53 protein-coding genes and 1 tRNA gene (2 of these 54 running past the window's edge) are annotated in these 56090 nt (G+C 73.0%); 17 read left to right on the top strand and 37 right to left on the bottom strand.

Annotated features, from left to right (window positions below; all coding sequences use genetic code 11):
* Positions 1–1983: the 5' portion of a DNA polymerase I gene (polA, locus tag CHC11_RS14490; protein ID WP_089312243.1), read on the bottom strand. 708 nt of this gene lie to the left of the window's left edge; 1983 of the gene's 2691 nt are visible here — the first part of the coding sequence; it begins with the start codon at positions 1981–1983; its stop codon lies beyond the left edge, outside the window.
* Between the two features lie 138 nt (positions 1984–2121).
* On the opposite strand from polA, the gene CHC11_RS14495 reads away from it, so the two are divergent.
* Positions 2122–2478: a PaaI family thioesterase gene (locus CHC11_RS14495; protein WP_245919287.1), complete on the top strand. Its 357-nt coding sequence runs from the start codon at positions 2122–2124 to the stop codon at positions 2476–2478.
* A gap of 256 nt (positions 2479–2734) precedes the next feature.
* Positions 2735–3331 carry a DUF4352 domain-containing protein gene (locus CHC11_RS14500; RefSeq protein WP_089312244.1) on the top strand — a complete coding sequence of 199 codons (597 nt, stop codon included), beginning with the start codon at positions 2735–2737 and terminating at the stop codon, positions 3329–3331.
* Positions 3332–3404: 73 nt separating this feature from the next.
* Here CHC11_RS14500 and CHC11_RS14505 read toward each other — a convergent pair whose 3' ends face one another.
* From CHC11_RS14505 to CHC11_RS14525, 5 genes are all read right to left on the bottom strand, one after another.
* Positions 3405–4196 (bottom strand): ABC transporter ATP-binding protein, encoded by a 792-nt coding sequence (locus tag CHC11_RS14505; RefSeq protein WP_089312245.1) that lies wholly within the window; start codon positions 4194–4196, stop codon positions 3405–3407.
* A complete protein-coding gene (locus CHC11_RS14510) occupies positions 4186–4926 on the bottom strand; it encodes an ABC transporter ATP-binding protein (protein ID WP_089312581.1) in 741 nt (246 codons plus the stop codon). Before CHC11_RS14510 ends, CHC11_RS14505 begins: the two co-directional genes overlap by 11 nt.
* A 47-nt stretch (positions 4927–4973) precedes the next feature.
* Positions 4974–6149 (bottom strand): branched-chain amino acid ABC transporter permease, encoded by a 1176-nt coding sequence (locus tag CHC11_RS14515; RefSeq protein ID WP_089312246.1) that lies wholly within the window; start codon positions 6147–6149, stop codon positions 4974–4976.
* Positions 6146–7111 (bottom strand): branched-chain amino acid ABC transporter permease, encoded by a 966-nt coding sequence (locus CHC11_RS14520; protein ID WP_089312247.1) that lies wholly within the window; start codon positions 7109–7111, stop codon positions 6146–6148. The genes CHC11_RS14515 and CHC11_RS14520 overlap by 4 nt, the downstream gene beginning before the upstream one ends.
* A 105-nt stretch (positions 7112–7216) precedes the next feature.
* Entirely contained in the window at positions 7217–8263 is a 1047-nt protein-coding gene (locus CHC11_RS14525; protein ID WP_245919215.1) for a branched-chain amino acid ABC transporter substrate-binding protein, read from the bottom strand.
* Between CHC11_RS14525 and CHC11_RS42650 the strand changes: the two genes are divergently transcribed.
* Entirely contained in the window at positions 8262–8438 is a 177-nt protein-coding gene (locus CHC11_RS42650; protein ID WP_229809917.1) for a hypothetical protein, read from the top strand. The two genes, CHC11_RS14525 and CHC11_RS42650, sit on opposite strands and share 2 nt — an antisense overlap.
* A 239-nt stretch (positions 8439–8677) precedes the next feature.
* Here CHC11_RS42650 and CHC11_RS14530 read toward each other — a convergent pair whose 3' ends face one another.
* Positions 8678–9280 (bottom strand): ANTAR domain-containing response regulator, encoded by a 603-nt coding sequence (locus tag CHC11_RS14530; RefSeq protein ID WP_281258320.1) that lies wholly within the window; start codon positions 9278–9280, stop codon positions 8678–8680.
* Between the two features lie 94 nt (positions 9281–9374).
* Here CHC11_RS14530 and CHC11_RS14535 point away from each other — a divergent pair.
* Both CHC11_RS14535 and CHC11_RS14540 read left to right on the top strand, forming a co-directional pair.
* Positions 9375–9458, top strand: a tRNA-Leu gene (locus CHC11_RS14535).
* A 222-nt stretch (positions 9459–9680) separates the two neighbouring features.
* On the top strand, positions 9681–10433 hold the full coding sequence (locus tag CHC11_RS14540) for a helix-turn-helix domain-containing protein (RefSeq protein ID WP_089312249.1): 753 nt from the start codon (positions 9681–9683) through the stop codon (positions 10431–10433).
* A gap of 167 nt (positions 10434–10600) precedes the next feature.
* Here CHC11_RS14540 and pyk read toward each other — a convergent pair whose 3' ends face one another.
* Together pyk and CHC11_RS14550 are read right to left on the bottom strand one after the other, a co-directional pair.
* Entirely contained in the window at positions 10601–12031 is a 1431-nt protein-coding gene (pyk, locus tag CHC11_RS14545) for a pyruvate kinase (protein ID WP_089312583.1), read from the bottom strand.
* 109 nt (positions 12032–12140) lie between these two features.
* Positions 12141–12698 (bottom strand): type 1 glutamine amidotransferase domain-containing protein, encoded by a 558-nt coding sequence (locus CHC11_RS14550; protein ID WP_089312250.1) that lies wholly within the window; start codon positions 12696–12698, stop codon positions 12141–12143.
* 64 nt (positions 12699–12762) lie between these two features.
* On the opposite strand from CHC11_RS14550, the gene CHC11_RS14555 reads away from it, so the two are divergent.
* Positions 12763–13446, top strand: a complete 684-nt coding sequence (locus tag CHC11_RS14555; protein WP_218826096.1) for a helix-turn-helix transcriptional regulator — start codon at positions 12763–12765, stop codon at positions 13444–13446.
* A 16-nt stretch (positions 13447–13462) separates the two neighbouring features.
* On the opposite strand, the gene CHC11_RS14560 is transcribed toward CHC11_RS14555, so the two are convergent.
* Positions 13463–14323 (bottom strand): hypothetical protein, encoded by an 861-nt coding sequence (locus CHC11_RS14560; protein ID WP_089312251.1) that lies wholly within the window; start codon positions 14321–14323, stop codon positions 13463–13465.
* Positions 14324–14632: 309 nt separating this feature from the next.
* On the opposite strand from CHC11_RS14560, the gene CHC11_RS14565 reads away from it, so the two are divergent.
* On the top strand, positions 14633–16060 hold the full coding sequence (locus CHC11_RS14565) for a pyridoxal phosphate-dependent decarboxylase family protein (protein ID WP_089312252.1): 1428 nt from the start codon (positions 14633–14635) through the stop codon (positions 16058–16060).
* Between the two features lie 188 nt (positions 16061–16248).
* Here CHC11_RS14565 and CHC11_RS14570 read toward each other — a convergent pair whose 3' ends face one another.
* The 17 genes from CHC11_RS14570 to CHC11_RS14650 form a co-directional block, all read right to left on the bottom strand.
* On the bottom strand, positions 16249–17712 hold the full coding sequence (locus CHC11_RS14570) for a glutamate synthase subunit beta (protein ID WP_089312253.1): 1464 nt from the start codon (positions 17710–17712) through the stop codon (positions 16249–16251).
* Between the two features lie 18 nt (positions 17713–17730).
* The gene (gene gltB / locus CHC11_RS14575; protein ID WP_089312254.1) at positions 17731–22302 is read right to left on the bottom strand and encodes a glutamate synthase large subunit; all 4572 of its coding nucleotides are present in this window, start codon (positions 22300–22302) and stop codon (positions 17731–17733) included.
* Positions 22303–22627: 325 nt separating this feature from the next.
* The gene (locus CHC11_RS14580) at positions 22628–23845 is read right to left on the bottom strand and encodes a hypothetical protein (RefSeq protein ID WP_143227068.1); all 1218 of its coding nucleotides are present in this window, start codon (positions 23843–23845) and stop codon (positions 22628–22630) included.
* A gap of 37 nt (positions 23846–23882) precedes the next feature.
* Positions 23883–24674, bottom strand: coding sequence for a hypothetical protein (locus tag CHC11_RS14585; RefSeq protein WP_089312256.1), 792 nt, complete (start codon positions 24672–24674; stop codon positions 23883–23885).
* Between the two features lie 70 nt (positions 24675–24744).
* The gene (locus tag CHC11_RS14590) at positions 24745–25470 is read right to left on the bottom strand and encodes a VIT1/CCC1 transporter family protein (RefSeq protein WP_245919218.1); all 726 of its coding nucleotides are present in this window, start codon (positions 25468–25470) and stop codon (positions 24745–24747) included.
* Between the two features lie 12 nt (positions 25471–25482).
* Positions 25483–26808: a prolipoprotein diacylglyceryl transferase gene (gene lgt / locus CHC11_RS14595; protein WP_089312257.1), complete on the bottom strand. Its 1326-nt coding sequence runs from the start codon at positions 26806–26808 to the stop codon at positions 25483–25485.
* A 43-nt stretch (positions 26809–26851) separates the two neighbouring features.
* Positions 26852–27700: a DsbA family protein gene (locus tag CHC11_RS14600; RefSeq protein ID WP_089312258.1), complete on the bottom strand. Its 849-nt coding sequence runs from the start codon at positions 27698–27700 to the stop codon at positions 26852–26854.
* A 152-nt stretch (positions 27701–27852) separates the two neighbouring features.
* Positions 27853–28629 carry a DsbA family protein gene (locus CHC11_RS14605; protein WP_089312259.1) on the bottom strand — a complete coding sequence of 259 codons (777 nt, stop codon included), beginning with the start codon at positions 28627–28629 and terminating at the stop codon, positions 27853–27855.
* A gap of 56 nt (positions 28630–28685) precedes the next feature.
* Positions 28686–29177, bottom strand: a complete 492-nt coding sequence (locus tag CHC11_RS14610) for a vitamin K epoxide reductase family protein (RefSeq protein WP_089312260.1) — start codon at positions 29175–29177, stop codon at positions 28686–28688.
* A gap of 172 nt (positions 29178–29349) precedes the next feature.
* The gene (gene trpA / locus CHC11_RS14615; RefSeq protein ID WP_089312261.1) at positions 29350–30162 is read right to left on the bottom strand and encodes a tryptophan synthase subunit alpha; all 813 of its coding nucleotides are present in this window, start codon (positions 30160–30162) and stop codon (positions 29350–29352) included.
* A complete protein-coding gene (gene trpB, locus CHC11_RS14620) occupies positions 30159–31391 on the bottom strand; it encodes a tryptophan synthase subunit beta (RefSeq protein ID WP_089312262.1) in 1233 nt (410 codons plus the stop codon). The genes trpA and trpB overlap by 4 nt, the downstream gene beginning before the upstream one ends.
* Positions 31392–31519: 128 nt before the next feature.
* Entirely contained in the window at positions 31520–32326 is an 807-nt protein-coding gene (trpC, locus tag CHC11_RS14625) for an indole-3-glycerol phosphate synthase TrpC (RefSeq protein ID WP_089312263.1), read from the bottom strand.
* 113 nt (positions 32327–32439) lie between these two features.
* Positions 32440–32868, bottom strand: a complete 429-nt coding sequence (locus CHC11_RS14630) for a DUF2752 domain-containing protein (RefSeq protein ID WP_089312586.1) — start codon at positions 32866–32868, stop codon at positions 32440–32442.
* A gap of 10 nt (positions 32869–32878) precedes the next feature.
* Complete coding sequence (locus CHC11_RS14635; RefSeq protein WP_089312264.1) at positions 32879–33544, bottom strand: response regulator transcription factor; 666 nt, start codon at positions 33542–33544, stop codon at positions 32879–32881.
* Entirely contained in the window at positions 33541–34092 is a 552-nt protein-coding gene (locus tag CHC11_RS14640) for a Trp biosynthesis-associated membrane protein (RefSeq protein ID WP_245919220.1), read from the bottom strand. The genes CHC11_RS14635 and CHC11_RS14640 overlap by 4 nt, the downstream gene beginning before the upstream one ends.
* An 829-nt stretch (positions 34093–34921) precedes the next feature.
* Complete coding sequence (locus CHC11_RS14645) at positions 34922–35128, bottom strand: cold-shock protein (RefSeq protein ID WP_030144886.1); 207 nt, start codon at positions 35126–35128, stop codon at positions 34922–34924.
* Between the two features lie 247 nt (positions 35129–35375).
* Positions 35376–36074: a TIGR03085 family metal-binding protein gene (locus tag CHC11_RS14650; RefSeq protein ID WP_089312265.1), complete on the bottom strand. Its 699-nt coding sequence runs from the start codon at positions 36072–36074 to the stop codon at positions 35376–35378.
* A 185-nt stretch (positions 36075–36259) separates the two neighbouring features.
* Between CHC11_RS14650 and CHC11_RS14655 the strand changes: the two genes are divergently transcribed.
* From CHC11_RS14655 to CHC11_RS14670, 4 genes are all read left to right on the top strand, one after another.
* The gene (locus CHC11_RS14655) at positions 36260–38065 is read left to right on the top strand and encodes an ABC transporter ATP-binding protein (RefSeq protein WP_089312266.1); all 1806 of its coding nucleotides are present in this window, start codon (positions 36260–36262) and stop codon (positions 38063–38065) included.
* Positions 38062–39882, top strand: a complete 1821-nt coding sequence (locus CHC11_RS14660) for an ABC transporter ATP-binding protein (RefSeq protein ID WP_089312267.1) — start codon at positions 38062–38064, stop codon at positions 39880–39882. The genes CHC11_RS14655 and CHC11_RS14660 overlap by 4 nt, the downstream gene beginning before the upstream one ends.
* 81 nt (positions 39883–39963) lie before the next feature.
* A complete protein-coding gene (locus CHC11_RS14665; RefSeq protein WP_218826097.1) occupies positions 39964–41220 on the top strand; it encodes a hypothetical protein in 1257 nt (418 codons plus the stop codon).
* A gap of 113 nt (positions 41221–41333) precedes the next feature.
* Positions 41334–41744, top strand: a complete 411-nt coding sequence (locus CHC11_RS14670; RefSeq protein ID WP_245919222.1) for a hypothetical protein — start codon at positions 41334–41336, stop codon at positions 41742–41744.
* A 7-nt stretch (positions 41745–41751) separates the two neighbouring features.
* Here CHC11_RS14670 and CHC11_RS14675 read toward each other — a convergent pair whose 3' ends face one another.
* A complete protein-coding gene (locus tag CHC11_RS14675; protein WP_179278854.1) occupies positions 41752–42429 on the bottom strand; it encodes a phosphorylase family protein in 678 nt (225 codons plus the stop codon).
* Between the two features lie 126 nt (positions 42430–42555).
* Here CHC11_RS14675 and CHC11_RS14680 point away from each other — a divergent pair, with 126 nt between their 5' ends.
* Both CHC11_RS14680 and CHC11_RS14685 read left to right on the top strand, forming a co-directional pair.
* The gene (locus CHC11_RS14680; protein WP_089312270.1) at positions 42556–42897 is read left to right on the top strand and encodes a hypothetical protein; all 342 of its coding nucleotides are present in this window, start codon (positions 42556–42558) and stop codon (positions 42895–42897) included.
* Between the two features lie 18 nt (positions 42898–42915).
* A complete protein-coding gene (locus CHC11_RS14685) occupies positions 42916–44091 on the top strand; it encodes a winged helix DNA-binding domain-containing protein (RefSeq protein ID WP_089312271.1) in 1176 nt (391 codons plus the stop codon).
* A gap of 42 nt (positions 44092–44133) precedes the next feature.
* Here the strand turns inward: CHC11_RS14685 and CHC11_RS14690 are convergent, their stop codons facing one another.
* Positions 44134–44730 (bottom strand): hypothetical protein, encoded by a 597-nt coding sequence (locus tag CHC11_RS14690; protein WP_089312272.1) that lies wholly within the window; start codon positions 44728–44730, stop codon positions 44134–44136.
* Positions 44731–44912: 182 nt separating this feature from the next.
* Here CHC11_RS14690 and CHC11_RS14695 point away from each other — a divergent pair, with 182 nt between their 5' ends.
* The 4 genes from CHC11_RS14695 (at position 44913) to CHC11_RS14710 (ending at position 50151) form a co-directional block, all read left to right on the top strand.
* Entirely contained in the window at positions 44913–46046 is a 1134-nt protein-coding gene (locus tag CHC11_RS14695; RefSeq protein WP_089312273.1) for an acyl-CoA dehydrogenase family protein, read from the top strand.
* Positions 46046–46999, top strand: a complete 954-nt coding sequence (locus CHC11_RS14700) for an acyl-CoA dehydrogenase family protein (protein ID WP_089312274.1) — start codon at positions 46046–46048, stop codon at positions 46997–46999. The genes CHC11_RS14695 and CHC11_RS14700 overlap by 1 nt, the downstream gene beginning before the upstream one ends.
* 64 nt (positions 47000–47063) lie before the next feature.
* Positions 47064–48809 (top strand): CocE/NonD family hydrolase, encoded by a 1746-nt coding sequence (locus CHC11_RS14705; RefSeq protein WP_218826098.1) that lies wholly within the window; start codon positions 47064–47066, stop codon positions 48807–48809.
* Positions 48810–49179: 370 nt separating this feature from the next.
* The gene (locus CHC11_RS14710; RefSeq protein WP_089312275.1) at positions 49180–50151 is read left to right on the top strand and encodes an LLM class flavin-dependent oxidoreductase; all 972 of its coding nucleotides are present in this window, start codon (positions 49180–49182) and stop codon (positions 50149–50151) included.
* A 36-nt stretch (positions 50152–50187) separates the two neighbouring features.
* Here CHC11_RS14710 and CHC11_RS14715 read toward each other — a convergent pair whose 3' ends face one another.
* The 8 genes in view from CHC11_RS14715 to hisD are tightly spaced (at most 34 nt apart) and all read right to left on the bottom strand, a layout consistent with a single transcriptional unit that may run on beyond the window.
* Positions 50188–51045 (bottom strand): ATP-grasp domain-containing protein, encoded by an 858-nt coding sequence (locus CHC11_RS14715; protein WP_089312276.1) that lies wholly within the window; start codon positions 51043–51045, stop codon positions 50188–50190.
* A 16-nt stretch (positions 51046–51061) separates the two neighbouring features.
* Entirely contained in the window at positions 51062–51823 is a 762-nt protein-coding gene (hisF, locus tag CHC11_RS14720) for an imidazole glycerol phosphate synthase subunit HisF (RefSeq protein ID WP_089312277.1), read from the bottom strand.
* Complete coding sequence (gene priA, locus CHC11_RS14725; protein ID WP_089312278.1) at positions 51820–52539, bottom strand: bifunctional 1-(5-phosphoribosyl)-5-((5-phosphoribosylamino)methylideneamino)imidazole-4-carboxamide isomerase/phosphoribosylanthranilate isomerase PriA; 720 nt, start codon at positions 52537–52539, stop codon at positions 51820–51822. The genes hisF and priA overlap by 4 nt, the downstream gene beginning before the upstream one ends.
* A 34-nt stretch (positions 52540–52573) precedes the next feature.
* On the bottom strand, positions 52574–53209 hold the full coding sequence (hisH, locus tag CHC11_RS14730) for an imidazole glycerol phosphate synthase subunit HisH (protein ID WP_218826099.1): 636 nt from the start codon (positions 53207–53209) through the stop codon (positions 52574–52576).
* Between the two features lie 31 nt (positions 53210–53240).
* Positions 53241–53411 (bottom strand): hypothetical protein, encoded by a 171-nt coding sequence (locus CHC11_RS41315; RefSeq protein ID WP_179278855.1) that lies wholly within the window; start codon positions 53409–53411, stop codon positions 53241–53243.
* A gap of 2 nt (positions 53412–53413) precedes the next feature.
* The gene (gene hisB, locus CHC11_RS14735) at positions 53414–54007 is read right to left on the bottom strand and encodes an imidazoleglycerol-phosphate dehydratase HisB (RefSeq protein ID WP_089312279.1); all 594 of its coding nucleotides are present in this window, start codon (positions 54005–54007) and stop codon (positions 53414–53416) included.
* Complete coding sequence (locus CHC11_RS14740) at positions 54004–55125, bottom strand: histidinol-phosphate transaminase (RefSeq protein WP_089312280.1); 1122 nt, start codon at positions 55123–55125, stop codon at positions 54004–54006. Before CHC11_RS14740 ends, hisB begins: the two co-directional genes overlap by 4 nt.
* Positions 55122–56090, bottom strand: partial view of a histidinol dehydrogenase gene (hisD, locus tag CHC11_RS14745; RefSeq protein WP_089312281.1) — the 3' portion only. 339 nt of this gene lie beyond the right edge of the window; only the last 969 of its 1308 coding nucleotides appear in the window; the start codon falls outside the window, past its right edge — the gene reads right to left on this strand; its stop codon occupies positions 55122–55124. The genes CHC11_RS14740 and hisD overlap by 4 nt, the downstream gene beginning before the upstream one ends.

Genomic DNA, 56090 nt, shown 5'->3' on the forward strand with positions numbered 1-56090 from the left:
GACGACGAACGCCTCGCGGATCTGGCGGCCTTCGGCGGTGCGGATCGGGATGTTCTGCAGGTTGGGGTCGGTGGAGGAGAGCCGGCCGGTCGCGGCGATCATCTGGTTGAACGTGGTGTGGATGCGGCCGGCGTCGTCGGCCATGGGGATGAGGGAGTCGACGATGCTCTTGAGCTTGGCGACCTCCCGCCACCGCAGGATGTGCTCGAGGACGGGGTGGCCGTCCTTCTCCAGGAGGGTCGTGAGGGCCTCGGAGTCGGTGGTGTAGCCGGTCTTGGTGCGCTTGGTCTTGGGCAGGTTCAGCTCGTCGAACAGGACCTGCTGGACCTGCTTGGGCGAGCCGAGGTTGAAGTCGCGGCCGACGGCGGCGTGGGCCAGCTGCTCCTGTTCCTTGACCTGGCCGCCCAGGGACGCCGACAGGCCCGCCAGGTGGTCGGCGTCGACGGCGATGCCCGCGCGCTCCATGGCGGCCAGGACGCCGACCAGCGGCAGCTCGACCTCGCGCAGGAGGCGGGTGGCGCCGCGCTTGTCGAGGTCCTTGTCGAGGACGTCGGCGAGCTCGGTGACGGCGCGCGCGCGGACGGCGAGGGCTTCGGCGGCCTCTTCCTCGCCGGAGCCGTCCAGGGTCAGCTGGCCGGAGTCCTCGGTCTCGCTGCGCAGCTCGCGGTGCAGGTAGCGCAGGACGAGGTCGGCGAGGTCGAATGTGCGCTGGCCGGGGAGCGCGAGGTAGGCGGCGAGCGCGGTGTCGCTGGTGACGCCCTCCAGCCGCATGCCGCGCGCGGCGAGCGCCAGCATCGGGCCCTTGGCCTCGTGGATCGCCTTGGGGCGGGCGGGGTCGGCGAGGTAGGCGGCGAGGGCGCGCTCGTCGTCCTCGATCAGCTCGACCGGGTCGAGGTGGACGGCGGGGCCCTTGGCGGACGCCAGCGCCAGCGCGGTGATCTCACCGGTGCCGCGGCCCCAGGTGCCGGTGACGGCGACGCCGATCCGCTCGGCGGTGTTGGCGTCGAGCCAGGCGCCGAGCGCGCCGGGTTCGAGCGCCTCCACCTCGACGTCGAAGCCCTCCTCGGCCTCGGGCTCGGCCGCCGAGATCGTGGAGTACAGCCGCTCGCGCAGGACGCGGAACTGCAGCGAGTCGAACAGGGTGTGGATCTCCTCGCGGTCCCACTGGCCCATCGTCAGCTGCGGCGGCGCCAGCTCCAGGCCGACGTCGCAGTCGAGCTTGTTGATCTGCTGGTTGCGCAGCACGCCGGACAGGTGCTCGCGCAGGTTGTCGCCGGCCTTGCCCTTGATCTCGTCGACCCGGTTCACGAGGGTGTCGAGGTCGCCGTACTTGGTGAGCCACTTGGCGGCGGTCTTCGGGCCGACGCCGGGCACGCCGGGCAGGTTGTCGCTGCTCTCCCCCACGAGGGCGGCGAGCTCGCGGTACCGCTCGGGCGGGACGCCGTACTTGGCCTCGACGGCGGCCGGGTCCATCCGGGACAGCTCCGACACGCCGCGGACCGGGTAGAGGATCGTCACCGAGTCGTCGACCAGCTGGAACGCGTCGCGGTCGCCGGTGACGATGAGGGTCTGCATCCCGGCGCGGGTGGCCTGGACGGACAGCGTGGCGATGATGTCGTCCGCCTCGAATCCGGCGACCGACAGCCGCGGGATGCGCAGCGCGTCCAGCACCTCGAAGATCAGGCTGACCTGGCTGCGGAACTCGTCGGGCGTCTTCTGCCGGCCCGCCTTGTACTCCACGTACTGCTCGTGCCGGAACGTCGGCTCGGAACGGTCGAACGCCACCGCGATGTGGGACGGCCGCTCGTCGCGCAGGACGTTGATGAGCATCGAGGTGAAGCCGTACACGGCGTTGGTCGGCTGCCCGTCGGTCGTGGAGAAGTTCTCCACGGGCAACGCGAAGAACGCCCGGTAGGCCAGGGAGTGGCCGTCGAGCAGGAGGAGCCGGTCGCGCTTGTCAGGGGTCGTTGGTGAGGTCGCCACACCAGGACTCTAGTCTGCGCGTAAGACAGTTTTGTGGAGGCGTAAGTGACTGACACCGACGGCGCGAGCCCGGAGGACCTGGGTGCGAAGATCCTCGCGGGGGAGGGTTTCGGCGCGCACGGCGACCTGGCGAAGAACATGGGCGTCGAATACCTGGAGGCTTCGGCCGAGCGCGTCGTGGGGCGCATGCCGGTCAAGGGCAACACCCAGCCGTACGGGCTGCTGCACGGCGGCGCCTCCTGCGTCCTCGCCGAGTCCCTCGGCTCGGTCGGCTCGGCCCTGCACGCGGGCCCGGACCGCATCGCCGTCGGGATCGAGATCAGCGCCACCCACCACCGGTCCGCGACCGAGGGGTACGTCACGGGCGTGGCCACCCGCGCGCACGGGGGCCGCACCCTCGCCACCTACGACATCGTCATCACCGACGACCAGGACAGGCGGGTCTGCACCGCGCGGCTCACGTGCATGCTGCGCGAAGCCCCGCCCGGCCGCTGACACGGCGTGATCCGAACTTTCTTTGCGATGCGCGGCCCCGGGTCTGTAGCGTGGATCGGACCGGCCCGGGGTCACCGAGTAGACAACGTACGCGCCCGGGGAAGGTTCGTACGGCCCCAAAGGTGACCCCGGGTCAACGCATGTCCGGGGACGGTCGCCCGTCGACACCGGCATAGGTTCATCACCGGTTGCGGTTGCGTTGCGAAACGATCCCGCCCGTTCACCCGCCCCCGGCACCGGACGTACCTTCCGAGGCATGCGCCACGCTGACACGCGCACCCGCCGCCCGCGCACCCGGCGGCGAGCGGGCACCGCCCTCGCGAGCGCCGCCCTCGCGAGCACTGCGCTCGCCGCGGCACTCCCGCTCGCGGGATGCTCCGGCTCCGGGGACACCGCCCCGCTCCCCGACTACAAGATCCCCGCCGAGAGGGCCCGGGAGGGCGAGGCCGTCCCCGCGGGCAAGACCGGCAAGAGCGCCGACATGCGGTTCACCGTCGTCGGCTTCCGCGAGGCCATGACCGACGTCATGGGCACCCACGCCTCCATGAACGCCAAGGGCGCCTTCACCCGCGTGCGCGTCCTCGCCGTCAACACCGGGCGCGACATCCAGGTCTTCGACACCTGGCGGCAGCGGCTCGTCACGACCGACGGCGCGGCCCACTCCCCCGACGTCAACGCCACCATGATCAAACGGCAACCGGAGCGGTTCTCGGTCGGGGCGTCCATGCGCGTGGAGTTCGACCTCTGGTTCGACGTCCCCCGCGGCGCCAGGACCAGGGCCGTCCGCCTGTACGGCTCGCCGCCGGTCGGCGCCACGACCGACCCCGCCCCGGCCGAGATCAAGCTCCCCTGACGCCCGGAACGCGCAAGGCCCGCCCGACCCGGACGAACCGGGCCGAGCGGGCCTGACACGCTCGGACGCGCCGCTACTTCGCGGTCTCCTCGCCGGAGCCGCCCGCGGACCCCTCGGGCGCCGGAGCGGCGTCCTCAGGCGCCGAAGCGGCGCCGTCGCCCAGCTCTCCGCCCAGATAGGCGGCCCGGACCTCCGGGTCGTCCAGCAGCTCCGCCGCCGGGGCCGACTTGACCACCCGGCCCGTCTCCAGCACGTACGCCCGGTGCGCGATCTGCAGCGCCTGCTGCGCGTTCTGCTCCACCAGCAGCACCGTCGTACCGCGCCGGTTGATCTCCTGGATGATCGAGAAGATCTGCTGGACGAGCATGGGCGCCAGCCCCATCGACGGCTCGTCCAGCAGCAGCACCTTCGGCTTGGCCATCAGCGCCCGCCCGATCGCGAGCATCTGCTGCTCGCCGCCGGACATCGTGCCGCCCATCTGCTTGCGGCGCTCGGCCAGCCGCGGGAACAGCTCGAACGCCTCGGCCAGCTCCTTGGCGGGATCGTCCTTGCGGGCGTAGGCGCCCATCAGCAGGTTCTCCTCCACCGTCATGCCGGGGAAGATCCCCCGGCCCTCCGGCGCCTGCCCGATGCCGACCAGCACCCGCTTGTGCCCGGGCATCCTGCTGATGTCCTTGCCGTCGAACCGGATCGCTCCCGACGACAGCCCGCGCAGCCCCGACACGGTCTTCAGGGTCGTCGTCTTCCCGGCGCCGTTCGCGCCGATCAGCGTGACGATCTCCCCCTGGCCGACCTCCGCGGTGATGCCCTTCAGCGCCGCGATCTTCCCGTAGTGGACATGGATGTCACTGATCTCAAGAAGCATCGGCAGGAGCCCCCAGATACGCCTCGATGACCCGCGGGTCGTTCTGCACCTCGGCCGGCAGGCCGTCCGCGATCTTCTGGCCGAAGTCCAGCACCGCGACCCGGTCGCTGATGCCCATGACCAGGCTCATGTCGTGCTCGATCAGCAGCACCGTCACGCCGGTGTCCCGGATGTCGCGGATCAGCTGCTGCAGCGCCACCTTCTCCGCCGGGTTCATGCCCGCCGCGGGCTCGTCCAGCAGCAGCAGCCTCGGCTCGGTGGCCAGCGCCCGGGCGATCTCCAACCGCCGCTGGTCGCCGTACGGCAGGTTCTTCGCCGCCTCCCCGCCGCGGTGCGGGATCCCCACCAGCTCCAGCAGCTCCCGCGCCCGCTCGCGCCCGCGGCGCTCCTCGCGGTGATGCCACGGCAGCCCGAGCGCCGCCCCGACGAACCCCGTCCGGTGGTGCGCGTCCGCGCCCACCATGACGTTCTCCACCGCCGTCATGTTGTGGAACAGCCGCACGTTCTGGAACGTGCGCGCCACACCCAGCTTCGTCACGACGTAGCGCTTCTTGCCGTCGATGCGCTTCCCGCGGAACACCACCTGCCCCTCGGTCGGCCGGTAGACGCCGGTGGTCACGTTGAACACCGTCGTCTTCCCCGCCCCGTTCGGGCCGATCAGCGCGAAGATCTCGCCCTCGCGGATCGTGATGTCCACCTTGTTGAGCGCGACCACGCCACCGAACCGCATGACGACGTCCCGCAGCTCCAGGACGGGCGACGCGCCCTCCGCCTCGCTCACTTGCCCTCCTCCACGGCGGCCGCGCCGGACTGGCCCGGACCGGCCACCTCGGCGCCCATGCCGCCCATGCCGCCGGTGCCCTCGGCCAGCTCCGCCTTCCGCTGCCGCGACGGCCACAGGCCCTCCGGACGAAAGATCATCATCATGACGAGCGCGGCACCGAAGATCAGCATCCGGTAGTCGTGCAGGAACCGGAACCGCTCGGGCAGCCACGCCAGCACCGCCGCGCCCAGCATCACGCCCGGAAGGTTGCCCGAGCCGCCCAGCACCACCCCGGCCAGGATCAGCGCCGAGACCAGGAACTCGAAGTTCTGCGGGTTGATCGAGGTGATCTGACCGGCGAACACCACGCCGCCGCTGCCCCCGATCGCCGCGCCGATCGCGAACGCCGCCAGCTTGAACTTGAACGTCGGCACGCCCATCAGCTCCGCCGCGTCCTCGTCCTCCCGGATCGACGCCCACGCGCGGCCCACCCGCGACCGCTCCAGCCGCTTCACGAAGATGATCGCGACGATGATGAACAGCACCAGCAGGTAGTAGTACGGCCGCGCGTCCAGCAGCCCGTACTTCAGCGGCTGCACGCCCAGGATCTCGAACTCCGACAGCGACGGCGGGTGCGGGATCCCCTGCACGCCGCGCGGGCCGTTCACGTACGAGCTGTTGTTCGCCGTCCGCTTGACGATCTCACCGAAGCCGAGCGTCACGATCGCCAGGTAGTCGCCGCGCAGCCGCAGCGTCGGCGCGCCGAGGATGACCCCCGCGAGCGCCGAGAACCCGATCGCCAGCCCGAGCGACTCCCAGAAGTTCCACGAGTAGCGCGTCGCGAAGATGGCCATCGTGTAGCCGCCGACCGCGTAGAACGCCACGTACCCGAGGTCGAGGAGCCCGGCCATGCCGACCACCACGTTCAACCCGATCGCCAGCAGCACGTAGATCGCGATCTGGCTGCTCAGCATCGACGGCCAGTCGCTGCCGCTCGGCGCCATGAACGAGCCGACCGCCTCGCTCGGCAGCAGCAGCGCGCCGACGACCAGCAGCAGGTAGACCGCCCACCGCACCGCGCCGGGAGCCGACGCCCACCAGTCGCGCAGCGGGTCCAGGGAGAGCCTGTCGCGCGCCGAGCGGAGGCCGCCCGCGCCGCCGTTGCCGTTTCCGTTCTTCGTCAGGTTCATGCGCGCGCCTGCTGGAGGGACTCACCGAGGATGCCGGTGGGACGGAACATCAGGACCAAGATCAGCACGGAGAACGCGACCACGTCGCGCCACTGGGAACCGAAGAAGCTCGAACCGTACATCTCCAGCAACCCGAGGGTGAACCCGCCGACCAGGGCGCCCCGGATGTTGCCGATGCCGCCGAGCACCGCCGCCGTGAACGCCTTGATGCCGAGCAGGAAGCCGACGAAGTAGTTCGTGCTCTCGAAGCGCACGAAGTACAGCGCCGCGGCCACGCCGGCCATCACCCCGCCGACCATGAACGTGACCTGCACGACCCGGTCGATGTTCACGCCCATCAGCACGGCCGTCTCCGGGTCCTGCGCCGTCGAGCGGATGCCCCGGCCGAGCTTCGTGCGGTTCACGAACTGGTCCAGCGCGACCATCATGAGCACCGCGCCCAGGAAAACGATCAACTGGTCGTTGCGGATGAGGATCGGCCCGACGTCCACGACGTCCGACAGCTTCTTGAAGTGCTCGTTGACGTCGAGCTTGCCGCCCTCCTTCGACGTGCCGAACACCCGGTGGATGAGCACCGTCCCCATCAGCTGCTGGATGAAGATCGACGCGCCGATCGCCGAGATCAGCGCCGCCAGTCTCGACGCCCCCCGTTTGCGCAGCGGCCGGTAGGCCGCCACCTCCAGCAGCATCGCGCCGCCGCCCGCGACCGCGCCGCCGACGACGGCCATGAGCGCCACCACGCCGATCAGCGCGACGCCGCCCACCGCGGACACGTCCAGGAACCGCACCGTCCACAGCGCCGCGAACGTGCCGACCATGAAGATGTCGGCATGCGCGAAGTTGATCAGCCGGAGCACGCCGTAGACCATCGTGTAGCCCAGCGCCAGCAGCGCGTAGATCGCGCCCAGCGCCAGCCCGTCGACGGTCGACGGCCAGAATTGATTGATGAAGTCGTCGAGCACCTTCGGTCGCCTTCGTCAAAAGGAGCGGGAGCGCTGTAGCGCTCCCGCTCCCGCGCCATCAGGGGCCCCCGGGACGGGGGCGGTCGGTCCGGGGCGTGGTGACGCCTACGAGACCTTCGCTTCGTTGCTGTTGCCGAGCAGCGGCAGCTTGTTGTCCTTCACCTCGTAGATGAAGATGTCCTTGGCCGCCAGCTCACCGTTCTCGGCGAACTTGATCTGCTTCCCGACGCCCTGGATGTCCTCGGTCTTCAGGAAGCCGTTGATGTCCTCCGGCTCGGTCTTGCCGGCCTTGACCGCCTCGATGAACGCCGTCGCCGCGTCGAAGCCCTCGGTCGAGTAGATGGCGACCTCGGAGTTGAACTTGGCCTTGTAGTCGTCGGCGAACTTCTTGGCCTTCGGGTTCGTCTTGCCCTCGGCGTCGATCAGGCAGCCGCAGCTCAGCAGCGCGCCCTGCGCGTTCTCCTGGCCGGCGCCCTCGATCAGACCGGTCGCCAGCGAGCCGTCGCCGGACATCATCTTGCCCTTGTAGCCGGCCTCGCGCAGCTGCTTGAACAGCCGCCCCGCCACGGCGTAGTAGCCACCGAAGTAGACCGCGTCCGGCTTGAACTGGTTGATCTTGTTGACGGTCGAGGAGTAGTCCGTCGCCTTGTCGTCGACCGCGTCGCTCTGGGTCTGCACGCCCTTGGCGCCGGCGGCCTTGCCGATGGCGTCGGCGAGCCCCTTGCCGTAGTCCTGGTTGTCCGACACCGTGAAGAGCTTCTTCGCCTTCACCGAGGTCACCAGGAAGTTCGCGGCGCCGTCGCTCTGCACGGCGTCGTCGGCCACCACCCGGTGCCAGAACTTCCAGCCCTTCTCGCCGAGCGTGATGTTGGTCGCCGACGGCGACACGCTCGGGACCTTGGCCTCTTCGAGGATCGGCGCGACGCTCTGCGACTCACCGGAGAACGCCGGGCCGATGAGGCCGGCGATCTTGTCGTTCTTGATCGCACCCTGCGCCAGCGTCGTCGCCTGCTCCGGCTTGCCCTGGCTGTCGTAGGTCTTGAACTTGATCTTGACCTTCGGGTTCGTGGCGTTGTACTGCTCGATGGCCAGCTGCGCGCCCTGCTTGGGCGGGATCACCAGGCCCGAGTTCTCACCGGTCAGGTCACCCATGAACCCGATCGTGACCTCGTTGCCACTGCCGGAGTCGCTATCGCCGTCACCACACGCCACGGCGCTGAGCGCGAGCGCCGCGCTCACCGCAACCGCGCCGGTGATCCTCATCATGTTGCGCCGCAAGGTGCCCAACCTTTCCATCCGGATCCGGGAGGGGATCGGGTACGAGTGAAGCCCCGACGCCGACGCCTCGAAAGGAGGAAACCGGTCAGTCGGGGACCAGGTATGTCGTACACCGTCGACCCACCCCAGAACAGGACCCCCGGATCGAAGGGTTACTCGTTCGTTACTCCCCTGTGCCCATCCGATACCGGGCGTTGCCTGGGACGATTACGAAACGTGACGTCAACGGCCCGGTCCGGCACCTGGGCTTTGGACCTTGACAACCGGGGTTCGAACCACGCCGAGGAGTCAGCCCGCGGCGGACTCGTCCCCGCCTCCGGAGGCACCCGCCACGACGGCCTCGGCGACGGCCCGCATCGTGAGCCGCCGGTCCATCGAGGTCTTCTGGATCCACCGGAACGCCTCGGGCTCGGACCACCCGTGGGCCTGCTGCAGCAGCCCCTTGGCCCGGTCGACCACCTTGCGCGTCTCCAGCCGGTCCTGCAGCCCCGCGACCTCGGCCTCCAGCGCGCGCAGCTCGGTGTACCGGCTCACCGCCATCTCGATCGCCGGCATGAGGTCGGTCTTGGAGAACGGCTTGACGAGGTAGGCCATCGCGCCCGCGTCGGTCGCCCGCTGGACGAGCTCGCGCTGCGAGAACGCGGTGAGGATCACCACCGGCGCGATCCGCTCCGCGGAGATCCGCTCGGCCGCCGAGATGCCGTCCAGCACGGGCATCTTCACGTCAAGAATCACGAGGTCGGGCTTCAGCTCCCCGGCCAGCCGGACGGCCGTCTCACCGTCCCCGGCCTCCCCGACCACCTCGTAGCCGTCCTCCTGAAGCATCTCCTTCAGGTCCAGCCTGATCAGGGCCTCGTCTTCCGCGATCACAACCCGCCGAGCGCTCTCCACGCCCACGACCCTACCGAAACCCGCTACCCTGGTCCCCGTCGCCCCGCCTCTTGCAGGGCGATACGGACACCAGGGGACATGTCCGGATAAATATGCCGGGATGGCGAAATAGGCAGACGCGAATCCCTCAAAAGGATTTGTCCGAAAGGGCGTGCGGGTTCGAGTCCCGCTCCCGGCACTTCAGCCAGGCGCTTACCTTCACCTTCTCCACTCCCCGCCGCCGGTTCGCCATAGCGAGACGGCGGCTCTCTTGCAGGCGCGCAGCATCGTGCGCATGAATGACATCGCCGCGCGCTACTTCCGTTTCAGGACAGCTTCAGGATCAGCAATAGCGCCGCCCAGGCATGTCACGGAGAGTGATCAGGCAAGGACTGTCAGTGGCGTCCGCAAGACTACGAGCATGTACGATCCGCGACAGCGCCCGCTGGCGTTACGCCTGTTGGCGGCGGGGTTCACGATTGCTGAAGTCCACCGACAGACCGGCATCCCCACGTCCACATTGGGCAACTGGAAGAAGCACCCCGAAAAGGCCGCGAGCCGCACTCCCCCGTTATGTCCACGTTGTCACGATCGGGCAGTCGATCCCGCAGCCTATTCCTACCTTCTCGGTCTGTACCTCGGCGACGGACATCTCGCCCGGCAGCGCAATGGCGTCTACCGCCTGGAGATCGCCTGTTCCGACGCCTGGCCGGGCCTGATCGATTCCGCCGCCGAGGCGGTGGGCGCGGTCCTTTCGTCCCGGGTCGGACGCCGCCGGAAACCCGGCTGCACAATGGTGGGGTCGTACTCCACTCACTGGCCCTGCCTGTTCCCCCAACACGGGCCGGGGATGAAGCACACGCGAAAGATCGAGTTGGCGGGGTGGCAGCGGGAGATCGTCGACGAGCGCACCGAGGAGTTCGTCCGCGGGCTGATCCACTCGGACGGGTGCCGGGTCGCGAACCGCGTGCGCAAGCGCCTCGGAAACGGGGACCGCTGGTACGAGTACCCCCGTTACAACTTCGCGAATGTGTCGCTGGACATCCAGGGGTTGTTCACCGGTGCGCTGGATCGGCTCGGGATCGCGTGGACGCAGATGAACGGGAAGAACATCTCGGTCGCGAAGAAGGAGGCGGTGGCGCGGCTGGACGAGTTCGTCGGGCCGAAGTACTGAGGGGCGGCGGGCTTCCGGAGCGTCGTGGAAATGAGACCGGGCGGTGATTGGTGCGCTACGCGCAAGACCTGCGGGTTCTGCGACCGGCTCGGTGCCGGGATAGTGCGGAGGAGGAGGCCGGGCACCGCGCGGGGTGCGGGTCGCGCGGTGCCCGGCAGGGTGGTTGGTCAGTGGGGGATGGCGATGGCGTCGCCGAGGCTGTGCACGCGCAGGGCGTTCGTCGAGCCGGCGGTGCCGGGGGGCGAGCCGGCGACGACGACGACCTTGTCGCCCTTCTGGAACCGGCCGAGTTCGAGGAGGGCCTGCTCGACCTGGCGGACCATGGTGTCGGTGTGGTCGACCTGGGGGACGATGAAGGTCTCGACGCCCCAGACGTGGGCGAGCCTGCCGCGGACGGCGGGCACGGAGGTGAAGGCGAGCAGCGGGATCGGCGAGCGGTAGCGGGACAGGCGCCGGGCGGTCTCGCCGGACATGGTGAAGGCGGCGAGGGCCTCGGCCCCGACGATCGCGCCGACCTCGGCGGCGGCGCGGGCGATGGCGCCGCCGACGGTCTCGGGCATCCGCTCCAGGGTGTGGGTGGCCTGGAGGGAGGCCTGCTCGGCGGTCTGCACGATCCGGCTCATCGTGAGGACGGACTCGATGGGGTACTGGCCGACGCTGGTCTCGCCGGAGAGCATGACGGCGTCGGCGCCCTCGAAGACGGCGTTGGCGACGTCGGAGGTCTCGGCGCGGGTGGGGCGGGGCGCGGAGATCATGGATTCGAGCATCTGGGTGGCGACGATGACCGGGCGGGCCTTCTCGCGGCACAGCTCGATGGCGCGCTTCTGGACGATCGGCACCTGTTCGAGGGGCATCTCGACGCCGAGGTCGCCGCGGGCCACCATGATGCCGTCGAAGGCGGCGACGATCTCGGGGAGCCGCTCGACGGCCTGCGGCTTCTCGATCTTGCCGATGAGGGGGACGCGGACGCCCTCCTCCTCCATGATCTGGTAGCAGATGTCGGCGTCGGCGGGGGTGCGGACGAAGGACAGGGCGACGAGGTCGACGCCGAGGCGCAGGGCCCAGCGCAGGTCGTGCTCGTCCTTCTCGGTGAGGGCGGGGACGCTGACCGGGACGCCGGGCAGGTTGAGCCCCTTGTTGTCGGACACCATGCCGCCGACGGTGACCGCGGTGTGGACGCGGGGGCCCTCGACGGAGGTGACCTTGAGGGCGACGCGGCCGTCGTCGATGAGGACGGTGTCGCCGGGGCCGACGTCGCCCGGCAGCCCCTTGTAGGTGGTGGACACCTCGCGGCGGGTGCCGGGGACGTCGTCGGTGGTGATGGTGAACTCGTCGCCGAGGGTGAGCCGTACGGGGCCGTCGGGGAAGCGCCCGATGCGGATCTTGGGGCCCTGCAGGTCCGCCAGGATGCCGACGCCGCGTCCGGTGGCGTCGGCGGCGGCGCGGATCCGGTGGTAGACCTCCTCGTGGACGGCATGTTCGCCGTGGCTCATGTTGAGCCGGGCGACGTCGACGCCGGCTTCGACGAGGGCGTGGATCTGCTCGCTGCTGGAGCAGGCCGGCCCGATGGTGCTGACGATCTTCGCTCGACGGGTCACGTGCACAACCGTACTTAGTTACTTGCCGGTACGGATATTCGTGCAGGATATGGTCGCCCGGGGTTCACCCAGTGGTCTAGGTCAGAGGTCTAGACCACATGTGGCCGCGTCACCGCTTGAACGCCTCCACGGCGGCCTGGCAGAACGCCTTGAGGTCGTCGGGCTTGCGGCTGCTGACCAGCACGTTGGGGCCGTCCTCGCAGACCTCGACCTCCTCGTCCACCCACGTCGCCCCCGCGTTGCGCAGGTCGGTCCGCAGGCTCGGCCAGGACGTCACGGTGCGCCCCCGGACGACGTCGGCCTCGATGAGGGTCCACGGGCCGTGACAGATGACGGCGACGGGCTTGCCCGCGTCGAAGAACGACCGGACGAAGGCGACGGCGCCGGGGTCGGTGCGCAGGAAGTCGGGGTTGGCGACGCCCCCGGGCAGGACGAGGCCGTCGAACTCGGTGTGGTCGGAGGCGTCGACGGTGGTGTCGACGGCGAAGGTGTCGCCCTTGTCCAGGTGGTCGAACGCCTGGAGCCGCCCGGACTGCGTGGAGACCAGGCGCGGTGTGGCGCCGGCCTGCTCCACGGCCTTCCACGGCTCGGTCAGCTCGACCTGCTCGGTGCCCTCGGGTGCGCACAGGAAGGCGATGGTCCTGCCTTGAAGATCGTTGTTCGGCATCGGTCTCCTCCGTTGGTCGTCGTTCTGGAGCCCTGCCCGTGAACGCGGGTGGTATGCAGGAAGGGTGAACCCCACTGGCTACCGCGAGTACCGGACGCCGGGCCTGGCCTGCTCGTGGACGGCGGCGCTGCCGCCGGACGCCGAGCCGTTCGTCCAGCGCGTGCTCCCGGACGGCTGCGTGGACCTCGTCTGGACGGGCGGCGGGATCCTGGTGGCGGGGCCGGACACGGGCCCGATGCCGGCGGTCATGCGGCCCGGCGAGGAGGTCGCGGCGGTGCGGTTCGCGCCGGGCACGGCGCCGCCGGTGCTGGGCGTCCCGGCGGACGCTCTGCGGGACGGGCGGGTGCCGTTGCGGGAGCTATGGGGCGGGGAGGCCGACCGGCTGGCGGCGGCCGTGGCGGTGGCGGACGACCGCCGCGCGGCGCTGGTGGCGGCCGTGCGGGGGCGGATGGGCCCGGCGGATCCGCTCGTCGCGCCGGTGGTCGGGGGCCTGGCGGGGGGTTCGGTCCGCGATGTTGCGGACGCGCTCGGTATCGGCGAGCGGCAGTTGCGGCGGCGGTCGCTGGCGGCGTTCGGGTACGGGCCGAAGACGCTGCAGCGGGTGCTGCGGTTCCAGCGGGCGCTGGGTCTGGCGCGGGCGGGCGGGCCGCTGGCGGAGGTCGCGTTGGCGGCGGGTTACGCCGACCAGGCCCATTTCGCGCACGAGGTGCGGGACCTGGCGGGCGAGCCCGTCCGGAACCTGCTGTGACCGTCTCCGGAGCCGATCAGGGCTTGAGGCGCCCGTAGGCGTGCAGGGTCTTGAGGCGTTCGACGGTGACGTGACCGCGCCATTCGGGGCCGGTGACGGGCGTCCAGATGGGGAAGGCGACGTCCCAGCCGCCGTCGTCGCCCTGCTCGTCGATGAGGGCGTCGAGGCGGGCGTCGATGTCGCCGGCGTCGAAGAGCCGGCGCCCGTATCCGCCGGGGGCGGGTGCGAAGTCGAGCGGTCCCTGGTGGTCGCTGGTGGCGTGGGCGGCGAGGACGTCGCGGACGCGGGTGAAGGCGGCCTCGGCGCGGTCGCGGTCGGGGACGTGGTCGAGGAAGGTCAGGGCGGCGAGGACGTCGTAGCCGCCGGGTTCGGCGCCGGGGGCCTCCAGGTAGCGCCAGCAGAAGTCGGTGGCGGGTCCGAGCCAGGGGTGGTCCGCGCCGGCCCTGTGGAGCATGCCGGCGAGGGTCGCGGTGGGGTTGACGGCGCCGGGCGGGTCGTCGGGCGCCTGCCACCAGGGGGCGTGCGGGGCGGTGCGGACGGTCGGCAGGACGAACGGCACTCCCCCGCCGTCGGCGGTGATGGAGGTGAGGTAGCCGGCGATGCGCGTGACGGCGGGGTCGGCGTCGGCGCCCGCCTCGTGCAGGATCTGCAAGGCGTGCTGGGCGGGGACGGGCTGGCTGTCCTCGCCGCGCAGGTCCGGTTCGAGGGCGTGCCCGTATCCGCCGTCGGGGTTCTCGTAGGCCCTGAGGGCGGCGAGGACGGGCGCGGCGGGGCCGCCGCGGAAGTGGAGGGCGAAGCGGTGCCGGTCGATGAGGCGGCCGTTGAGGCGCATGAACTCCGCGGCGCGCGCGAGGCCGGTTCGGTGCAGGACCTTCATGCCGGTGACGCTAGGGCGGGCGGTGGTCGGGCGTCTTGTAGGAAACGGACGCGGGTCGCGGGAGTGGACGCGGTGGGCCCGGCCACCCCAGCGGTGGGTGGCCGGGCCCCTGGGGTCCCGCGTCGCGGGGTGCGGGAGCGGGCGGCCCCCCGGTGGTGGCCGTGTGCGCGGCGGGAGCCGCCGGCGTGCCGGCCGCCGCAGGGCGAACCCAGGCGGGACCGTAGCCGACCAGCACGAAGACCACAAGTTGCCCTATCTCGCCCGATTCCCGACATACCGGTTGCGCCGTGTCTGTGATCTCCTTGCGTCATGAGCGATCCGCTTGACGAACGTGACGTCGCCGGTGCCCCGCTCGCTGTGGTGGCGCGGGCGGCGGAGCCGTACCTGGCGAGCCTGCCGGACCGTCCCGTCCACGACCGGGCGCAGGACCCGCTCCTGGACGAGCTGGACGGGCCGCTTCCGGACACGGGGGACGGCGCGGTGGCCGCGGTCGAGCGGCTGGTGCGGATCGGCACCGGGGCGGCGACGCACTCGTCCGGGCCGCGGTTCTTCCACTTCGTGGTGGGCGGGTCGACGCCCGCGGCCATGGCGGGCGACTGGGCGGCGTCGCTGCTCGACCAGGCGGCCGGGCTGTGGCTGACCTCGCCGCTGGCGGCGCGGGCGGAGACGGTGGTCCTGCGCTGGCTGAAGGAGCTGTTCGGGCTGCCCGCGGGGTTCGGCGGCGTGCTGACGCCGAGCGCCACGCTCGCGCACGTGGCGGGCCTGGCGGCCGCGCGGCACTGGTGGGCGGCGGGGCACGGCGTGGACGTCGCGTCGCAGGGCCTGGCGGGGCTGCCGGCGATGCCGGTGTTCACCAGCGGCCTCGTGCACGTCAGCACCCGCAAGGCGCTGCAGATCCTCGGCTGCGGGCGGGACACCCTGCGGACGTTCGCCCGCGACGACGCCGGACGGGTCGATCTTGAGGCGATGGACGCCGCGCTCGCCGGGGCGGGCGGGCCCGCGGTGATCGTGGCGAACCTCGGCGAGGTGAACACGGGCGACAGCGACCCGATCGCCGAGCTGGCGGATCTGGCGGAGCGGCACGGGGCCTGGCTGCACGTGGACGGCGCGTTCGGGCTCTTCGCGGCCCTCAGCCCCCGGACGGCCCGTCTCGCGCGGGGCGTCGAGCGGGCGGACTCGGTGACGGCGGACGGCCACAAGTGGCTGAACGTGCCGTACGAGAGCGGGTTCGCCTTCGTGCGCGATCCCGCGTCGCTGAGCCGCGCGTTCGGGGCGTGGGGCGCGGCGTACCTGCCGGACGCCGACGAGGAGCGGGTCAACTACAACATGCTCGGCCCGGAGTCGTCCCGCCGCGCGCGGGCGCTGCCGATCTGGGCGACCCTGCGGGCGTACGGGCGGGACGGGTACCGGGAGATGGTGGAGCGCCACCTCGACGTGGCCGCCCATCTGGGCGGGCTCGTCGAGGCGGCGCCCGACCTGGAGCTGCTCGCTCCGGTGCGGCTCTGCATCGCGTGCTTCCGGTACCGCCCGGCCGGTGTCGCGGAGGAGGACCTGAACGAGCTGAACGCGCGTTTGGGCGAGGCGCTGCTCGCCGACGGCCGCGTCTACGCGGGGACCAGCACCTACCGGGGCATGACGGTGTTCCGTCCGGCGCCGCTCAACTGGCGGACGACGAAGCCCGACGTGGAGCGCCTGGTGGACGTGCTCCGTGAGCTCGGCGCCCGCCTCACCCGCTGATCCGCCTCGCGGTCATGGCGTCGCGGGCGGGCCTCGTCCTGCGCGGGACGCCGGTGTCCGGGGTGGGCGGCGCGCCCACCCGAACGCTTCTCATGGTCCGATGCCGGCGCACCGCACCGGCAACGCTTCGCGCGCGGCGGCAAGGCCCCGGAGGAGATCCTCCAGGGCCTCACCCCTCGCTGTACGGGTCAGGCGATCGGGCGCGCCGTCGGCGGGATCGGGTACGGCAGGTCCGTCCGGCCGCCGAGGTGGGCGTCGACCCCGTGCGCGGCGGCGCGGCCCTCGGCGATGGCCCAGACGATCAGGGACTGGCCGCGGCCCATGTCGCCCGCGGCGAACACGCCGTCCACGGACGTCCGGTAGTCGCGGTCGCGGACCACGTTGCCGCGCTGGTCCAGCTCGACGCCGAGCTGTTCCAGCAGCCCCTCGCGCTGCGGGCCGAGGAAGCCCATGGCGAGCGTGACCAGCTCGGCGGGGATCTCCCGCTCGGTGCCCTCGACGGGCGCGAACCCGGCCTGCGGGCCGCCGACCTCCACCAGCCTCAGCGCGCGGACGTTGCCGTCCGCGTCGCCCACGAACTCGGTGGTGGACACGGCGTACACGCGGTCGCCGCCCATGTCGGCGAGCTCCTCGTGGGCGCTCTCCACCTTGAACAGCATCGGGTACGTCGGCCACGGCTGGCCGTCGGGGCGCGCCTCCGGCGGCCGCGGCATGATCTCCAGCTGGGTGACCGACGCGGCGCCCTGCCGGATCGCGGTGCCGATGCAGTCGGCGCCGGTGTCGCCGCCGCCGATGACGACGACGTGCTTGCCCTCCGCGGAGATGGGCGACTCGTCGTAGTCGCCCTCCTGCACCTTGTTCGAGGGCGGCAGGTACTCCATCGCCTGGTAGACGCCCTTGAGCTCGCGTCCCGGGACGGGCAGGTCGCGCCACGCGGTGGCGCCGCCCGCCAGGACGACGGCGTCGCTGGAGGCGCGCAGGTCGTCGGCGGTGACGTCGACGCCCACGTTCACCGAGGTCCGGAAGGCGGTGCCCTCGGCGCGCATCTGGGCGAGGCGCCGGTCGAGGTGCCGCTTCTCCATCTTGAACTCGGGGATGCCGTAGCGCAGCAGGCCGCCGATCCGGTCGGCGCGCTCGTACACCGTGACGTCGTGGCCGGCGCGGGTGAGCTGCTGGGCGGCGGCGAGGCCCGCGGGCCCCGAGCCGACCACGGCGACCTTCTTGCCGGTCTGGACGGCCGGCGGCTGCGGGCGCACCCAGCCCTCCGCGAACGCCCGGTCGATGATCTCGACCTCGACCCGCTTGATGGCCACCGGGTCCTGGTTGATGCCGAGGACGCAGGCGCTCTCGCACGGGGCCGGGCACAGCCTCCCGGTGAACTCCGGGAAGTTGTTGGTGGCGTGCAGCCGCTCCACGGCCTCCTGCCAGTCCTTGCGGTACACGAGGTCGTTCCACTCGGGGATGAGGTTGCCGAGCGGGCAGCCCTGGTGGCAGAACGGGATGCCGCAGTCCATGCAGCGGCTCGCCTGCTTCTCCAGCCTGTCCTTGCCGAAGTCCTCGTAGACCTCCGACCAGCTCCTGATCCGCACGTCGACCGGGCGGCGCTTCGGGAGCTCCCGCCGGACGGTGAGGAAACCCTTCGGGTCAGCCATGTTGGAAGTCCCCCTCTCTCAGCTCTGCGCCGCGGCCATGACGGCCTCGTCGACGTCGCGCCCCTCGGCCTCGGCCTTGGCCATCGCGTCCAGGACCCGCCGGTAGTCGCGCGGCATGATCTTGGTGAAGCGGGCGGCGGCGCCGTCCCAGTCCTCCAGCAGCCGCCGGGCCACCGCCGAGCCGGTCTCGGCCAGGTGCCGCTCGGTCAGCGCCCGGACGGCGTCCACGTCCGCGGCGTCCAGCGGCTCCAGGTCGACCATCTCGCCGTTGACCCGCTCGGGCACCAGGTCCAGGACGTAGGCGATGCCGCCGGACATGCCGGCCGCGAGGTTGCGCCCCGTCCGGCCGAGGATCACCGCGCGGCCCCCGGTCATGTACTCGCAGGCGTGGTCGCCGACGCCCTCGACGACGGCGGTGGCGCCGGAGTTGCGGACGCAGAACCGCTCGCCGACGACGCCGCGGGCGAACAGCTCGCCGGACGTGGCGCCGTACAGGATCACGTTGCCACCGATGATCTGCTCCTCGGCGGCGAACCCGGCGTCCTCCGGGGGACGCAGCATGACGCGCCCGCCGGACAGACCCTTGCCGACGTAGTCGTTGGCGTCGCCGACCAGCCGCAGCGTGACGCCGCGCGGCACGAACGCGCCGAAGGAGTTGCCCGCCGAACCGGTGAAGGTGACGTCGATGGTGTCGTCGGGCAGCCCGCCGCCGCCCCACTTCTTGGTCACCTCGTGGCCGAGCATGGTCCCGACCGTCCGGTTGACGTTGCGGATCGGCAGCTCCAGCCGCACCGGGTCGCCGAACGAGACCGCGCCCTCGGCGAGCTGGATCAGCGTGTTGTCCAGGGCCTTCTCCAGCCCGTGGTCCTGCTCGGTCGTCCGGTGCAGGGCCGCGCCCTCCGCCCGCGCCGGGACGTGCAGGATCGGGGCCAGGTCCAGTCCGGCGGCCTTCCAGTGCTCGACCGCCTCCCGGGTGTCGATCATCTCGACGTGGCCGATCGCCTCGTCCAGCGACCGGAACCCGAGGGCCGCCAGGTACTCGCGGACCTCCTGCGCCACGAACTCGAAGAAGTTCACCACGAACTCGGGCTTGCCGGAGAACCGCTGCCGCAGCACGGGGTTCTGGGTGGCGACGCCGACCGGGCAGGTGTCCAGGTGGCAGACCCGCATCATGATGCAGCCCGACACCACCAGCGGCGCGGTCGCGAAGCCGTACTCCTCGGCGCCGAGCAGCGCCGCGACGACGACGTCCCGTCCCGTCTTCATCTGCCCGTCGGTCTGCACGACGATGCGGTCGCGCAGCCCGTTCAGCAGCAGCGTCTGCTGGGTCTCGGCGAGGCCGAGCTCCCACGGCGCGCCGGCGTGCTTCAGCGACGTCAGCGGGGACGCGCCCGTGCCGCCGTCGTGCCCGGAGATGAGCACCACGTCGGCGTGCGCCTTGGACACCCCGGCCGCGACCGTGCCGACCCCGACCTCGGCGACGAGCTTGACGTGCACGCGCGCCGCCGGGTTGGCGTTCTTCAGGTCGTGGATGAGCTGCGCCAGGTCCTCGATGGAGTAGATGTCGTGGTGCGGCGGCGGCGAGATGAGGCCGACGCCCGGGGTGGAGTGCCGCGTCTTGGCGATCCACGGGTAGACCTTGTGGCCGGGCAGCTGGCCGCCCTCGCCGGGCTTGGCGCCCTGCGCCATCTTGATCTGGATGTCGTCGGCGTTGGTGAGGTACTCCGAGGTCACGCCGAACCGGCCGGAGGCCACCTGCTTGATCGCGCTGCGCCGCAGGTCGCCGTTCTCGTCCGGGGTGAAGCGCGACGGATCCTCGCCGCCCTCGCCGGTGTTGGACTTGGCGCCGAGGCGGTTCATCGCGATGGCGAGGGTCTCGTGCGCCTCCGCCGAGATGGAGCCGTAGGACATCGCGCCGGTGGAGAACCGCTTCACGATCTCCGATACCGGCTCGACCTCCTCGATCGGCACCGGCTCCCGGTCGCCCTCGCGGAGCTGGAACAGCCCGCGGAGCGTCATCAGCTTCTCGGCCTGCGAGTCGACCTTGGAGGTGTACTCCTTGAAGATCTCGTAGCGGCGGGTGCGGGTGGCGTGCTGCAGCTTGAACACCGTGTCCGGGTTGAACAGGTGCGGCTCGCCCTCGCGGCGCCACTGGTACTCGCCGCCGCCCTCCAGGGTGCGGTGCGCCAGCTCGTTGCCGCCCGGCGGGTAGGCGCGGGCGTGCCGCTCGGCGACCTCGCGGGCCAGCACGTCGAAGCCGACGCCGCCGAGACGGGAGGTGGTGCCGGTGAAGCACCGCGCCACCACGTCCGCGCCGAGCCCGATCGCCTCGAAGATCTGCGCGCCGGTGTAGGACGCGACCGTGGACACGCCCATCTTCGACATGACCTTCAGGACGCCCTTGCCGTAGGCCTTCACCAGGTTCCGGGCGGCCCTGGCCGGGTCCGGCCCCTCGATCAGACCGCCGCGCACGAGGTCCTCGACGGTCTCGATCGCCAGGTACGGGTTGATCGCGGACGCGCCGTACCCGATGAGCAGCGCCATGTGGTGGCACTCGCGGGCCTCGCCCGTCTCGATCACCAGGCCGACCTGGGTGCGGGTCTTCTCGCGGATCAGGTGGTGGTGCACGGCCCCGGTCAGCAGCAGCGACGGGATCGCGGCGCGGGCGGAGTCGGCGCCGCGGTCCGACAGCACGATGATCCGCGCGCCGGCCTCGATGGCCCGGCTGACCTCGGAGTTGATCTCCTCCAGGCGGGCCTGCAGGGCCTCTCCCCCGCCGGCGACGTCGTACAGGCCGTGCACGACGTAGGCGGCCAGGTGCGGCAGCGACCCCTCGTCGTCGATGTGAATGATCTTGGACAGTTCGTCGTTGTCCAGGATCGGGGTCGGCAGCACCAGGCGCCGGCACGACTCCGGGCCCGGCTCCAGCAGGTTGCCCTCCGGGCCGAGCGTGGACTGCAGCGAGGTGACGAGCTCCTCGCGGATCGCGTCCAGCGGCGGGTTCGTGACCTGCGCGAACAGCTGCTTGAAGTAGTCGAACAGCAGCCGCGGGCGCTCGGAGAGCACCGCGATCGGGGTGTCGGTGCCCATCGACCCGATCGGCTCCGCGCCCGTCCGCGCCATCGGCGTCAGGATGATCCGCTGCTCTTCGAGGGTGTAACCGAACGTCTGCTGCCGCCGGACGAGCGTCTCGTGGGTCGGGATCTCCCGCTCGCGCTGCGGCAGCTCCTCGAACCGGACCAGGCCCTCGTGCAGCCACTTCCCGTAGGGGTGCTCGGCGGCCAGCTCGGCCTTGACCTCGTCGTCCTCGACGATCCGCCCGGCGGCGGTGTCGACGAGGAAGATCTTGCCGGGCTGCAGGCGGCCCTTGCGGACGACCTTGGCGGCGGGGATGTCGAGCACGCCGGCCTCGCTGGCCAGCACGACCAGGCCGTCGTCGGTCACCCAGTACCGGCCCGGGCGCAGCCCGTTGCGGTCCAGGACCGCGCCGACGACGGTGCCGTCGGTGAAGCTGACGCTGGCGGGGCCGTCCCAAGCCTCCATGAGGGTGGAGTGGAACTCGTAGAACGCCCGGCGGTCGGCGTCCATCTCGGTGTGGTTCTCCCACGCCTCCGGGATCATCATCAGCACCGCGTGCGGCAGCGACCGGCCGCCGAGGTGCAGCAGCTCCAGGCACTCGTCGAACGACGCGGTGTCGGACGCCTCGATGTCGATCACCGGGAAGATCCGGGAGAGGTCGCCGGGGAGGAGGTCGGACTTCAGCAGCGCCTCGCGGGCCCGCATCCAGTTCCGGTTGCCCTTCACGGTGTTGATCTCGCCGTTGTGGGCGATGAACCGGTACGGGTGCGCCAGCTCCCAGGCCGGGAAGGTGTTGGTCGAGAACCGCGAGTGGACCAGCGCGATCGCGCTGGTGAAGCGGCGGTCCGACAGGTCGGGGAAGAACGGCTCCAGCTGCGGGGTCGTCAGCATCCCCTTGTAGACGATCGTGCGGCTGGACAGGCTCGGGAAGTAGACCCGCACGTCCTGCTCGGCGCGCTCGCGCATGCAGAACACGGCGCGGTCCAGCTCCAGGCCGGTCCTGCCCTCGTGCGGGCCGCCGTCCGCGGGGGCGAGGAACATCTGCGCGAAGTGCGGCATGACCCGGCGGGCGGCCGGGCCGGTGAAGGCGGGGTCGTGCGGAAGCTCGCGCCAGCCGAGGACCGTCAGGCCCTCCTGCACGCACAGCGTCTCGATGTGCGCGACCGCGGCGGCGCGCTCGTCGCGGTCCGCGGGAAGGAACGCGATGCCGGCCGCGTAGCCGCCCGCATCGGGGAGCGGGAAGTCGCAGACCTCGCGGAAGAACGCGTCCGGGATCTGGACGAGGATGCCGACTCCGTCGCCGTCGTCCGGCTCGGCGCCGACGGCCCCGCGGTGGTCCAGGTTCTTCAGGACGTCCAGGGCGTTCTGGACGATGTCGTGGCTCTTGCGTCCGTACAGGTCGGCGACAATGCCGACGCCGCAGGCGTCATGCTCGTTGGCCGGGTCGTACAGGCCCTGCGGCTGGGGGCGGCCCGGTGCACGGCCATCAGGTGTGAGGGCAGCAGCAGCCATCAACCCTCCCGTCGTCGTGTCACTGCTTCGATGTCAGTGCGGCACGGGACGGCGTTGGCCCTGCTGCGGTGAGATGACATTACATCACTGCCGGGATCATGCCCGACTGCACCAGATCGCGAAACTTCTTCGTGGCGATCGGACCTGCGTCATCTCACATTGGTTTAGACCAGGCTACCGGCCGGGCCGGGGCGCGGAACGCTGTGACCTCGGTGAGCCTCATCACCGGAACGCGATGTTTAAGGCGGCGCGCCGAAGACCTACCGAAAAGTGCCCTCCCCCAGAACCGGGGCGGACTCTGAAACCGGATGCGGCCGGACGGGGCTCAGCCGGTCCCGCGGGCCGCGCGGCCGAGCACCGCCGGGGCCTTGCCGCCCTCGATCAGCAGCGACAGCAGGTTCTCGTCCTTCTCGTCGCCCCTGCCGTCCAGGCGCTGCGCCCACGACACCACCGCGAAGTGCCCCATCGCGAGGCCCCGCGCCATGCCGAAGCCCCGCCCGAAGCGGTCCAGCGGGGCGGGCGCCTCCAGGGGCCGGACGAAGCCCGCGCCGATCGTGGTCTCCAGCCTCGCGACGAACCGGTCGGCGTCCGCCGAGCCGGCGAGGTTGAACACGGCGACCGCCAGCGCGTACCCGTGCTCGGTGTCGGAGTAGATCCCGCGCGCCGCCTGCGTGCAGCCGCCCTTCCCGAGCTCCTCGCCGACGGATGCGCCCCACACGGCGGCGGCGCAGTCGCCGTCCAGCCGCTTGGCGCGCAGCTTCACCGAGACGTTCCCGTCCGGGAGGGGCAGCCTCGCCGCCGAGGACGGGAACGCCTCGCCCTCCGTGAGGGGTTCGGGGTCCGCGCTGCGGGCCGCGATCCCGGCGTAGGCCGCGCCGGACGGCGAACTGGAGTAGGAGGTCGGCGACGGGCCCGTCCCGGCGGGACGCCCGATCGCCGCATCGGCGGCGCCCCCGGGCTTCGGGGCGGAGTCGCCGCCGCTCAGGGCGACGGCGCCGAGGCCGAGCAGCACCAGCACGCCCAGGACGGCCGCCGCGCCGAAGTACAGCTTCGGGCCCGGCCCGCCCGCGCGCCGCACCGCGGCCGGCCGGCGTTCCGGCGTGCCGGGGCGTTCCGGCGTGCCCGGGCGTCCCGGGGGCCTGCCCGGATTCTTCGCCTTGCCGCGCTCGGCCTTGCCTCGCTTCGCCTTGCCGCGCTTCGCCTTGCCGGGCTCGGACTTGCCGCGCTCGGACTTGCCGCGCTTCTCCGGCCGCCTGGGGCGGGCCCGGTCGCCGGCGGGGCCCTCGGGCGGGAGGGTGGCGCGGGGGTCCTCGGGCGCGAACGCGTCGTCCTGGACGGCGTCCTCGTACGGGACGTCGTCGTAGGGCGTCCGCGGAGGCGGCGGGGCGGGACGTTCCCGGCGCGGTGCGGGGCGGCGGGGCGGCGGGGTCCGGCGCGGGCCGCCCGACCGGGACTGCGCCGTGCGGCGCGCGGGGGGCTGCCGGCGGCCCGGACGGCTCACCGGAGGCCGCCCCGAGCCGCGGCGGTGCTCATCGGGGTCCACGACCGCGCAGACTACCCGCCGCCGGCGCCCGGCCGGCTCACTGCCCGGCCTTCGCGCCGGAGACCAGGTCGAGGCGCCCGTACAGGAAGTCGGCGGCGTTCTCGACGACCAGGCTCACGTCGATCATCTCGTTCAGCGAGGCGGGCTGCGCGCCGCCGGCCCGCTCCACCCAGGTGACCACGGCGTAGTGGCCGTAGGTCTTGGTGTAGGCGGCGCTGAAGCCGGGCCCGAACGCGGGGACGCCCTTCGGCTGCAGCGGGGACACCCAGCCGGCGCCGGTCGCCGGCTCCAGGTCGCGGAGGATCTGCTTGACGCCCTCCTCGCTCACGAGGTTGATCACGGCGAACTGGCCGACGTGCTTCTTGTCGGCGCTGACGTAGGCCGCGCGGGCGATCTGGCTGCACTGGTACTTGGCGAGGTCGCCCTGCAGCCGGCCGCCCCAGGTGGCGGCCTTGCAGTCGGAGCTCAGCTTCGACTCGGCCAGCGTGAAGGTGTACTTGCCCGACTTCAGCGTCTTGGTGGAGAACGCCTCGCCCTCGGTGATCGGGCGGGCGTCCTTCGTGCGGGAGGCGAGCTTGGCGAAGCCCTCGCCGAGGTAGTCCGGCGCGTAGGCGGTCGGCACCGCCCGCTGCTGCGGCTTCGCCTCGTCGCCCCCGCCGGTCAGCAGGACCACCGCGACCACCGCGACGACCACCGCGACCAGCGCGGCGACCGCGCCCATCAGCAGCTTCGGACTGGGGAGCTTGCGGCCGGACTCGTCGTCCGGCCAGAAGTCCCGCCGGCGGCCCTCTGCGGCCTCGGCGGAACCGGTGTCAGAAGCCTCGATCACAGCCCCGGAGCTTAGCGGTCCGGGTCCCCCTCGCGCGCCCAAAAGGGTGTTTCGCCCAGATTCCTTGGAGCTAGAGCCCGTTACTGCCGATCAGCGCGCCGAACCCGTAGGTGATCAACGCTGCGGCGGCGCCGAACAGCAGCTGCCGCGACCCGCCGAACCACCACGCACGCGCCGTGATCCGCGACACCAGCGCCCCGGCGCAGAAGAGCCCGAGCGCCGCGATGCCCGCCGCGGGCCACAGGCTGGTCGCGCCCAGCAGGTACGGCAGCACCGGCAGCAGCGCGCCGACCGCGAACGACAGGAACGACGAGCCCGCCGCCAGGACCGGGGAGGGCAGGTCGCCGGGCGTCACCCCGAGCTCCTCCCGGGTGTGCACCTCCAGCGCCTCGTCGGGGTCGCGGGACAGCTGCCGCGCGACCTCGGCGGCCGTCTCGGGGTCGACGCCGCGCGCCTCGAAGACCTCGGCCAGCTCCCGCTGCTCGGCCACCGGGTGGCGGGCCAGTTCCAGCCGCTCCACCTCGATCTCCGCCTCCGCCAGTTCCGACTGGGAGGCGACCGAGATGTACTCCCCCGCCGCCATCGAGAACGCGCCCGCCGCCAGGCCCGCGAGGCCCGCCAGCAGCACGACCTTCTGGGTCGCCTGGCCGCCCGCGACTCCGGCGATCAGTGCGAAGTTGGAGACCAGCCCGTCCATCGCGCCGAACACCGCGGGCCGCAGCCAGCCGCCCGTGACGTCCCGGTGCTGGTGGTGCTGCTCCGGCCGGACCCCGTGCTTCTCCCCCGTGTCGGACACCGTCGCCGTTTCCTACTTCCCGTCCTTGACGGGCTCCCCCTTCTCCACCCGGTCGTGGCCGGCGGCACCGTCAGCCTCATTCTTCCCGGCCTCGTCCGGCACATCCGCAGCGGGGCCCTCGGCGGGGGCCTCAGCCTCGGGCTCGCCCTCGCTCTCAGCCTCGGGCTCGCTCTCCGGCTCGTCGACCTCTTCGGCCTCGACGGCCTTCGCTTCCGGCGCCGGAGGCTCCTCCGCGGTCGCGGGGACAGGCTCGGGCTCCCCGCCGGCCGTCGGCGCCGGCTCCCCGGACTCCGCGCCGGGCTCCCCGGTCTCCGGTGCCCGGGCCCCGGTCGCCTCGTCCTGCACCGTTTCGTCCTTCGCTGCGGGCTTTGCTGCCGGTTCCTCTTCCGTAGGCTCCACGGCGGCTTCGGCGGTGGCGCCGTCCGGCGGCTCGGTCTTCGCCGCGGGTTCCTCCGTGGCGGGGACGGCGGCGGGCGGCTCGGCGGCGGTGGCCGGGGCTCCGACGTTCTCCGGGCCGGTGCGGCCGCGGGCCAGGTACAGGTAGGCGACCGCGCCGGCGAAGACGATGATGGACGTCCAGTCGTTGAGCCGCAGCCCGAGGACGTGGTGGGCGTCGTCGATGCGCAGCGCCTCGACCCAGCCGCGCCCGACGGTGTAGGCGGCGACATAGAGGGCGAACGCGCGTCCGTGGGTGAGCTTGTAGCGGCGGTCGGCCCAGATCACCAGGATCGCGACGCCGACGCACCACAGCGACTCGTACAGGAACGTCGGGTGGTAGGTGGCGACGTCGGCGTACTTGGGGTCGAGGCCGGGCCCGCCGTCCAGCATCGGCCGGTGGTTCTCATCGATCTTCAGTGCCCAGAAGGTGTCCAGCGGGCGGCCGTACAGCTCCTGGTTCCAGTAGTTGCCCCAGCGGCCGATCGCCTGCGCGAGCGCGATGCCGGGGGCCACCGCGTCCCCGAGCGCCAGCACCGAGATCCCGCGCCGCCGGCAGCCGATGATCGCACCGACCGCGCCGAGCGCGACGGCGCCCCAGATGCCGAGGCCGCCCTTCCAGATCTCCAGCGCCCGGACCGGGTCGCCGTCCTCGCCGAAGTAGCGCTGGTAGTCGGTGACCACGTGGTAGAGCCGCCCGCCGACCAGGCCGAACGGCACCGCCCACACGGCCACATCGATGATCACGCCGGGGGTGCCGCCCTTGGCGGCCCAGCGGCGCTCGCCCAGCCAGACGGCGGCGACGATGCCGAGAATGATCATGATGGCGTAGGCGCGCAGCGGCACGGGGCCGAGGTGCCAGACGCCCTGCGAGGGACTCGGTATGTAGGCGACCGGGTGCATGACCGTTGACGTTACCGTCTCCGGGGCACAGCGCGCGCCTCCTCTAGGACCGCGACGAGATCGTCATCTTCGCCGCCCCCGCGCCGGCGCCGCCCGCCGTGCCGCTGGACTGCGTGCTCCCCGGGACGGGCGCGCCGCCGCCGGCGTCCGCGACGGCCTTCCTGAGGTCGTTCGGCGAGGCCAGCGCTTCGTTGCCGACCTTCCTGCCGTTCAGCGCGAGGTACGGGGTCGCGTCGACGCCCGCCCGGCCGGCCTGGGCGCTCGCCTGGTTCACCGTCTTGATCTTCTGGTCGCCGCGGACGCAGGCGGCGAAGGACGGGTCGGCGACCCCCAGCCGCTCGCCCCATGCGACGAGGTCACGGGCGGAGAAGCCCGTGTCGCCCTCGGCGGGCTGCTCGGCGTAGAGCTTGTCGTGGTAGGTGACCCAGTGGTCGGCGGGCATGCAGGCGGCGGCGTTCGCGGCCCGCCGCGAGTTGGACATCAGCGGGTCCTGCTGGAAGAGCTGGAACGGCCGGTAGACGACCTTGACCTTGCCCTGCGCGGCGAGCTCCTTCATCGTCGCGCCGACCCGCTCCTCCATCGCCTTGCAGGCGGGGCACTGGAAGTCCTCCCAGACGTCCAGGACAGGCGAGGCGACCCCCGGCTGCGCCATGGCGACCGACCCGTCCGGCTGGCGGGCGGCGGGCGCCAGCGCGCCCTTGTAGGAGTTGCGCAGCGGCTCCTCGCCGTTGCGCGAGAGCGCGACGACGACCACCACGACCGCGGCCGCCGCGGCGGCGACGGCGCCGAGGACGACCAGCAGCGCCCGCCGGCGCCGCAGCCGGGCCGCCGCCCGCGCCCGATCGTCCGCGAGCCGCTCGCGTGCGGACGGTTCCCTGCCCTGCTCGCTCATCGATCCCCCGATCGCCACTCTGCGTGTTGGTGAGCGTCTACGAGCGTAGCGGGCGCGGGCGCGCCGGGCGGTGCAAAGCGCCACGCCGCGCCGTCCCGGAGGGGGCGGCGCGGCGTGGCGCTTCGGCGTTCGGGCGTCCCGGACGCGGCCGGTCACTTGCTGGCGGCGGCCGCGGACTCGATCGCGGCCCGCAGGCCGGCGGGGTTCATGAACTGCGACTGGTCGAGCTGCTTGCCGTTCAGGAAGACGCTCGGCGTGCCCTCGACGCCGCGGTCCTGCAGGGCGTACTTGGTCATCGCGTCGACCGTGGACTTCTTCTGCTCGTCCCGCACGCACTTCTCGAAGTTCGCGTCGGTGACGCCGACGTCCTTGCCCCACTTGACGAGGTCGTCGGGCGAGAAGCCCTTCTCGCCCTCGGGGGGCTGGAACTTGAAGAGCGCGTCGTGGTAGGAGACCCACTGGCCGGCGGGGACGCACAGCGCCGCCTCGGCCGACCGCAGCGAGTTGATCCGGACGGGGTCCTTCTGCTGTCCGAACAGGTGGAACGGCCGGTAGACGACCTTGACCTTGCCCTGCTGGGCGAGCTGCTCGACGGTCTTGCCGGTGGCCGCCTCGAACTGCTTGCAGATCGGGCACTGGAAGTCCTCGAAGATCTCCAGCTCCGGCTTGCTCACCCCGGACTGCGCCATCAGGACGGAGCCGTCGGCCTGGCGGCTGACGGGGGCGAGCGCGCCCTGGTGCACCTCGGCCCGGCCGTTCTTGTTCTTCTGGTCGATGATGAGGACGGTCGCGACCACGACCACCGCCACGGCCACCACCGACCCGAGGACGATCGCGAGCAGCCGCCGCTGCTTGTCCCGCGCCGCCTGCCGCTTGCGCTCGGCGGCCAGGCGCTCCCTCGCGGACCGCTCTCGTGCGGCCTTGCTCATTGGTTCTCCTAAGCGTGCGGACCCGCGCCGGCACCGTGCGGCGCGCTATGGCGAGACTAGTCGACCTGGCCGATTCGCCGGAATTCGTCGGCCAGAACGAGGAGGAACAACAGGACGGTGACGGCGTGGACGCCGGTGCACCACAGGCAGATCTTGTGCAGGAGCGCCAGCTCCACGGTGACCAGGTAGACCACGAACAGCACGCCCACCGCGACCGACGCGACCCGTCCCCAGCGCAGGGGCGGCCAGGTCGACCGCAGCGCCCACGGCGTCATCAGGGCGCCGAACGCCACGAAGAACGCGAGGCCGTACAGCGGCATCGGGATGCCCGCCAGGGTGGAGTACTCGCTGGTGGTGACGGCGTGGCAGTCCACCGTCCTGGACGCGGAGCACACCAGGGCGCCCTCGTCGTAGTGCGAGATCGTGAGGTACACGGAGATGCCGAGCCCGGCGAGGGTCAGCACCCACGCCGTGATCTGGAGCCACGCGGGGGGCAGCGGCTGCCCCGCGGCCCCGGCCCGGTCCTTCACCGTCATCTCTTGCGTCATCGTGATCCTTCCGGGACCGCCTTTACCGGCGACCACACCCTATTGGCTGCGGGCGGCCCCACAAGCCTTCAACTCGGGCGAGGGCGCTGCGAGTTCCCGTGACCTGCCGGGGCGTCCGCGCGGAGCCGGGTTTCGCCGGTCCCGCGCGGACGTCCGGGGCTGTCCGGAATGATCAGCGGCCGTGCCGGACGCCCGCGGCGAGCTCCTCGGTGAGCGCCCGGACCCCGGCGAGGCCGGAGGCGAGGTCGGGCGCGTCCAGCAGGCGGCGGATGAACGCCGACCCGACGATCACGCCGTCGGCGAACCCGGCGACCTCGGCGGCCTGAGCGCCGGTGCCGACGCCGAGGCCGAGGCCGACGGGCAGGGACGCGCCGGCCTTGTCCAGGATCGCGCGGGTCCGCTCGACCAGGTGCGTGGCGCCGGTGTCGAGGGCGGAGCGGGCGCCGGTGACGCCCATCAGCGAGGCCGCGTAGACGAACCCGCGGCACGCCCGGGTGATCGTCTCGATGCGCTCGTCGGTGGAGCTGAGCGCGACGAGGAACACCCGGTCGAGGCCGTGGGCGTCGGACGCCTCCAGCCACGACCCGCCCTCCTCGGGCGTGAGGTCGGGCGTGATCAGGCCCGACCCGCCGGCGGAGGCGAGGTCGCGGGCGAACCGGTCGACGCCGTAGTGGTCGACGGGGTTCCAGTACGTCATGACGAGGACGGGGACGCCGGTGGCGGCGACGGCCTCGACCGTGCGGAACACGTCCGCGACGCGGACGCCGCCGACGAGCGCCCGGTGGACGGCGTCCTGGATGGTGGGGCCGTCCATCATCGGGTCGGTGTAGGGCAGGCCGATCTCTATGACGTCGCAGCCCGCGTCCACCATCGTCCTGGCCGCCTCCACGGCGCCCTCGTAGCTGGGGAACCCGGCGGGCAGGTACCCGACGAGGGCGGCGCGCCCGTCGGCCCTGGCCTTGTCGTAGGCGGTCCGGACGCTCACGCGTTCCCTCCCTCGGGCATCAGGCCGAAGAAGGTGGCGGCCGTGTGCATGTCCTTGTCGCCGCGTCCGGACAGGCAGACGACGATCGTGGCGTCCTCGCCGAGCTCCTTGCCGACCTTGAGCGCCCCGGCGAGCGCGTGCGCGGACTCGATCGCCGGGATGATGCCCTCGGTGCGGCACAGCAGCGCGAACGCCTCCATCGCCTCGGCGTCGGTGATCTCGCGGTACTCGGCGCGGCCGGTGTCGTGCAGCCACGAGTGCTCGGGGCCGACCCCGGGGTAGTCGAGCCCGGCGGAGATCGAGTGGGTCTCGAGGGTCTGGCCGTCGTCGTCCTGCAGCAGGTAGGTCCGCATGCCGTGGATGACGCCGAGGGAGCCGCCGACGAGGGTCGCGGCGTGCCTGCCGGTGGCGACGCCGTCGCCGCCCGCCTCGAACCCGATCAGCCGGACGGACTCGTCGCCGACGAAGGCGTGGAAGGTGCCGATCGCGTTGGAGCCGCCGCCGACACAGGCGATCACGGCGTCCGGGAGGGCGCCGGTCATCTCCACGCACTGCCGCCTGGCCTCGACGCCGATGACGCGCTGGAAGTCGCGGACCATCACCGGGAACGGGTGCGGGCCCATCACCGAGCCGATGCAGTAGTGGGTGTCCTCGACACTGGCGACCCAGTCGCGGAACGCCTCGTTGCAGGCGTCCTTGAGGGTGCGGCTGCCGGTCCGCACGGGGACCACCTCGGCGCCGAGCATCCGCATCCGGGCGACGTTGAGGGCCTGCCGCTCGGTGTCGACCTCGCCCATGTAGACGGTGCAGGTCAGGCCGAGCAGGGCCGCGGCGGTGGCGGTGGCGACGCCGTGCTGGCCGGCGCCGGTCTCGGCGATCACCCGGGTCTTGCCCATCCGCCGGGTGAGCAGCGCCTGGCCGAGCACATTGTTGATCTTGTGGGAGCCGGTGTGGTTGAGGTCCTCGCGCTTGAGCAGCACCCGGGCGCCCGCGTGCTCGGAGAAGCGCGCGGCCTCCGTCAGCAGGCTGGGACGGCCCGCGTAGTTGGCGAGCAGGTCCTCCAGCTCGGCGGTGAAGGCGGGGTCGTTCTTGGCGGTCTCGAACTCGCGGGCGAGCTCGTCCAGGGCCGCCATGAGGGCCTCGGGGGCGAACCGCCCGCCGAACCGGCCGAAGTGGCCCGTGGCGTCGGGCACGGCTCCAGCACCGCGCGCGGCGGTGTCCATGGTCATGAGAAAACGCGTCCTGTCGTGGGAGAGGCGGCTGATCCGGTCACTGGGGTCCTGGACTAGCCCCGCCATCGCTCCCGGAGCGGTTCGACCTGCATGCCCGTACCCTATCCACTCGTCACGGGAGTGTCTCAGCCGCTCTGCCGCAGCGCCGGGTGGGCGCCGGCGGCGACGAGGTCGGCGACCGCGGCGCGCGGGTCCTTGCCGATCACGAGGCTCTCCCCGACCAGCACCGCGTCGGCGCCGCTGGAGGCGTAGGCGAGCAGGTCGTGCGGGCCCCGCACCCCGGACTCGGCGACCTTCACGACGTCCTTGGGGATGAGGGGCGCGACCCGGGCGAACACGCCGCGGTCGACCTGCAGCGTGCGCAGGTCGCGGGCGTTCACGCCGATGACCTTAGCGCCCGCGTCGACCGCGCGGGCCGCCTCCTCCTCGGTGTGCACCTCGACGAGCGGGAGGAGCCCGATCGACTCGGCCCGCTCGACCAGCGAGACCAGCGCGTCCTGCTCCAGGGCGGCGACGATCAGAAGCGCCATGTCGGCGCCCGCGGCCCGCGCCTCCCACAGCTGGTAGGAGGTGACGATGAAGTCCTTGCGCAGGAGGGCGACGTCGACGTTGGCGCGGACCTCGGCGAGGTCGGCCAGGCTGCCGCCGAACCGGCGCCGCTCGGTCAGCACGCTGATCACCTTGGCGCCGCCGGCCTCGTAGTCGCGGGCGAGCGCGGCGGGGTCGGCGATCGCGGCGAGGGCGCCCTTGGAGGGGCTGCTGCGCTTGACCTCGGCGATGACCGAGACGCCCTGCCCGCGCAGCGCGGCGAGCGCGTCCCGGGGGGCCGGGGCCTTCGCCGCCCGCTCCTTGAGGGCGTCGAGCGGGACCTCGCGCTGCCTGTCGGCGAGATCGGCCCGGACGCCTTCGATGATCTCGTCCAAAACGCTCAAGGTCGCAGGCCCCCTATTTCAGGTCGTTCCGTGCACCGATCGTAGCCGCCCCCTCCGACGCGTCCCGCACCCGGGAGGTCCGTCCGTGCTCCCCGCCGGCCGGGCCGCGCGTGTCAGGGTGCGAGCACGTGCGCGAACGGCAGGTTGCGCACGATCCAGTAGACGATGAGAAGGCCGACGAACGAATACGCGACGGCCGGCTTGAACAGGGCGGACCCCATGGGCAGCCCCTGGGCGGTCCTGACCGTCCATCGCGCGTAGAGGTATCCGAAGACCGGCAGCAGGACGAAGAGCAGCGGGTTGAGGCCGAAGGCGGTGCCCACGTGCCCGTGCGTCAGCGCGTAGACGAGCCGTGTCATCCCGCATCCGGGGCAGTAGTAGCCGGTCAGCGCCAGGAAGGGGCAGCCCGGGTAGTGCCCCGGCTCGTCGGGATCCGCCCGGAGCGCGATCACCAGAACCCCGCCGGCGACCCCGGCCAGCACCGCCGCGTGCGGCGCGAACGCCCGCGAGCGCGCCCGATCAGCGACGGATACGCGAGTCACACCGTCCACCCTAGGCGTCCAGGACGTAGCCGACGCCGCGCACCGTCCTGATGGGGCTGCCTTCGCCGAGTTTGCCCCGCAGCTGGGCGACGTGGACGTCGACGGTGCGGCTCCCGGCGCCGGCTCCCGGCCCCCACGCGGCGTCGAGCAGCTGCTCGCGGGTGAAGACGCGGCCGGGGTTGGCCATCAGGAACTCGAGGAGGTCGAACTCGGTGACGGTGAGGGCGACGCGGCGGTCGCCCACGACGGCCGCCCGGTCGCGGGGTTCGAGGGCGATGCGGCCGGCGCGCAGGGGGCCGGGCGCCTGGGCGGGCCCGCCGTTGCGCAGGGCTTCGGCGACCGCGGCGACGAGGACGCGGGGCCCGAAGGGCCGCTCGACGCGGTGGTCGCCGAGGGAGCACGCGATCGCCGGGTCGAGGGGGCCGGTGACGGCGACGACGGGGGCGGGCCGGACGGCGTCGGCGACGCGCCGGTACAGGTCGACGGGCAGCGCGGAGGTGGACAGGTCCAGGACGACGACGTCGGGACGCCGGCGCCGGGCGGCGGCGGGCGCCAGCGCGGGGTCGGCCTCGATCTCGACGTCGAAGCCCTCCCGGGCGAGGTAGCGGCGCTCCAGTTCGGCGATGGCGGGGTCGTGCTCGATCACGAGCACGACCCCGCCACCGTCGCCGCTCACGACCGCTCGTGCGCGGTCGGGTCCTCGCCGCGGTCGAGTGATCTCCACAGCGCGGACGGATCGTCCTCCGCCGCCTTGCGCGGGGCGCTGCGCTCATAGCGGGCCGACATTCCAGGCCAACGCGCGCCCCGCACGGCGGTAAGGATCCCGCCGACGGCAAGGACGACCCCACCGGTGACCGAAACCAGCCACCAAAGATTGACGTCCAGCACAGGATGCGCGCCGAGCCTCAACAGAGCGCTCTTGTCCCCGGCGGCCGCCAGCACACTGGACCGCTGCACAGCCGCGGTCGCCGCATAGGCGATCCCGACGCCGAACAGCGCGATGAGGACACCGACACCCGCACGAACCCGCCCGCGGGTCGCCAGCAGCGCAGCGAGTCCGGCCAGCCCGGCCCACCCGAGCGCACCGGCCGCACCCCCGAGGTCGCCACCGGTCAGCTGCTGGGTGAACGGCGTGATGGCGTCCTGCGCCCTGACCGTGGCCCAGGTGCGCCCGGCAGCAAGCAGCGCGAGCCCAGCCCCCGCGGCGCACAGCACCGCCGTCACCCCCCGTTCACGCCCAGGCGTCATGAGACGGCCCACGCAGCGACCAGAGGGGCCAGACCAGACGTTCCCACGGACATGCGCCCGAGTTTATTGCAGCACCCCCCGGGCCCCCGCCCCACCCCCTGACCGCACCCGACCAGGCAAATGATCACCGCTCCCCTGGCCCGCCAGACCCGAACCCCGGCCCGCAACAGCCACACGCCCCCTCAGCCCACGGAGCAACGACTCGACACCGAAGGGCGATTGCATCCAAGGCAGATTCGAGCGAAGCAAGAACCGCACGCGAGTGAGCCGCAAGGCGAGCCAGGCAAGGCAGCACCACTCACCCACGCAAGCCCCAGGGCCGCCAGGCCCGAAGGGCGACCCCGCCAGCGGCACGCACGCACCCACCTCAGCCGGCGAAGCAACCACGCAACAAGCCGAGAAGTGGCGTCCGCGTCCAAAGGCAGGTTCGAGCGAAGGCAAGGAACGCACGCGAGCGAGCCGCAAGGCGAGCCGACCGAGGCAGCACCACTCAACCCACGCAAGCCCCAGGGCCGCCAGGCCCGAAGGGCGACCCCGCCAGCGGCACGCACGCACCCACCTCAGCCGGCGGAGCAACCACGCAACAAGCCGAGAAGCGGCGATCGCGTCCAAAGGCAGGTTCGAGCGAAGCAAGAACCTGATCGCGAAGCGAGCCGCAAGGCGAGACGAAGCGATGCCAGCGATCGCCCGCGTTTATCGACGATGGAGGGCCGCCAGGCCCGAAGAAGGAGAAAAACGCAATTAAACAGAGCCCGCCTCCCCCTGGCGGTGGGGGGCGGGCTCTGCCACGTACGGCTGGCGGGCGTTACAGGGGGACGACCTGGTCGGCCTGCGGACCCCGGTTACCCTGCGTCACCTCGAACTGGACGCGCTGGTTCTCGTCCAGGCTGCGGTAGCCGGAACTCTGGATGGCCGAGTAGTGCACGAAGACGTCCGGCCCGCCGCCGTCCACGGCGATGAAGCCGAAGCCCTTCTCGGCGTTGAACCACTTCACGGTGCCCTGCTGGGGCATGTCTTTCTCCTTGCGGCAAAACCTGGGCCCACACCTCGCGGGCCCGTGCGGTCGCTGCGGAACGCCCTCGCCCCCCGTACGGTCCCGGAAAAGCCAAAACGCCCGCTGCCATCAGTTCGCGGGCGTCTGAACGATCGAGAACCACGACTGCAACCGACCGCCCCACCGTATCACCGGTTCCGCGTAAAGCGGAGGAGCCGCAAGACTTGCGTTTCTCCTCTCGGCGAACCATGCCGTTACCTGCCCGTTAAAGACTCCAACGGGTCTCGGTCAGGGTCTTGACAGCGTCCGTGGCGCCGGTGAGGCGCACCTTCGCGACGTCCCGGCGGCCCAGTGCCCACAGGACGAGTTCGCCTACCGGGCCGTGCACGCGCACGGCTCCGCGACCGCCGCCGGACACCCGGGCGGCGCGGCCGTCGGGCCGGACGAAGGTTACCTCGACCTGAACTTTCCTTAGGACAAAGCGGGCAATTTTTATCCTTCGCCAGAGCAGTTCCTCTAGGTCCGGCGAGATGTCGCGGGGCTCCCAGTCGGGACGGGCGCGCCGGACGTCCTCAAGGTGAACAAAGAACTCCACGGCGTTCGCGTTTCTGTCGACTCCGGGAAGGGCGTAGGGGGAGAACTTCGGCGGACCCTGCGCGAACCGTTCCACCAGCCGTTCGAACGGAACGGCGCGGGCCGTCCGCCGCCGCAGCCGTTCGGTGTAGAAGGCCAGCGGGGGCAGCAGGATCCCGGGGGCCGCGTCGGGGCGCCCCTCGCGGACGACCAGATGGGCGGCCAGGTCGCGGGCGTCCCACCCCGCGCACCCGGTGGTCGCCTCCGGCCCGGCCTCCGCCAGGGCCGCGGCGAGCAGCAGCCGTTCGCGGCGGACCGGGCCGGGGACCGCCGCGCCGGAACCGTCCTGCTTCGGGGCGGACGGCGCGGGGCCGTCGTCGGGCGTGCTCATCGGCCGATCGTAGGCCGCGGCGGGGCGGCCGGGAATAAGCGCCCCGGCCGGATGGTAGGCAATATCCAGCCCCACAAACCCCCCGGCGCGGTCGCAAGGGGGCGTTCCCGGGGCGCCGCCGTGATCGAGGAGTCGCCGTGCCACCTGCGTCCAGACGCGTCAGCCCGCCTGTCCTGAGAGAGGGCATGGGCGTCCTGTGGGTGGCGGTGAAGGCGGAGCCGCGGGTGTTCGCGCTGTCGGTGCTGGCGAGCGCCCTGTACGCGGTGATGACCGTGGGGACCGCGCAGGTGCTGGGCTGGGCGACCGGCCACGTCGTGCTGCCGGCGTTCGAGTCCGGGCACACGACCGCCGGGGCGCTGGCCGGGGCCGCCGCCCTGATCATGGCGGTGGCGCTGCTGAAGGCGCTCGGCGTCGCGGGACGCCGGTTCTACGCGGGCCTCATGCAGTACCGGCTCCAGGCGTCCTACCGCCGCGCGGTGACCAGGCAGTACCTGCGGCTCCCGCTGGCGTGGCACCACCGGCACCCGACCGGGCAGCTGCTGTCGAACGCCAACGCCGACGTCGAGGCGGTGTGGGCGCCGATCGCGCCGCTGCCGATGGCGGTCGGCGTCGTGTTCATGCTGCTGATCGCCGCGGTGTCGATCCTGGTCACCGACGTGGTCGTGGCCGGGGTCGGCTTCCTGGTGTTCCCCGCCGTCGCCCTCATCAACGTGGTGTACCAGCGGCGGCTGTCCCCGGTGGCGACCCGCGCGCAGCAGCTGCGCGCGGAGGTCAGCGAGGTCGCGCACGAGAGCTTCGAGGGCGGCCTGGTGGTCAAGACCCTCGGCCGGGAGGCGGCGGAGACCGAGCGGTTCGCCGGGCGGGCGCGGGAGCTGCGGGACGCCAACATCGCGGTCGGCCGCATCCGCGGGCTGTTCGACCCGATGCTGGAGGCGCTGCCGAACCTCGGGGTGCTGGCCGTCCTGCTGATCGGGTCGATCCGGTTGGATTCGGGCGCGATGTCGCCGGGCGACCTGGTGAACGTCGCCTACCTGTTCACGCTGCTGTCGTGGCCGATCCGGGCGCTGGGCTGGGTGCTGGGCGAGGTGCCGCGCAGCGTCGTCGGGTGGAAGCGGGTCCGCGGCGTCCTGGACGCGACGGGGTCGCTGCCGTTCGGGGACGGCTCGCTGGACGGTTCCGGCGGCGCGGCGACCGAACTCCAGGTCCGCGAGGTCAGGTTCGCCTACGAGGCGGCGGGCGGCGGCGAGGGCGCGCGGCGCCGCGTCCTGCACGACGTGTCGTTCGGGGCGGCGCCGGGCCGGACGATCGCGGTCGTCGGTCCGACGGGGTCGGGCAAGTCCACGCTCACCTCGCTGCTCGTCCGGCTGGTCGACCCGGCGGACGGGTCCGTCCTGCTGGACGGCGTCGACCTGCGGGACGTGGAGCGCGGCGGGGTCGCGGCGACGGCGGCCCTGGTCCCGCAGCAGACGTTCCTGTTCGACGACACCGTGCGCGGCAACGTGACGCTCGGCCTCGACGTCCCGGACGAGCGGGTCTGGGAGGCGCTGCGGCTCGCCCAGGCCGAGGGGTTCGTCGCGGCCCTCGCCGACGGGCTCGACACGAGGGTGGGCGAGCGCGGGGCGACGCTGTCGGGCGGCCAGCGCCAGCGGCTGGCGCTGGCGCGGGCGCTGGTGCGGCGGCCCCGGCTGCTCGTCCTGGACGACGCGACGTCCAGCGTCGACCCGCAGGTCGAGGCGCGCATCCTGCAGAGCCTGCGGGAGTCGCAGGCGGAGGAGTCCGGCGGCGCGACCGTCGTGGTCGTCGCCTACCGCAAGGCCACGATCGCGCTCGCCGACGAGGTCGTCTACATGGAGCACGGCCGCGTCATCGCGCGCGGCACCCACGCAGAGCTGCTGGACGGCTCGGAGGGCTACCGCAACCTCGTCAACGCCTACGAGCAGGCCGAGGCGGAACAGGAAGCGGTCGAGGGCGGCGAGGAGGCCATGGCATGACGACGGTGACCGACACGGCGGCCTCGAAGCGCGGGAGCGCGCCGGGACTGAGCGACACCACGGCGGAGGGCGCGATCAGCACGCTGCGGCGGGGGCTGCGGCTGAGCCCGGAGTTCCGGGCCGGCCTGGCCGGGACGCTGGCGCTCGCGCTGGTGTCGACGGCCGGGCGGGTGGTGGTGCCCGTCGCCGTCCAGCAGACGATCGACAAGGGCCTCGGCCGCCCGGACGGCCCCGACCTGGCCTTCATCCGGACGGCGGTGCTGCTGTGCGCGGCGGCCGTCCTGGTGACGGCCGTGTGCGCGTACCTGATGAACGTGCGGCTGTACAGGACGTCGGAGGGCGGCCTGGCGACGCTGCGGGTGCGGGCGTTCCGGCACGTCCACGACCTGTCGATGCTCACCCAGAGCGGCGAGCGGCGGGGCGCGCTGGTGTCGCGGGTGACCGGCGACGTCGACCAGATCAGCCAGTTCATGCAGTCGGGCGGGCTGATGTTCATCGTGTCGATCGGGCAGCTGGTCGTGGCGAGCGTGCTGATGCTCGTCTACTCGTGGCCGCTGGCGCTGCTGGTGTGGGCGGCGTTCGTGCCGCTGGCGTTCGCGCTGCGCCGCCTCCAGCGGATCCTGTCGAGGGCGTACATGCGGGTGCGGGAGCGGATGGGCGACCTGCTGGCGGCCGTCAGCGAGTCGGTCGTGGGCGCCCCGGTGATCCGCGCCTACGCCTCGGAGGAGCGCACCGGCCGCCGGGTGGACGAGACCGTGGACTCCTACCGGTCGGCGCAGACGCGGGCGCAGGCGATGGTCGCGCTCACCTTCCCGGTCAGCGAGCTGGTGGCGGCGCTCGCCACCGGCGCCGTCGTCATCGCCGGGACGCTGCTCGGCGTCGCCGGGGAGTTGTCGGCCGGGCGGCTCGTGGCGTTCCTGTTCCTGGTCACGCTGTTCGTCAGCCCGATGCAGACGGCCACCGAGGTCCTGAACGACGCGCAGAACGCGATCGCGGGCTGGCGGCGGGTGCTCGGGGTGCTGGACACCGCCCCGGACGTCGCCGACCCGGGCGAGGCGGGCCGGACGCTGCCGCGCGGCCCCATCGAGGTGCGGTTCGAGTCGGTGGGGTTCGCCTACCCGGGCGGCCCGCCCGTCCTGCACGAGGTGAGCGCCGGCATCGCGCCGCGCAGCCGCATCGCGATCGTCGGGCAGACCGGGTCGGGCAAGACGACGTTCGCCAAGCTCCTCACCCGGCTCATGGACCCGGTGTCGGGCCGCGTCCTGGTGGACGGCGTGCCGCTGGACCGCGTCCGGTTCTCCTCGCTGCGCGAGCGGATCGTCATGGTGCCGCAGGACGGGTTCCTGTTCGACGCCTCGCTCGCCGACAACATCCGGTACGGGCGCCCGGACGCCTCCGACGCGGACCTCGTCCTCGCGCTGACCGAGCTGGGCCTCGCCGACTGGCTGGACGGCCTCCCCGAGGGCCTCGCCACGCCCGTCGGCCAGCGGGGCGAGTCGCTGTCGGCGGGTGAGCGCCAGCTCGTCGCGCTGGCCCGCGCCTACGTCACCGACCCGGACCTGCTCGTCCTGGACGAGGCGACCTCCGCCGTGGACCCGGCCACCGAGGTGCGGATCCAGCGGGCGCTGGAGGGCGTGACGCGGGGCCGGACGGCGATCTCGATCGCGCACCGGCTGTCCACCGCCGAGGCGGCGGACGAGGTGATCGTCTTCGAGGCGGGGCGGATCGTGCAGCGCGGCCCGCACGCCGAGCTCGTCGCCGTGCCGGGCGTGTACGCCGATCTGCACGCCTCCTGGATCTCCCAGCGGAGCCTGTGACGGGTTCCACAGGGCTGCTCGCTGGGTAAACGCAAGCTAAAGCACTTGCCCGATATCTGGTCCAGTGCGCATTCTGCTGGGGTGAGCAACGAGGTCGTGTTGGAATCGGCGGGCACGCTGCACGGTCAACTGCAGCGTGGACTCGGGAGGGCCGCGCGCCGCGCGGCGGACAAGCCCGGCGCGGGCGAGTACGTGTACGCCTGCGTCCGGCGTGATCCGCGCTGGGATCGGCAGTGCGAGTCGCGGCGGCTGTACTACGCCCGGTTGATGGTGGATCTGGAGCTGTCGGTGGGGCCGGTGGCGGAGCATCTGTTCGATCCGTCCGACCACACCGACCCCGACGAGTGGCGGGTGGACCTGGCGCTGGGCGTGCTGGCCGACCTGGTGCGGCTGAGCCGGCGGGAGGCCGCCGTGCCGCTGCGCCGGTACGCCGAGGAGGGCGCGCAGTGGTTCGACGCGGTCGCCGAGCTCATCGACCTCGGAGACCCTTCGCTCACGGTCGGCCTGGACGCCCTGGTCGCCGCGCGGTGCGACGACGCGGACCTGGTGCTGCTGGTCCCGGGCCGGCACAACCCGGTGATCGAGGCGTGGGCGGCGCGGCAGCCGCGGGTGGCCGAGGCGCTGGCGCGGCAGCGGGAGGCGGGGCGGGCGGCGCGCCGCGCGATGGTCCCCGCTCCCGGGAAGGACGCGCAGAGCGAGGCCGAGTTGCTGGATCTGGCGCGGCGGCGCGGCGAGGGCTCCATAGCGGCGATATTCGAGCTGGGCCGCCGCCGGACGCTCGCTTTGCTGGACCTCGCCGAGGAGCTGCTGCCCCAGCGGCCGAGCAGGTTCGGCGGCGCGGTGTGCCGGGCGTTGCGGGAGTACGGGCCGGAGACGCTGCCGCGGGCGCGGATGTGGGCGGCGCAGCGCGGCGGCTGCGCGGACATGGGGCTGCGCATCCTCGCCCGCTACGGCACCCGCCAGGACATCCCCCTGCTGATGGACGAGCTGAACGCCGCCGTCGCCCGGCGCGACTGGGCCGACGCCGCGAGCCCGATCGAAGGGCTGGGACGGCTGCGCGCGGGCGAGGCCGTCCCGCTGTTGAAGACCGCTTGGACCGAATCGACCTATGCCTATCTGCGACCCCGCATCCTGACCGCGTTGACGAGAACCGCGCCGCACACCGCCGAGTCCTACACCGTCGAAGGGCTGTGGGACTGCGAGGAAGGCGTCCGGGCCGAGGCCGCCCGGACCGCGCCGCTGACCGGCGAGACGTCGCTGCGGCTGCAGCGGCTCCATCACGACGACGCCGAGGAGCCCGGCGTCCGCGCCGCCGCGGGCGCCCGCCTGATGCCCTGAGGCCCCCGGTGTCCTGACTGGTTGAACCCTTCCGGGGCGGGGCGCGTATCTCCCCCGAATCGCGCGTCCCACCCCGGAGAGGAAGAGCGATGGTCTCCCGACACCATCTCGGCTTGTTGAAGACGGTGCCGCTGTGCGCCGCCGCGCTGGCGATGCCGCTGGCGGCCGGCTGCTCCGCCGCGTCGGACGCGTCCGGCGGCGGCAAGGCCGCCGAGCCGGCGAGCCTGGCCGAGCTGGCGCAGCAGACAGACTGCTCCCTGACCGGGAAGCGCAAGGTCAAGGATCTGGAGCAGGGGAACTGCAAGACCGCGCGGGGACGCTACGTCCTGCTGAGCTTCACCTCCGACAACGGCATGCACGCCTGGCTGGAGGAGGCCAAGCCCTGGGGCGGGACGTATCTGGTCGGGGCGCGCTGGGTGGCGGTCAGCCAGCAGCAGACCCTGGAGTCGCTTCGCGGCGATCTCGGCGGCAAGATCGTCCAGGGGGACGCCCACGGCCCGGAGCACGGTACGGGGCACGGCTGAGCGGCGGTCAGGCCCGGCCGGCCGGACTCCCCTCGCTCGTGCCCTCCTCGCCCCGCACGAGCAGGACGCTCCAGCGCTCCAGGGCGGGGCCGAGGCGGGTCAGGACGCGCCGTCCCGCCAGCCCGCGGCGGACGATGCCCGGGTGCCACAGCGGGTGCCGGGGACCGTCGACGACGACGCGGACGGCCGCGACCGGCAGCGGTCCGGCGCGCTCGGCGACGAGCGCGGACTCCATGTCCGCCAGCCGCGCGCCCTGCGCCGCCAGCAGGGCGCGCTCCGCGCCCCGGACGACGCGGCCGGTGGTGACCAGCGGGCCGACCTGCGCGCTCAGGCCGTCCCGGATCATCTCCTCGGCGAGCAGGCGCGGCGCGGCGCACGGGACCGCCTTCCCGCCGGCTCCGGCGGCGCGGATCTCGTCGGCGACGAGGACGTCGCCGGGCCGCAGCCGCTCGTCGAGCGCGCCGCCGAACCCGGCGACGACGAGGGCGGCGCAAGCCGCCGGCAGCCGGTCGGCGCGCCGCGCCCGGTAGCCGACGACCACGACCGGCGTCCGGGTGAGGCCGCGCCGGATCGCGCGCGCCTCCATGCCGAGCGCGGCGCACACCACCGGGCCGAGCATCGGCGCGTCCACGGCATCGTCCCAGCCGGCCCTTCCAGCGGCGTCCGCCCCTTCGGTGAAGTTCACCCGTCCAGCGAAACACGAGGTCATCCCGAGATCCAGCGCCGTCACCGCGGGGTACCGGATTCGCGCCCCGCGGATCCGCCTCGCGGAGGGCGCGGGCCGCGGCCCCGCCCGCCTAGACTCCCCAGCATGACCTCGACCTCCTTTCCCCTTCGGCGGAAGCTGGCCGTACTCCCGTTCGTCCTGCTGCCCCTCGGCGCCGCGGCCGCGTGCGGCGGCGAGAACAGCAAGACCTCCTGCGGCGTCAACTCCTGCACGGTGACCTTCGACCGCGGCGTCGACGCGAGCGCGTCCATCCTCGGCGTGAAGGCCGAGCTGGTGAAGGTGCAGGGCGAGCTGGTCACCCTCAAGATCGGCGGGCAGACGGTGACGGTGCCGGCCGGGGACGGGCAGCAGGCCGAGGGCTTCGACGTCTCGGTGCGGTCCGTCACCAAGGACCAGGTGGTGGTGAGGATCTCCAACAACGGCTGACCGGTCTAGTATTCGCTCATGCGTTCGATGAACTGGGCGGAGCGGCGGGCCCGGCTCGCGCTCCGCCACCGGCTCTGCGCCCCGGCCAGGACCGACGACGTCCTCGACATCGCCCGGTCCCTGCTGGTGCTGCACGCCACGGATCCGGCCACCGTGTACCTGTCGGTCGCGGCCCGCAGCGTCCACGCCGTCCCGGCGGCGGTGGAGAAGGCCCTGTACGTCGACCGCACGCTGCTGCGGATGCTCGCGATGCGCCGGACGATGTTCGTCGCGCCGACCGAGCTGGTCCCGGTGCTGCAGGCGTCCACGGCGTCCGGGCTGGCGGCCAGGCAGCGCGCCACCTACGCACGGATGATCGAGCGCGGCAGCGACGTCACCGACGCTCCGGCCCTGTTCACCAGGGCCGAGGAGGCCGCCCACGAGGCGCTGCTGGCGCGCGGTGCGGCGACGGGGGCCCAGCTCAGCGCGGACGTGCCCCTGCTGCGGACGCAGGTCGATCCGGCGCCCGGCAAGTCCTACTCGCGGCCCACGAACATCACCACCTGGGTCCTGGTCACGCTCGGCTGCGAGGGGCGCATCGTGCGGGGGCGGCCGAACGGGTCGTGGACGAGCAGCCAGTACGTGTGGTCGCCGGTCGAGACGTGGCTGCCCGGCGGCATCGAGGACATCCCGGCCGCCGAGGCCCGCGCCGGACTCGTCCGCCGCTGGCTGCGCGCGTTCGGGCCAGCGCCGGCCGCGGACCTGAAGTGGTGGACGGGCTGGAGCGCCGGCGACGTCAAGAAGGCCCTCGCCGTCCTGGACGTCACCGAGGTCGACCTCGGCGGCGCCACCGGCATCGTCCTGTCCGACGACCTGGAGCCCGCGCCCGCGCCGGAGCCGTGGGCGGCGCTGCTGCCCGCGCTCGACCCGACCCCGATGGGCTGGCAGGAGCGCGGCTGGTTCCTCGGCGCCCACGGCCCGCGGCTGTTCGACCGCAACGGCAACATCGGGCCGTCGGTCTGGTGGGACGGCCGCATCGTCGGCGGATGGGCGCAGCGCAAGGACGGCGAGATCGCCGTCCGCCTCCTGGAGGACGTCGGCGCCGGCGCCGAGGCCGCCGTCGAGCGGGAGGCGGCGCGCATGGCGGAGTGGTTCGGCGACGTCCGCGCCGTCCCCCGGTTCCGCACCCCCCTGGAGCGCGAACTGACGGCGTGAGCCGGGGCCCTGCTCCTCGCGGGCCCGGCCGGGATCAGATCGTCAGAGGTAGGGGCCCGGGGCCGTCGCGGCCCGGCGCCTGGCCCCGCCGCGCCTGAGGATCGTCACGACGAAGGCGACGGCGGCGAGACCGCCGAGGCCGAGCGCGGTCAGCAGGGCGAGGCCGAGGTAGCCGTGGGCGGTGTCGTCCGGCGTCACGAGGATCGGCCCTTCGGCGCCCCGGCACGTCAGCCGGGCGTCGCCCGACACCGGCGCCCTGAACGTGGCGGTGTAGCGGTAGGACGCGTGGTCGGAGGCGCTCCAGGAGTTCTTTCGCGTGAGCTGGACGGGCCCGGACTGCTCCCCCGCCTCGACCCGGCACGCGTACGGGGACGGGCCGCCCTCGCGGACGTAGACGAAGTAGCCGTAGCCCTCCGTGAGCCGAAGGGCCACCCCGGACGCCGGGTCGCCCACGGCCACCGGGCCTTCGGCGACCTCCGAGTCGTCCCACAGCAGCGCCAGCACCGTGAGGAACCCGATGACGGCGACCAGGACCAGGACGATCGGCAGCGCGTACCATCCGGCGCTCGGACCGACGCGCCGCCGCGGCGGCGTCCAGCCCGGTCCTGGCCGGCCCGGTTCCGGCCGGCCCGGTTCCATCGGCGGTGGTCCCATCGGCGGGTTGGACCCGGGCCACATGTCTTCTCCCCCTGCGGAACGCCTGTGCAGGACGACCACGATCCCAGAGAACCGCCGCCCCCGCCAGGCGGCCCCCTGTAAGGGGCCGCTGACCGGCGCGTCGGGGCACGTCTGTAACGTCCCCCTGGACAGAGGAGGTGCATGTGGCGGCACTGCCCGGCCTGACCCCCGGCACGCTCCCGCCCGGGGCCGCCGCGCTGCGGGCCCGCGTGCGGGAGTTCCTGGCCGAGACGCCCTTCACGGCCCGCTGCGACAGCTGGCTCACCGGCGCCGACCCCGCCTTCAGCCGCCTGCTGGGCGAGCGCGGCTGGCTGGGCATGACGCTCCCCGAGCGCTACGGCGGGCACGGGCGCTCACCGCTGGAGCGGTTCGTGGTGGTCGAGGAACTGCTGGCCGCCGGCGCCCCGGTGGGCGCGCACTGGATCGCCGACCGGCAGACCGGCCCGTCCATCCTCGCCCACGGCACCGAGGAGCAGAAGAGGCGGTTCCTGCCGGCGATCGCGCGCGGCGAGTGCTTCTTCGCGATCGGGATGAGCGAGCCCGACTCCGGCTCCGACCTGGCGTCGGTCCGGACCCGCGCCGAGCGCGACGGCGGCGGGTGGCGGCTGCACGGCGCCAAGGTGTGGACGAGCGGCGCCCACCTCGCGCACGCGCTCCTCGTCCTGGCCCGGAGCGCGCCCCGCTCGCAGGACCGGCACGCGGGCCTCAGCCAGTTCATCGTGCCCCTGCCGGACGACCGTGTGACGATCAGGCCGATCCGGGGGCTGTCCGGCGAGCACCACTTCAACGAGGTCGTGCTCGACGGCGTCCTCGTGCCGGACGCGCTCGTCCTCGGCCGCGCCGGGGACGGGTGGCGGCAGGTCACCGCCGAGCTGGCCTACGAGCGCAGCGGCCCCGAACGGCTGCTCAGCACGTTCATGCTCATCCGGCTCCTGCACGGCCGCGCCGAGGGTCCCGCGGCGCGGCGGGCGCTCGGCGGGCTGACCGCGCGCCTGTGGGCACTGCGCCAGGCGTCGCTGGGCGTCGCGGGCGCCCTCGCCCGGGGCGAGACCCCCGACCTGGCCGCCGCCCTCGTCAAGGACCTCGGGACGCGGTTCGAGCGAGAGGTCATCGAGGCGGCGCGCGAGCACGCGGGCGTGGAGCCCGACCCCGGCTCCCCCGACCCGCTGGCCCGCGCGCTGGCGGAGTCGGTCGTCCAGGCGCCCGGGTTCACGCTGCGGGGCGGCACCAACGAGATCCTGCGCGGCATCGTCGCCCGCGGCCTGGGAGTGCGCTGATGGGGCTTGTGGAGGAGACCGCGAACGAGATCCTCGCCGGCGACGACCCCTGGCGGGCGCTGGAGGAGGCCGGTCTGACGCTGGCAGGCGTGCCGGAGGAGGCGGGCGGCAGCGGCGGAGACCTCGCCGACGCCGCAGCCGTCCTGCGCGCGGCCGGGTATCACGCCGCGGGCGTGCCCCTGGCCGAGACCCTGCTGGCCGGGCGGCTGCTCGCCGACGCCGGCCTGCGGGCGGCTCCCGGCGCTCTCACCGTCATGACCGGCGAGGTCGAGGCGGCCGAAGGCCGCGGCGGCCCCGTGTTGAACGGGACGTTCCGCCGGGTCCCCTGGGCGCGTTCGGCGCCGTCTCTGGTCGTCCTGGGCGACGGGTTCGTCGCCGTCGTCGATCCGGCGCGGGCGCAGATCACCGAGGGCGCGAACGTGGCGGGCGAGCCGCGCGACGACGTCGTCCTGTCCGGTGTCCCGGCGGAGGAGGCGGCGCCGTGCGCGGTGGACGCGGCCGAGCTGCGGCGGCGGGGCGCGCTGGCGCGGGCCGTCCAGCTGACGGGGGCGATGGCCCGGGCGCTGGACCTGTCCGTCCGGTACGCGGGCGAGCGGGAGCAGTTCGGGCGGCCGATCGGGCGGTTCCAGGCCGTCCAGCAGATGCTGGCGGAGCTGGCCGGGGAGGCGACGGTCGCGGACGTCGCGGTGCGCGCCGCCGTCCGCGCCCCGGGCGACCCGTTCGCGGTGGCGGCCGCCAAGGCGAACGCCTCGCGGGCCGCGGGCGCGGTCGCGGCGATCGCCCACCAGGTGCACGGCGCGCTCGGCGTCACCGAGGAGCACCCTCTGCGCCGGGTCACCCTGCGGCTGTGGTCGTGGCGGGACGAGTACGGCAGCGAGACCGCCTGGGCCGACGATCTCGGCGCCGCGCTCGCCGCCGCACCCGACCCGTGGGCGCTCGTCACCGGCACCTGAACGCTCGGCCGCCGGGACGGGTCGGTAATCTCGCTAGGAGTAGCGGACCGCGTTCGGAGACAGCATGGCGCCCTGGGACCGACTGCCCGTCCCGCCGATCAGGCTGCCCCGGCCGAAGGGCCTGCCGTGGCCGGCGGGGCTGTCCTGGCCGTCAGGGCTGCCGTGGCCGCGCGGCCTGGCCCCCTACACCGTCGAGCGCGACCTGCCGGTGACCATGCCGGACGGGGCCACCCTCCTCGCCGACCGGTACGTCCCGGCCGGAGTCGAGCGGCCCCCCACCATCCTCGTCCGGACCCCCTACGGGCGGCGCGGCCCCGCCGCCCTCGCCAACGGCCTGCTGTTCGTCCCGTTCGGTTTCCAGCTGGTCGTGCAGAGCGCCCGCGGGACCTCCGGGTCCGGCGGCGAGTTCGACCCCCTCGGCAGCGAGCGCGCCGACGGGCTCGTCACCGTCGAGTGGCTGAAGCGGCAGCCCTGGTTCCACGGCTCGTTCGCCACGTTCGGGCCGAGCTACCTCGGCTACGCGGCCTGGGCGATCGCCGCCGAGGCCGGGCCCGAACTGAAGGCGATGTCCCTGCAGATCACCGCGTCCACGTTCCGGGACGCCGCCTACGTGGGCGGGTCGTTCGCCCTGGAGTCCACGCTCACCTGGACCGACCTCACGCACCGCCAGCAGCGGCCGCTCGGCATGCTGACCGCGCCGCTGACGTCGCGGCGCCGCGTCCTGCGCGCCGCCCGCTCCGGCCGCCCGCTCGCCGAGCTGGACGTGCTGGCCGGCGGCGAGCCCATGCGCTTCTACCAGGACCTGCTCGCGGGCCACGGGGCCGCCGACGGCTACTGGGACACCCGCGACTTCAGCGCCACCGTCGGCGAGGTCGCCGCGCCCGCCACCCTGCTCGGCGGCTGGTACGACGTGTTCCTGCCCTGGATGATCAAGGACTACCTGGCGCTGCGCGCCGCCGGGCACGTCCCGTACCTGACGATCGGCCCCTGGTGGCACACCGACGCGCGGCACGGCCTGCCGGCGATCCGCGAGTCGCTCGCCTGGTTCCGCGCCCATCTGCAGGGCGACCCGTCCGGGCTGCGGCGCGACCCCGTCCGCGTCTACGTCACCGGCGCCCGCGAGTGGCGGCACTACCGCGACTGGCCCCCGCCGGGCACGCGGCGGACGCGCTGGCACCTGCACGCCGGCGGCGGCCTCGGCGAGGACGGCCCGCTCGACGCCCCGCCCAGCGCCTACCGCTTCGACCCCGCGCGCCCGACGCCCGCGCTCGGCGGCCCCACCCTGCTCGGCAGCTCCCGCCCCGTCGACAACCGCCCCCTGGAGCGGCGGCCGGACGTGCTGGTGTTCACCTCCCCGCCGCTCGGCGCGGACCTGGAGGTGATCGGCCCGGTCGGCGCCGACCTGTTCGTCCGCTCCGACCGCGAGCACACCGACTTCGTCGTCCGGCTCTGCGACGTCTCCCCGGACGGGACGTCCCGCAACGTCTGCGAGGGCGGCCTGCGCCTGCCGGCCGCCGCGGCCAGGCCCGTCGGGACCGGCGGGGTGTTCCGCCTCGCCGTCGACCTGTGGCCCACGGGCCACCGGTTCCAGCGCGGCCACCGCGTCCGGGTCCACGTCACCAGCGGCGCCCACCCCAAGGTCGCCGCCAACCCGGGCACCGGCGAGCCCCTCGCCACCACCGCGACGAGGATGGTCACCGCCCGGCAGGAGGTCCTCCACGACCCCGACCACCCCTCCGCGATCATCCTCCCCCTAGCCGAACACCCTCCCGAGGCCACGACCCCGCCTCGCGACGAGGACGCCCCGTAACGGCGCCGAGGCGAGCCGAAGCCCGGACGCGGGGCAGCACGGAGAGAACGTGGATCAGGGCTGTGACGTGTGCGTCCGGGTGGGCGAGACCACCAGGCAGGGTGTACCGGGTGTTGCCGGGACCCCGGCGGTGTATCAGGCAGAGTTCGCGGCCGTAAAGGATGTCGGATCCGTTGGACGGCCGTACGGCGGCACGCCGCGCCGCAGGTCAGGGACGTCTGCCGGGCCTGTTCGCCGGCGGCGTGGCGGAAGGGCGCGGCGAGGGAGTCCCGAGATCGCGGAATAAGCGGACGGCGGTCCGGTTATAGGGGGCGTATGCGGCGCCCGCCGCGAAGCAACGTCACCGACGCTGATCGGAAGGCAACACACCATGGATGCGAGCGATATCGGGATCGTGTTCGGCAGCCTGACCCCGCCGGAGCAGCTGACCGCCGGCGCCGCGCTGGCGGAGCGGCTCGGCTTCGGCGAGCTGTGGTTCTCCGAGGACTGCTTCTTCACCGGGGGCGTGTCCGGCATGACCCAGATGCTGGCCGCCACACGGACGGTCCCCGTCGGGCTCGGCCTGGCCAGCGTGATGACCCGGCACCCCGCGATCCTGGCCATGGAACTCGCCGGCCTGGCTCGGATGTACCCGGGACGCGGCCGGGCCGCCGTAGGGCTCGGCAACACCCACTGGCTCGGGCAGATGGGTCTGCTGCCCGACCGCCCGCTGACGGCGGTCACCCAGACCTTCGACGTCCTGCGCGAGCTTTTGAGCGGCGCGACCATCGACCGCCGGGCGGGCACGCACGAGCTCTCCGGCGTCCGGCTGGAGTTCGTGCCCGAGCAGCCGCCGGAGTTGTGGATCGGCGCGGTCAACGGGCGCGCGTTGCGTGCCGGCGCTGAGCGGGCCGACGGGATCCTGCTGTCGGTCCTGGCCGGCCCCACGTACGTGGCCTGGGCCAAGGAGCAGGCGACCGGGACCGGCCGGCCGACTCCGCCGATCACGGCCTTCGTCCTGGCATCGGTCGCCGACGACGAGCAGACGGCGCGCGACGCCGTACGAGACGCCGTCGGCTTCTTCCTCAGGGCCGAATCGCACACCGCCCTGGTCACCGAGTCCGAGCACGGCGCCCGGATCCGTGAGCGGATCGCCGACCTGGCAGACGATGAGCCGCTGGTCGTCGAGGACGCCTGGATCGACGAGTTCGCCGTCGCCGGCGACGCCCACCAGGTCAGAGACAGGCTTCAGGGACTGCTCGACGCCGGCGCCGACTCGCTCGGCCTCTGGCTGTTCCCGCCCGACCGGCTCACCGACCAGCTCCGGCGGATCGCACACGAGGTGCTCCCCGCAACGGACTGACCGAGCGCCGGCTCGACGCCTCCGGCGGTTCCAGAGCTAGCGCCTGACGCCGAGGGCGGCGCAGATGGACACAGCGAACCGTTCGGCGCTGCCAGGGGCGTGGTGGAGGTAGAGGGCGGGTTCGGTCAGTTCGAGCTCGATGAGCACCGGGGCGCCGTCCGGGCCGGGGATCATGTCGACGCGGGCGTAGAGGAGATCGTCGCCGTGCGGGACGGCGGCCAGGGCGCGGCCGGCCACCTCCAGCTCGGCCTCGGTCGCCGTCGACGCGGTGACCTGACCGCGCCCCGGGTCGTCCCGGACCCAGCCCTGGACTCCCGCGCCCGCGTCGAGGATCTGCGCCTTGCGGCCGGCGTGGCTGTACTCGCCGCCGCAGAACACCAGCGCCGTCTCGCCGACCGTGTCGACCGCCGACAGGTACGGCTGGACCATCACCGTCCGGCCCGCCTCACGGAGCGAGCGCAGGTGGGCGCGGGCCGCGCCCTCCTCGCCGGGGCCCCAGCGGGCGGTGTCGCCCGCGCCTATCGAGATGGCCGGCTTGATGACGTACTCGGGCCACTCGGAGGGGACGTCGTCCGGGTCCCACAGGGTCGGGACGACGGGGACGCCCGCGGCGGCGAGCTCGCGCAGGTAGCGCTTGTCGGTGTTCCACCGCACGACCGCGGCCGGGTTGAGGACGCGGGGCAGGCTCTCCGCCCATGCCACGAACTCGTCCCGCCGGGCGGTGTAGTCCCAGGTGGAGCGGATGACGACCAGGTCGTACCGGGACCAGTCGACATCGGCGTCCCAGGCGACGGGCTCGGCGGCGACGCCCTCGGCCGCCAGGGCGCGGATCAGGTCCTGGACGTCGTCGCTTCCGTCGGGCAGCAGCGAACAGGTCGCGAGAGCGATGCTCATGCGGGGGGATTCCTCTTCAGCGGACGGGGGCGCCGGCGGCGCTCAGCGCGGCCTTGACGTCGGAGATCTTCAACTCCCCGAAGTGGAAGACGCTGGCGGCGAGCACGGCGTCCGCGCCCGCCCGCACCGCGGGGGCGAAGTGCTCGACCGCCCCCGCGCCGCCGCTGGCGATCACCGGGACGGTGACGGCCTCCCGGACGAGGCGCAGCATCTCCAGGTCGAACCCGGCCTTGGTGCCGTCGGCGTCCATCGAGTTCAGCAGGATCTCCCCGACGCCGAGCTCGGCGCCGCGGCGCGCCCACTCGATCGCGTCGATGCCGGTGCCCTCGCGGCCGCCGTGCGTGGTGACCTCGAAGCCGGACGGCGTCCCCTCGGTGCGCCGGGCGTCGACCGACAGGACGACGCACTGCGACCCGAACCGGTGCGCGGCCTCCCGCAGGAACTCCGGCCGCGCGATCGCCGCGGTGTTGATCGAGACCTTGTCGGCGCCCGCGCGCAGCAGCCGGTCGACGTCTTCGACGGTGCGGATGCCGCCGCCGACCGTCAGCGGGATGAACACCTGCTCGGCGGTGCGCCGCACCACGTCGTAGGTCGTGGAGCGGTCGGCGCTGGAGGCGGTGATGTCCAGGAACGTCAGCTCGTCGGCGCCCTCGGCGTCGTAGCGGCGGGCCAGCTCCACGGGGTCGCCCGCGTCCCGAAGGTTCTGGAAGTTGACGCCCTTGACCACGCGCCCGGCGTCGACGTCCAAACACGGGATCACCCGCACGGCGACGGTCACTTCACGGCCTCCAGGGCCTCTTCCAGCGTGAACGCCCCCGCGTAGAGCGCCTTGCCGACGATCGCGCCCTCGACGCCGTCCGGGACGAGCCCGGCCAGCGCCCGAAGGTCCTCCAGCGACGAGACGCCGCCGGAGGCGACGACGGGCTTGTCCGTCCGGGAGCAGACCTCGCGCAGCAGGCCGGTGTTGGGGCCGCGCAGCGTCCCGTCCTTGGTGACGTCGGTGACCACGTACCGGGGGCAGCCGTCGTCCTCCAGCCGCGCGAGGACCTCCCACAGGTCGCCGCCCTCCCGCGTCCACCCGCGCGCGGCCAGCGTCGTGCCCCGCACGTCCAGCCCCACCGCGATCCGGTCGCCGTGCGAGGCGATGATCTTGCGGCACCAGGCGGGGTCCTCCAGCGCGGCGGTGCCGATGTTGACCCGGGCGCACCCGGTGGCCAGGGCCGCCTCCAGCGACGCGTCGTCGCGGATGCCGCCCGACAGCTCCACCTTCACGTCCAGCTTCCCGGTCACCTCGGCGAGCAGCTCCCGGTTGGAGCCGCGCCCGAACGCCGCGTCGAGGTCCACCAGATGGATCCACTCCGCCCCCGCCGCCTGCCAGGCGAGCGCCGCCTCCAGCGGCGCGCCGTAGGAGGTCTCGGTGCCGGCCTCGCCCTGCACCAGCCGGACGGCCCGGCCGTCGGCGACGTCGACCGCGGGAAGAAGCGTCAAAGTCATGCGGAAACCCTATCGATGCAGGTGGGACGGGTGCCTAGGCCAGAGTGGCGAGCCAGTTGCGCAGGAGGTGGGCGCCGGCGTCGCCGGACTTCTCCGGGTGGAACTGGGTGGCGCACAGGGGGCCGTTCTCGACCGCGGCGACGAAGCGGTCGCCGTGCTCGGACCAGGTGACCAGGGGCGCCGGGATGGTGCCGGTCGGGTCGGACTCCAGGTCCCAGCTGCGGGCTGCGTAGGAGTGGACGAAGTAGAAGCGCTCGTCGCGCAGGCCCTCGAAGAGCGCGGAGCCCTCGGGGACGTCCACGGTGTTCCAGCCCATGTGCGGGACGACCGGGGCGTTCAGGCGGTCGACGGTGCCCGGCCACTCGTCGCAGCCCTGGGCGGTGACGCCGTGCTCGATGCCCTTGGAGAACAGGATCTGCATGCCGACGCAGATGCCGAGGACGGGGCGGCCGCCCGCGAGGCGGCGGCCGATGATCTGGTCGCCGCGCACCGAGCGCAGGCCCGCCATGCAGGCGGCGAACGCGCCGACGCCCGGGACGACCAGGCCGTCGGCGTCGAGCGCGGCGTCACGGTCGGCCGTGACGGTCACCTCCGCGCCGGCGCGGGCCACGGCGCGCTCGGCGGAGCGCAGGTTCCCCGAGCCGTAGTCCAGGATGACGATCTTCTTCACGGCCCCGTCGCCCCCGCCCGCCGGATCGCCTTCATGACCACGTCACTCCCCCGGCGACCGCCAGCCCGGCGAGCACCAGCAGGAGCAGCGCGGCGATCTTGAGGCCCTGCTTGACGAAGCTGTACACGCCCGCCAGCAGGAACACCGCGACCGCGAAGATCGCCACGGTGCCGTAGGTGAGGTGCAGGCCGCCGATGTCCACGGTTACAGGGCCCCCTTGGTGGAGGGGATGCCGTGCACCTTCGGGTCGAACGCCACGGCGTCGCGCAGCGCGCGGGCGAGGGCCTTGAACTGCGCCTCGACGATGTGGTGGGCGTTGCGGCCGTAGGGGACGTGGACGTGCAGCGCGACCCGCGCGTTCGACACGAACGACTCGAGGACGTGCCGGGTCATCGTGGTGTCGTACTCGGGGCCGATCATCGGCGCCATGCCGTCCGGCTCCACGTGCACCAGGTAGGGGCGCCCGGAGACGTCCACGGTGACCTGGGCGAGCGCCTCGTCGAGCGGGATGGAGGCGTCGGCGAAACGCCGGATGCCGGACTTGTCGCCCAGCGCCTCGCGGAACGCCGCGCCGAGCGCGATCGCGGTGTCCTCGATGGTGTGGTGGCTGTCGATGTGCAGGTCACCGGTGGTCTTGACGGTCAGGTCGAACGACCCGTGCCTGCCGAGCTGCGCCAGCATGTGGTCGAAGAACCCCACGCCGGTCGCGACGTCGACCTGCCCGGTCCCGTCGAGGTCGATCTCGACGAGGACCTGGGTCTCCCCGGTCCCGCGCTCGACTCGTCCCTTGCGCGTCACAGGCTCTCCTCACTGTTCTCGGTGCCGGCCCCGCGCGCCTGGCGGAGCGCGGCGCGGAAGGCGGCCATCTCCGCCGGGGTGCCGACGCTGACCCGCAGCCACTCGGGCGGGCCCACCTCCCGGATCAGCACGCCGCGTTCCAGTAGGTCCTCCCAGACGCGGCGGCGGTCGGGGAACGTCCCGAACAGGACGAAGTTGGCGTCGGAGTCGGCGACCCGCAGCCCCTCGGCGCGCAGCCACGCGACGACGTCGTCGCGCTCGCGGCGCAGCGCCTCGACGCCGCCGAGCAGCTCCTCGCCGTGGGCGAGGGCGGTGCGCGCGACGGCCTGGGTGACGGCCGACAGGTGGTAGGGCAGCCGGACGAGCAGCAGCGCGCCGATCACGGCGGGGTCGGCGGCCAGGTAGCCGAGCCGGGCCCCGGCCATCGCGAACGCCTTGGACATCGTCCGGGTGACGATCAGCCGCGGGTGGCCGTCCAGCAGCGTCAGCGCGGACGGGGTGCCCGCCCGGCGGAACTCGGCGTAGGCCTCGTCGACGACGACCATGCCGGGCGCGGCGGCGAGGACGGCCTCGATCGCCTCGAGGGGCAGCGCCGTGCCGGTCGGGTTGTTGGGCGAGGTCAGGAACACGACGTCGGGCCGGTGCTCCTCGACGGCCGCGACGGCGCGCTCGGGTTCGAGGCCGAAGTCCTCGTCGCGGAAGGCGTTCACCCAGCGGGTCCCCGACACCCCGGTGATGATCGGGTGCATCGAGTAGGACGGCTCGAAGCCGAGCGCGGTGCGGCCCGCCCCGCCGAACGCCTGCAGGATCTGCTGGATGATCTCGTTGGAGCCGTTGGCGGCCCACACCCGGGCCGCGGTGAGGCCCGCGCCGGGCGTGTCGGCGTTCAGGAACGCGGCGAGCTCCTCGCGGAGCGCCACCGCGTCCCGGTCGGGGTAGCGGTTCAGCGATCCGGCGACGTCCATGACGGCCTCGCCGAGGGCCTTCACGAGCCGCTCGGACGGCGGGTAGGGGTTCTCGTTGGTGTTCAGCGCGTACGGGACGTCCAGCTGGGGCGCGCCGTAGGGCTCGCGGCCGCGCAGGTCGTCCCGCAGCGGCAGGTCGTTGAGCGAGGTCACGAAGGGATCTCCCAGTCGAAGCGGGCCTTGAGGGCGGCGCCGTGGGCGGGCAGGTCCTCGGCCTCGGCGAGCGCGACGACGCGCGCGGTGGCCTCGGCGAGGGCGTCGCGGTCGTACTCGACGACGTGCACGCCGCGCAGGAACGACTGGACCGACAGCCCGGAGGAGTGGCAGGCGCATCCGCCGGTCGGCAGGACGTGGTTGGACCCGGCCAGGTAGTCGCCGAGCGACACCGGCGCGTACCGGCCCACGAAGACCGCCCCGGCGTTGCGGACGCGCGCGGCGACCGCGGCGGCGTCGGCGGTCTGGATCTCCAGGTGCTCGGCGGCGTAGGCGTCCACGACCTTCAGGCCGTCGTCGACGCCGTCGACCAGGACGATGCCGGACTGCCGCCCGGCCAGCGCCTCGGTGATCCGCTCGACGTGCCGGGCGCGGGCGACCTGCGCCTTCAGCTCGGCCTCGACATCCTCGGCGAGCCGCACCGAGTCGGTGACCAGGACGGCGGCCGCGAGCGTGTCGTGCTCGGCCTGGCTGATCAGGTCGGCGGCGACCTCCACCGGGTCGGCGGTGCCGTCGGCCAGGATCGCGATCTCCGTCGGCCCGGCCTCGGCGTCGATGCCGATCACGCCCTTGAGCAGCCGCTTGGCCGCGGCGACGTAGACGTTGCCGGGCCCGGTGACCAGGTCGGCGCGGGGGCACTCCTCGGTGCCGTAGGCGAACATCGCGATGGCCTGCGCGCCGCCCGCGGCGTACACCTCGTCGACGCCGAGCAGCGCGCACGCGGCGAGGATCGAGGGGTGCGGCAGCCCGCCGAAGTCCTTCTGGGCGGGCGAGGTGACGGCGAGGGAGCCGACGCCCGCCTCCTGCGCGGGGACGACGTTCATCACCACGCTGGACGGGTAGACGGCGCGTCCGCCCGGCACGTACAGGCCGACGCGGTCGACCGGGACCCAGCGCTCGGTGAC

The organism is Actinomadura mexicana, assembly GCF_900188105.1.
GTDB classification, from domain to species: domain Bacteria; phylum Actinomycetota; class Actinomycetes; order Streptosporangiales; family Streptosporangiaceae; genus Spirillospora; species Spirillospora mexicana.

What these genes read in the sequence shown, in the direction of transcription:
- CHC11_RS14495 (WP_245919287.1), top strand. Translation starts at nt 2,122, where the DNA reads ATGGGCGTCGAATACCTGGAGGCTTCGGCCGAGCGCGTCGTGGGGCGC.
- CHC11_RS14655 (WP_089312266.1), top strand. Translation starts at nt 36,260, where the DNA reads ATGGGCGTCCTGTGGGTGGCGGTGAAGGCGGAGCCGCGGGTGTTCGCG.
- CHC11_RS14680 (WP_089312270.1), top strand. Translation starts at nt 42,556, where the DNA reads ATGACCTCGACCTCCTTTCCCCTTCGGCGGAAGCTGGCCGTACTCCCG.
- gltB (WP_089312254.1), bottom strand. Translation starts at nt 22,302, where the DNA reads ATGGCTGCTGCTGCCCTCACACCTGATGGCCGTGCACCGGGCCGCCCC.
- CHC11_RS14540 (WP_089312249.1), top strand. Translation starts at nt 9,681, where the DNA reads ATGTACGATCCGCGACAGCGCCCGCTGGCGTTACGCCTGTTGGCGGCG.
- trpB (WP_089312262.1), bottom strand. Translation starts at nt 31,391, where the DNA reads ATGACCATGGACACCGCCGCGCGCGGTGCTGGAGCCGTGCCCGACGCC.
- CHC11_RS14705 (WP_218826098.1), top strand. Translation starts at nt 47,064, where the DNA reads ATGGCGCCCTGGGACCGACTGCCCGTCCCGCCGATCAGGCTGCCCCGG.
- CHC11_RS14685 (WP_089312271.1), top strand. Translation starts at nt 42,916, where the DNA reads ATGCGTTCGATGAACTGGGCGGAGCGGCGGGCCCGGCTCGCGCTCCGC.
- CHC11_RS14560 (WP_089312251.1), bottom strand. Translation starts at nt 14,323, where the DNA reads ATGAAGGTCCTGCACCGAACCGGCCTCGCGCGCGCCGCGGAGTTCATG.
- priA (WP_089312278.1), bottom strand. Translation starts at nt 52,539, where the DNA reads ATGACTTTGACGCTTCTTCCCGCGGTCGACGTCGCCGACGGCCGGGCC.
- CHC11_RS14500 (WP_089312244.1), top strand. Translation starts at nt 2,735, where the DNA reads ATGCGCCACGCTGACACGCGCACCCGCCGCCCGCGCACCCGGCGGCGA.
- CHC11_RS14645 (WP_030144886.1), bottom strand. Translation starts at nt 35,128, where the DNA reads ATGCCCCAGCAGGGCACCGTGAAGTGGTTCAACGCCGAGAAGGGCTTC.
- CHC11_RS14650 (WP_089312265.1), bottom strand. Translation starts at nt 36,074, where the DNA reads ATGAGCACGCCCGACGACGGCCCCGCGCCGTCCGCCCCGAAGCAGGAC.
- CHC11_RS14710 (WP_089312275.1), top strand. Translation starts at nt 49,180, where the DNA reads ATGGATGCGAGCGATATCGGGATCGTGTTCGGCAGCCTGACCCCGCCG.
- CHC11_RS14525 (WP_245919215.1), bottom strand. Translation starts at nt 8,263, where the DNA reads ATGGGTGACCTGACCGGTGAGAACTCGGGCCTGGTGATCCCGCCCAAG.
- lgt (WP_089312257.1), bottom strand. Translation starts at nt 26,808, where the DNA reads ATGCACCCGGTCGCCTACATACCGAGTCCCTCGCAGGGCGTCTGGCAC.
- CHC11_RS14510 (WP_089312581.1), bottom strand. Translation starts at nt 4,926, where the DNA reads ATGCGGTTCGGTGGCGTGGTCGCGCTCAACAAGGTGGACATCACGATC.
- CHC11_RS14550 (WP_089312250.1), bottom strand. Translation starts at nt 12,698, where the DNA reads ATGCCGAACAACGATCTTCAAGGCAGGACCATCGCCTTCCTGTGCGCA.
- CHC11_RS14610 (WP_089312260.1), bottom strand. Translation starts at nt 29,177, where the DNA reads ATGACGCAAGAGATGACGGTGAAGGACCGGGCCGGGGCCGCGGGGCAG.
- CHC11_RS14600 (WP_089312258.1), bottom strand. Translation starts at nt 27,700, where the DNA reads ATGAGCGAGCAGGGCAGGGAACCGTCCGCACGCGAGCGGCTCGCGGAC.
- CHC11_RS14660 (WP_089312267.1), top strand. Translation starts at nt 38,062, where the DNA reads ATGACGACGGTGACCGACACGGCGGCCTCGAAGCGCGGGAGCGCGCCG.
- CHC11_RS42650 (WP_229809917.1), top strand. Translation starts at nt 8,262, where the DNA reads ATGAACCCGATCGTGACCTCGTTGCCACTGCCGGAGTCGCTATCGCCG.
- CHC11_RS14505 (WP_089312245.1), bottom strand. Translation starts at nt 4,196, where the DNA reads ATGCTTCTTGAGATCAGTGACATCCATGTCCACTACGGGAAGATCGCG.
- CHC11_RS14605 (WP_089312259.1), bottom strand. Translation starts at nt 28,629, where the DNA reads ATGAGCAAGGCCGCACGAGAGCGGTCCGCGAGGGAGCGCCTGGCCGCC.
- CHC11_RS14690 (WP_089312272.1), bottom strand. Translation starts at nt 44,730, where the DNA reads ATGGAACCGGGCCGGCCGGAACCGGGCCGGCCAGGACCGGGCTGGACG.
- CHC11_RS14715 (WP_089312276.1), bottom strand. Translation starts at nt 51,045, where the DNA reads ATGAGCATCGCTCTCGCGACCTGTTCGCTGCTGCCCGACGGAAGCGAC.
- CHC11_RS14570 (WP_089312253.1), bottom strand. Translation starts at nt 17,712, where the DNA reads ATGGCTGACCCGAAGGGTTTCCTCACCGTCCGGCGGGAGCTCCCGAAG.
- CHC11_RS14515 (WP_089312246.1), bottom strand. Translation starts at nt 6,149, where the DNA reads ATGAACCTGACGAAGAACGGAAACGGCAACGGCGGCGCGGGCGGCCTC.
- CHC11_RS14700 (WP_089312274.1), top strand. Translation starts at nt 46,046, where the DNA reads ATGGGGCTTGTGGAGGAGACCGCGAACGAGATCCTCGCCGGCGACGAC.
- CHC11_RS14565 (WP_089312252.1), top strand. Translation starts at nt 14,633, where the DNA reads ATGAGCGATCCGCTTGACGAACGTGACGTCGCCGGTGCCCCGCTCGCT.